The 56528-nt window shown below is 70.7% G+C and carries 52 protein-coding genes (2 of these 52 running past the window's edge); 22 read left to right on the forward strand and 30 right to left on the reverse strand.

The genetic code is table 11. The features are described 5' to 3' along the window. Together ACTJJP_RS04475 and ACTJJP_RS04480 are read left to right on the forward strand one after the other, a co-directional pair. Positions 1–199, forward strand: the end of a protein-coding gene (locus tag ACTJJP_RS04475; RefSeq protein ID WP_440773823.1) for an arginase family protein. It extends 614 nt beyond the left edge of the window; 199 of the gene's 813 nt are visible here — the last part of the coding sequence; the start codon falls outside the window, past its left edge; the stop codon is at positions 197–199. Then, positions 196–651 carry a Fe-S oxidoreductase gene (locus tag ACTJJP_RS04480; protein WP_440773824.1) on the forward strand — a complete coding sequence of 152 codons (456 nt, stop codon included), beginning with the start codon at positions 196–198 and terminating at the stop codon, positions 649–651. Before ACTJJP_RS04475 ends, ACTJJP_RS04480 begins: the two co-directional genes overlap by 4 nt. 118 nt (positions 652–769) lie before the next feature. Here ACTJJP_RS04480 and ACTJJP_RS04485 read toward each other — a convergent pair whose 3' ends face one another. The 3 genes from ACTJJP_RS04485 to ACTJJP_RS04495 all read right to left on the reverse strand — a co-directional run bounded on the left by ACTJJP_RS04485 (position 770) and on the right by ACTJJP_RS04495 (position 2609). Beyond that, positions 770–1234, reverse strand: coding sequence for an SIP domain-containing protein (locus tag ACTJJP_RS04485; RefSeq protein ID WP_440773825.1), 465 nt, complete (start codon positions 1232–1234; stop codon positions 770–772). 155 nt (positions 1235–1389) lie between these two features. Then, positions 1390–2103 (reverse strand): tyrosine-protein phosphatase, encoded by a 714-nt coding sequence (locus ACTJJP_RS04490; protein ID WP_440773826.1) that lies wholly within the window; start codon positions 2101–2103, stop codon positions 1390–1392. Next, complete coding sequence (locus ACTJJP_RS04495) at positions 2100–2609, reverse strand: carboxymuconolactone decarboxylase family protein (protein WP_440773827.1); 510 nt, start codon at positions 2607–2609, stop codon at positions 2100–2102. Before ACTJJP_RS04495 ends, ACTJJP_RS04490 begins: the two co-directional genes overlap by 4 nt. A gap of 158 nt (positions 2610–2767) precedes the next feature. Between ACTJJP_RS04495 and ACTJJP_RS04500 the strand changes: the two genes are divergently transcribed. The 8 genes from ACTJJP_RS04500 (at position 2768) to ACTJJP_RS04535 (ending at position 10431) form a co-directional block, all read left to right on the forward strand. Then, positions 2768–3727, forward strand: coding sequence for an alpha/beta fold hydrolase (locus tag ACTJJP_RS04500; RefSeq protein ID WP_440773828.1), 960 nt, complete (start codon positions 2768–2770; stop codon positions 3725–3727). Positions 3728–3875: 148 nt separating this feature from the next. Next, complete coding sequence (locus tag ACTJJP_RS04505; RefSeq protein WP_440773829.1) at positions 3876–5387, forward strand: ABC transporter substrate-binding protein; 1512 nt, start codon at positions 3876–3878, stop codon at positions 5385–5387. Next, on the forward strand, positions 5384–6334 hold the full coding sequence (locus ACTJJP_RS04510) for an ABC transporter permease (RefSeq protein ID WP_440773830.1): 951 nt from the start codon (positions 5384–5386) through the stop codon (positions 6332–6334). Before ACTJJP_RS04505 ends, ACTJJP_RS04510 begins: the two co-directional genes overlap by 4 nt. Further along, positions 6331–7200 carry an ABC transporter permease gene (locus ACTJJP_RS04515; protein WP_440773831.1) on the forward strand — a complete coding sequence of 290 codons (870 nt, stop codon included), beginning with the start codon at positions 6331–6333 and terminating at the stop codon, positions 7198–7200. The genes ACTJJP_RS04510 and ACTJJP_RS04515 overlap by 4 nt, the downstream gene beginning before the upstream one ends. Then, positions 7197–8141 (forward strand): ATP-binding cassette domain-containing protein, encoded by a 945-nt coding sequence (locus tag ACTJJP_RS04520; protein ID WP_440773832.1) that lies wholly within the window; start codon positions 7197–7199, stop codon positions 8139–8141. Before ACTJJP_RS04515 ends, ACTJJP_RS04520 begins: the two co-directional genes overlap by 4 nt. Beyond that, positions 8138–8929: an ABC transporter ATP-binding protein gene (locus ACTJJP_RS04525; protein WP_440773833.1), complete on the forward strand. Its 792-nt coding sequence runs from the start codon at positions 8138–8140 to the stop codon at positions 8927–8929. The genes ACTJJP_RS04520 and ACTJJP_RS04525 overlap by 4 nt, the downstream gene beginning before the upstream one ends. Positions 8930–9059: 130 nt before the next feature. Continuing rightward, positions 9060–10118 carry a M4 family metallopeptidase gene (locus ACTJJP_RS04530; RefSeq protein WP_440773834.1) on the forward strand — a complete coding sequence of 353 codons (1059 nt, stop codon included), beginning with the start codon at positions 9060–9062 and terminating at the stop codon, positions 10116–10118. After that, entirely contained in the window at positions 10105–10431 is a 327-nt protein-coding gene (locus ACTJJP_RS04535) for a protealysin inhibitor emfourin (RefSeq protein ID WP_440773835.1), read from the forward strand. Before ACTJJP_RS04530 ends, ACTJJP_RS04535 begins: the two co-directional genes overlap by 14 nt. Positions 10432–10651: 220 nt before the next feature. On the opposite strand, the gene ACTJJP_RS04540 is transcribed toward ACTJJP_RS04535, so the two are convergent. From ACTJJP_RS04540 to ACTJJP_RS04555, 4 genes are all read right to left on the reverse strand, one after another. Beyond that, positions 10652–11263, reverse strand: coding sequence for an N-acetyltransferase family protein (locus tag ACTJJP_RS04540; RefSeq protein ID WP_440773836.1), 612 nt, complete (start codon positions 11261–11263; stop codon positions 10652–10654). A gap of 73 nt (positions 11264–11336) precedes the next feature. Beyond that, the gene (locus ACTJJP_RS04545) at positions 11337–12023 is read right to left on the reverse strand and encodes a uracil-DNA glycosylase (RefSeq protein ID WP_440773837.1); all 687 of its coding nucleotides are present in this window, start codon (positions 12021–12023) and stop codon (positions 11337–11339) included. Next, positions 12020–12505 (reverse strand): phosphoribosyltransferase, encoded by a 486-nt coding sequence (locus ACTJJP_RS04550; RefSeq protein ID WP_440773838.1) that lies wholly within the window; start codon positions 12503–12505, stop codon positions 12020–12022. Before ACTJJP_RS04550 ends, ACTJJP_RS04545 begins: the two co-directional genes overlap by 4 nt. A gap of 29 nt (positions 12506–12534) precedes the next feature. Beyond that, on the reverse strand, positions 12535–13326 hold the full coding sequence (locus ACTJJP_RS04555; protein WP_440773839.1) for an SDR family oxidoreductase: 792 nt from the start codon (positions 13324–13326) through the stop codon (positions 12535–12537). Positions 13327–13607: 281 nt separating this feature from the next. Between ACTJJP_RS04555 and ACTJJP_RS04560 the strand changes: the two genes are divergently transcribed. Beyond that, positions 13608–14930, forward strand: a complete 1323-nt coding sequence (locus ACTJJP_RS04560) for a bifunctional o-acetylhomoserine/o-acetylserine sulfhydrylase (RefSeq protein WP_440773840.1) — start codon at positions 13608–13610, stop codon at positions 14928–14930. Positions 14931–15138: 208 nt separating this feature from the next. On the opposite strand, the gene ACTJJP_RS04565 is transcribed toward ACTJJP_RS04560, so the two are convergent. Together ACTJJP_RS04565 and ACTJJP_RS04570 are read right to left on the reverse strand one after the other, a co-directional pair. Next, positions 15139–15837 carry an SDR family NAD(P)-dependent oxidoreductase gene (locus tag ACTJJP_RS04565; RefSeq protein ID WP_440773841.1) on the reverse strand — a complete coding sequence of 233 codons (699 nt, stop codon included), beginning with the start codon at positions 15835–15837 and terminating at the stop codon, positions 15139–15141. Positions 15838–15888: 51 nt separating this feature from the next. After that, positions 15889–16287, reverse strand: coding sequence for a DUF4259 domain-containing protein (locus ACTJJP_RS04570; RefSeq protein ID WP_440773842.1), 399 nt, complete (start codon positions 16285–16287; stop codon positions 15889–15891). A gap of 79 nt (positions 16288–16366) precedes the next feature. Between ACTJJP_RS04570 and metX the strand changes: the two genes are divergently transcribed. Next, on the forward strand, positions 16367–17572 hold the full coding sequence (gene metX, locus ACTJJP_RS04575; RefSeq protein ID WP_440773843.1) for a homoserine O-acetyltransferase MetX: 1206 nt from the start codon (positions 16367–16369) through the stop codon (positions 17570–17572). A 54-nt stretch (positions 17573–17626) separates the two neighbouring features. On the opposite strand, the gene ACTJJP_RS04580 is transcribed toward metX, so the two are convergent. From ACTJJP_RS04580 to ACTJJP_RS04595, 4 genes are all read right to left on the reverse strand, one after another. After that, a complete protein-coding gene (locus ACTJJP_RS04580) occupies positions 17627–18874 on the reverse strand; it encodes an MFS transporter (protein WP_440774155.1) in 1248 nt (415 codons plus the stop codon). Between the two features lie 251 nt (positions 18875–19125). Further along, positions 19126–19452: a thiamine-binding protein gene (locus ACTJJP_RS04585; protein ID WP_440773844.1), complete on the reverse strand. Its 327-nt coding sequence runs from the start codon at positions 19450–19452 to the stop codon at positions 19126–19128. A gap of 74 nt (positions 19453–19526) precedes the next feature. Next, positions 19527–20834 carry a hypothetical protein gene (locus ACTJJP_RS04590; RefSeq protein WP_440773845.1) on the reverse strand — a complete coding sequence of 436 codons (1308 nt, stop codon included), beginning with the start codon at positions 20832–20834 and terminating at the stop codon, positions 19527–19529. Positions 20835–20919: 85 nt separating this feature from the next. Then, a complete protein-coding gene (locus tag ACTJJP_RS04595) occupies positions 20920–21777 on the reverse strand; it encodes an ADP-dependent NAD(P)H-hydrate dehydratase (RefSeq protein WP_440773846.1) in 858 nt (285 codons plus the stop codon). A 29-nt stretch (positions 21778–21806) separates the two neighbouring features. On the opposite strand from ACTJJP_RS04595, the gene ACTJJP_RS04600 reads away from it, so the two are divergent. Continuing rightward, complete coding sequence (locus ACTJJP_RS04600) at positions 21807–22865, forward strand: NADH:flavin oxidoreductase/NADH oxidase (RefSeq protein ID WP_440773847.1); 1059 nt, start codon at positions 21807–21809, stop codon at positions 22863–22865. Between the two features lie 109 nt (positions 22866–22974). Here ACTJJP_RS04600 and ACTJJP_RS04605 read toward each other — a convergent pair whose 3' ends face one another. Together ACTJJP_RS04605 and ACTJJP_RS04610 are read right to left on the reverse strand one after the other, a co-directional pair. Beyond that, a complete protein-coding gene (locus ACTJJP_RS04605; protein ID WP_440773848.1) occupies positions 22975–24030 on the reverse strand; it encodes a hemolysin family protein in 1056 nt (351 codons plus the stop codon). Further along, positions 24030–25370 (reverse strand): hemolysin family protein, encoded by a 1341-nt coding sequence (locus ACTJJP_RS04610; protein WP_440773849.1) that lies wholly within the window; start codon positions 25368–25370, stop codon positions 24030–24032. Before ACTJJP_RS04610 ends, ACTJJP_RS04605 begins: the two co-directional genes overlap by 1 nt. Before the next feature lie 156 nt (positions 25371–25526). On the opposite strand from ACTJJP_RS04610, the gene ACTJJP_RS04615 reads away from it, so the two are divergent. Then, positions 25527–26561, forward strand: coding sequence for a glycoside hydrolase family 76 protein (locus tag ACTJJP_RS04615; protein ID WP_440773850.1), 1035 nt, complete (start codon positions 25527–25529; stop codon positions 26559–26561). On the opposite strand, the gene ACTJJP_RS04620 is transcribed toward ACTJJP_RS04615, so the two are convergent. Next, the gene (locus ACTJJP_RS04620) at positions 26551–28011 is read right to left on the reverse strand and encodes a GuaB1 family IMP dehydrogenase-related protein (protein ID WP_440773851.1); all 1461 of its coding nucleotides are present in this window, start codon (positions 28009–28011) and stop codon (positions 26551–26553) included. The genes ACTJJP_RS04615 and ACTJJP_RS04620 overlap by 11 nt on opposite strands. A 170-nt stretch (positions 28012–28181) precedes the next feature. On the opposite strand from ACTJJP_RS04620, the gene ACTJJP_RS04625 reads away from it, so the two are divergent. Continuing rightward, complete coding sequence (locus ACTJJP_RS04625; RefSeq protein WP_440773852.1) at positions 28182–31874, forward strand: multifunctional oxoglutarate decarboxylase/oxoglutarate dehydrogenase thiamine pyrophosphate-binding subunit/dihydrolipoyllysine-residue succinyltransferase subunit; 3693 nt, start codon at positions 28182–28184, stop codon at positions 31872–31874. A gap of 114 nt (positions 31875–31988) precedes the next feature. On the opposite strand, the gene ACTJJP_RS04630 is transcribed toward ACTJJP_RS04625, so the two are convergent. The 5 genes from ACTJJP_RS04630 to ACTJJP_RS04650 are packed head-to-tail and all read right to left on the reverse strand — an operon-like array spanning position 31989 to position 38033. Continuing rightward, the gene (locus tag ACTJJP_RS04630) at positions 31989–33290 is read right to left on the reverse strand and encodes an alpha/beta hydrolase (protein WP_440773853.1); all 1302 of its coding nucleotides are present in this window, start codon (positions 33288–33290) and stop codon (positions 31989–31991) included. After that, the gene (locus tag ACTJJP_RS04635; RefSeq protein WP_440773854.1) at positions 33287–35800 is read right to left on the reverse strand and encodes a bifunctional lysylphosphatidylglycerol flippase/synthetase MprF; all 2514 of its coding nucleotides are present in this window, start codon (positions 35798–35800) and stop codon (positions 33287–33289) included. Before ACTJJP_RS04635 ends, ACTJJP_RS04630 begins: the two co-directional genes overlap by 4 nt. 36 nt (positions 35801–35836) lie before the next feature. Continuing rightward, complete coding sequence (locus ACTJJP_RS04640) at positions 35837–37141, reverse strand: GNAT family N-acetyltransferase (protein WP_440773855.1); 1305 nt, start codon at positions 37139–37141, stop codon at positions 35837–35839. A 50-nt stretch (positions 37142–37191) separates the two neighbouring features. After that, positions 37192–37434, reverse strand: a complete 243-nt coding sequence (locus tag ACTJJP_RS04645; protein WP_440773856.1) for a zf-HC2 domain-containing protein — start codon at positions 37432–37434, stop codon at positions 37192–37194. Beyond that, positions 37431–38033 carry a sigma-70 family RNA polymerase sigma factor gene (locus ACTJJP_RS04650; RefSeq protein WP_440774156.1) on the reverse strand — a complete coding sequence of 201 codons (603 nt, stop codon included), beginning with the start codon at positions 38031–38033 and terminating at the stop codon, positions 37431–37433. The genes ACTJJP_RS04645 and ACTJJP_RS04650 overlap by 4 nt, the downstream gene beginning before the upstream one ends. Positions 38034–38145: 112 nt before the next feature. Here ACTJJP_RS04650 and aroA point away from each other — a divergent pair, with 112 nt between their 5' ends. Genes aroA through bcp form a run of 3 tightly spaced genes read left to right on the forward strand, consistent with a single transcriptional unit; the run spans position 38146 to position 41037 of the window. Beyond that, positions 38146–39492, forward strand: a complete 1347-nt coding sequence (aroA, locus tag ACTJJP_RS04655) for a 3-phosphoshikimate 1-carboxyvinyltransferase (protein WP_440773857.1) — start codon at positions 38146–38148, stop codon at positions 39490–39492. A gap of 13 nt (positions 39493–39505) precedes the next feature. Next, positions 39506–40567 carry a ribosome small subunit-dependent GTPase A gene (gene rsgA / locus ACTJJP_RS04660; RefSeq protein ID WP_440773858.1) on the forward strand — a complete coding sequence of 354 codons (1062 nt, stop codon included), beginning with the start codon at positions 39506–39508 and terminating at the stop codon, positions 40565–40567. Beyond that, positions 40564–41037: a thioredoxin-dependent thiol peroxidase gene (gene bcp, locus ACTJJP_RS04665; protein ID WP_440773859.1), complete on the forward strand. Its 474-nt coding sequence runs from the start codon at positions 40564–40566 to the stop codon at positions 41035–41037. The genes rsgA and bcp overlap by 4 nt, the downstream gene beginning before the upstream one ends. 70 nt (positions 41038–41107) lie before the next feature. Here the strand turns inward: bcp and ACTJJP_RS04670 are convergent, their stop codons facing one another. After that, positions 41108–41488: a histidine kinase gene (locus tag ACTJJP_RS04670; protein WP_440773860.1), complete on the reverse strand. Its 381-nt coding sequence runs from the start codon at positions 41486–41488 to the stop codon at positions 41108–41110. A 210-nt stretch (positions 41489–41698) separates the two neighbouring features. On the opposite strand from ACTJJP_RS04670, the gene ACTJJP_RS04675 reads away from it, so the two are divergent. Continuing rightward, complete coding sequence (locus tag ACTJJP_RS04675) at positions 41699–41947, forward strand: WhiB family transcriptional regulator (RefSeq protein WP_013583608.1); 249 nt, start codon at positions 41699–41701, stop codon at positions 41945–41947. Between the two features lie 388 nt (positions 41948–42335). Here the strand turns inward: ACTJJP_RS04675 and ACTJJP_RS04680 are convergent, their stop codons facing one another. Continuing rightward, complete coding sequence (locus ACTJJP_RS04680; RefSeq protein WP_440773861.1) at positions 42336–43832, reverse strand: sensor histidine kinase; 1497 nt, start codon at positions 43830–43832, stop codon at positions 42336–42338. A 609-nt stretch (positions 43833–44441) separates the two neighbouring features. Between ACTJJP_RS04680 and ACTJJP_RS04685 the strand changes: the two genes are divergently transcribed. Beyond that, positions 44442–44888 carry an Rv3235 family protein gene (locus tag ACTJJP_RS04685; RefSeq protein ID WP_440773862.1) on the forward strand — a complete coding sequence of 149 codons (447 nt, stop codon included), beginning with the start codon at positions 44442–44444 and terminating at the stop codon, positions 44886–44888. 128 nt (positions 44889–45016) lie between these two features. Here ACTJJP_RS04685 and ACTJJP_RS04690 read toward each other — a convergent pair whose 3' ends face one another. Together ACTJJP_RS04690 and secA are read right to left on the reverse strand one after the other, a co-directional pair. Next, the gene (locus ACTJJP_RS04690) at positions 45017–46243 is read right to left on the reverse strand and encodes a pyridoxal phosphate-dependent aminotransferase (RefSeq protein ID WP_440773863.1); all 1227 of its coding nucleotides are present in this window, start codon (positions 46241–46243) and stop codon (positions 45017–45019) included. Positions 46244–46363: 120 nt separating this feature from the next. Beyond that, positions 46364–49162: a preprotein translocase subunit SecA gene (secA, locus tag ACTJJP_RS04695; RefSeq protein WP_440773864.1), complete on the reverse strand. Its 2799-nt coding sequence runs from the start codon at positions 49160–49162 to the stop codon at positions 46364–46366. Positions 49163–49345: 183 nt separating this feature from the next. Between secA and ACTJJP_RS04700 the strand changes: the two genes are divergently transcribed. Then, positions 49346–50659 carry a hypothetical protein gene (locus tag ACTJJP_RS04700; protein WP_440773865.1) on the forward strand — a complete coding sequence of 438 codons (1314 nt, stop codon included), beginning with the start codon at positions 49346–49348 and terminating at the stop codon, positions 50657–50659. 78 nt (positions 50660–50737) lie between these two features. Here the strand turns inward: ACTJJP_RS04700 and hpf are convergent, their stop codons facing one another. The 5 genes from hpf to mtrA all read right to left on the reverse strand — a co-directional run bounded on the left by hpf (position 50738) and on the right by mtrA (position 56271). Then, positions 50738–51403 carry a ribosome hibernation-promoting factor, HPF/YfiA family gene (gene hpf, locus ACTJJP_RS04705; protein WP_440773866.1) on the reverse strand — a complete coding sequence of 222 codons (666 nt, stop codon included), beginning with the start codon at positions 51401–51403 and terminating at the stop codon, positions 50738–50740. 93 nt (positions 51404–51496) lie between these two features. Beyond that, positions 51497–52165: a ComF family protein gene (locus ACTJJP_RS04710; RefSeq protein WP_440773867.1), complete on the reverse strand. Its 669-nt coding sequence runs from the start codon at positions 52163–52165 to the stop codon at positions 51497–51499. Between the two features lie 80 nt (positions 52166–52245). Then, on the reverse strand, positions 52246–53904 hold the full coding sequence (locus ACTJJP_RS04715; RefSeq protein ID WP_440773868.1) for an LpqB family beta-propeller domain-containing protein: 1659 nt from the start codon (positions 53902–53904) through the stop codon (positions 52246–52248). Next, positions 53901–55583: an MtrAB system histidine kinase MtrB gene (gene mtrB / locus ACTJJP_RS04720; protein ID WP_440773869.1), complete on the reverse strand. Its 1683-nt coding sequence runs from the start codon at positions 55581–55583 to the stop codon at positions 53901–53903. Before mtrB ends, ACTJJP_RS04715 begins: the two co-directional genes overlap by 4 nt. A gap of 7 nt (positions 55584–55590) precedes the next feature. Beyond that, complete coding sequence (gene mtrA, locus ACTJJP_RS04725) at positions 55591–56271, reverse strand: MtrAB system response regulator MtrA (RefSeq protein WP_055958363.1); 681 nt, start codon at positions 56269–56271, stop codon at positions 55591–55593. A 161-nt stretch (positions 56272–56432) separates the two neighbouring features. Between mtrA and ACTJJP_RS04730 the strand changes: the two genes are divergently transcribed. Then, positions 56433–56528, forward strand: the beginning of a protein-coding gene (locus tag ACTJJP_RS04730; protein ID WP_440773870.1) for a glycerophosphoryl diester phosphodiesterase membrane domain-containing protein. The gene runs 1389 nt beyond the window's last position; only the first 96 of its 1485 coding nucleotides appear in the window; it begins with the start codon at positions 56433–56435; the stop codon falls past the right edge of the window.

Raw genomic sequence — 56528 nt, forward strand, 5'->3', positions numbered from 1 at the left:
CGATCCCGCCGAGATGACGGGGGTCGCCCTGCCCGAGCCCTTCGGGGTCCGCACGGTCGACGTCGTGGCATCCATTCGACGGCTGCGGGAACGCCTCCCCCTCGCCGGTGCGACGCTGACGGAGTTCTCGCCGTCGTCGCCGGAGGCCGCCGTCGACGACCTCGGCACGATCCTGCGGCTCGTCGGGGCGCTCGCATGAGCCCGATCCCCCGGCCTCCGGCTGGGTGGCGCGAGCGCGCGGATCACGCGGTCGCCCGCGGGCGACGGTTCGACCGCTTCATCCCGGCCGTGCTGCTCGACTCGCCCCTCAGCCGAGTCGGCTACTGGTACGGCTGCGTCGTCGGGTGGACCTGGGGATCCGTCTGGAGCACCGGCCGTGTCGAGAAGCGTCAGGGCCTGTGGGTGTTCCGCGGGCTCCCGTCATGGGCGTTCCCCCGCGGCGGCGTATGCGTGGGCGGGTGCTTCCTCACCGGCGACGACCGCCCGACCGACGCCGTGCTCGGGCACGAGGCCGTGCACCGACGCCAGTGGCGCCGCTACGGCTTCCTCATGCCGCTGCTCTACGCGCTGGCGGGGCGCGATCCGCTCCGAAACCGCTTCGAGATCGAGGCGGGCCTGGTCGAGGGCAACTACGTACCGCGAGGCAGCTGAAGCGGTCGCCGACGCCGCTTGGGGCGCGCGCCGTCGCATCGCGGCGGCAGCGGCGACCGGAGCCGCCTTGGCGGCCGCGGGAGCGGGCGTCGCTCTGGGGGCAGCGGCAGCCCCGCGGTCAGCGGGCGGTCGCGAGACCGAAGCGTTCGGGAGTGTGGATGGCCTGGGCGTTGACGCCGTGGCGGCTGGTCAGGTCGTCGACGATCTCGGCCGTGCCGAGGTAACCGCCCAGCAGCACGACGCGGGTCGCGTCGTCGTCTGCGCAGAGCATCTCGCCTGCCCAGCCCGAGACGGCGCGCGCGAGCGCCTCCCCGGGAGCGCAGCCGCGACCGGTGCCGGGTGCGCCGGCGCGGCGGGAGCGGTCGAGCCAGGTCAACGTCATGCGCGCCGGGGCGGCGACGGGGCCCACCCACGACTCATCCGGGACCTCGATGAACACGCGTCCGGTCGAGCAGATCGGCAGCGTGGCCAGGAGCGTCTCGAGCTCGACGAGCGAGGTCTCGTCGGCCGTCACGAGATGCTGCACGCGCGTGTGCCGCGACGCCCGACAGGCGGCGGCGTTGTGCTCGGAGGACGTGGTCATGATGGCATCCACTATACCCCCGGCGAAGGGTTGCCTAACCTGAGTTGCCACCCTGTATCTCGATGTCGAGGCGGTCGTCGACGCGAGCCGGTGGCGGCCGGGGCCCCTACGGCAGAGGCTGGTCGGGCCCCCGCGGCCGCACCCGGTGAGACAGGTCAGACGACCAGCAGCTCCCGCAGCCGGCGCAGTTCGTGGTCGGTCGCACCGTGCGCCCGCAGGTACCCGGCCGGAGAGCCGTACTCGCGATCGAGGCGCTCGAGCAATGCGCGCATGACCGGCGCCGGAGACCGCGTCGCCAGCGCCTCCGCGTGCACGGAGCGGGGGTGCAGCTCGCGGATGGCCCGCAGCACGGCCGCGTTGCGCTCGGGCGGCAGCAACTCCTCGGTGCGGGCGTAGTCGGCGATCACGGCCTCGCGGTCGACCCCGGCAGCGTCGAGCGTGATCGCGACGGTGACGCCCGTGCGGTCCTTGCCGACGGTGCAGTGCACGAGCACGGGCTGGGAGCCCAGGATGCCGCGCACCACCGCGACGACGCGATCGGCGGAATCGTCGACGATGGCGGCGTATAGAGCGTCGAGGCTCAGGTCGTTCGCGAAGAACGATGCGACGGAGCCGAGGAACAGCGGTTCGTGCCGCACGTCGACGGCGAGGTCGTCCAACCGACTCGGGGCGTGGGCCACCTCCGCGTCGTCGCGCAGGTCGATGACGCGCCGGATGCCGAGCTGTCGGAGCGTGCGGACGCCGGCGTCGTCGACGGCCACGAGGTTGCCCGATCGGTACAGCACGCCCTCGCGCGTGCGGCCGTCGCCGGCGGGCAGACCACCGATGTCGCGGAAGTTCGCCGCACCCGAGACCAACGACACCGTCATGCGTCGTGCTCACCGTGGTCGTGGGGCGCCGTGGCCGGGGAGGCGTCCGTGCGCGGCGGTACCGGGTAGCGACCGGCGATGGCCACGCGGTTGAACGCGTTGATGGCCACGAGGACCCAGCTGAGGGCGACGTACTCCCGTTCGCTCAGGATGCCGCCGGCCTGATCGTAGACGTCGTCGGGGATGCCGTCCTCGTGGATGAAGGTGAAGGATTCGGTCAGCTCGAGCGCGGCACGCTCGCGGTCATCGAACACGCCCGACTCGCGCCAGGTCGCGATCTGCGCGATGACGTCGGCGTCGAGTCCGGCCTTCACAGCCGCATCGACGTGGACGCGCACGCAGAAGGCGCAGCCGTTCAGCTGCGACGCGTGGATCTGCACGATCTCGCGCAGGCGTGCGTCGAGCCCGGCGTCGGCAGCGAGACGACCGACGGTGGTGGAGAACGACCGCAGTGCCGCGTACGCCTCGGGAGCCTTCTTCGACAGGTGCACGCGTTCCTCGGCCATGGCCACAGCCTAGGGGCCGCAGTGCGCGCCCGGGCCGGGATTCCGAGCGTCCCCGCCGCGACGCCCGGCCGACGCTCCGGTCGCTCGATCGGCCCTGTCGTGACGCCCCATGGCACGTCGGTGGCGTCGTCGTCGGGCGCGGTGACAGGCTGGGGGCCATGCCCGAGCTCGACGAGTTCTCCTTCCTCCCCGCGCAGGCCGCCTCCCTGGGACGCGCCACTCCGACGGTGCACCGCATCGGCGTGACGCTCTCCGACGGTCGCTCCCTCAGCAGTCTGCGGTGGGGCGAGGAACCTCCGCGTGTGACGCTGCTGCACGGCGCCGGACTCAACGCCCACACCTGGGATACGACGTTGCTGCATCTCGGCGCCCCCGCCCTCGCGCTCGACCTGGCCGGCCACGGAGACTCGTCGTGGCGCGACGACGCCGCGTACGTCGCCCGCGTCCTCGCGCACGATGTCGTGGCGGCGATCGAGGCCTGGACCGACCGGCCGCAGACGCTGGTGGGCCACTCCCTCGGCGGGCTCACGGCCGCCGCGGTGGCGGCACCCCGACCCGACCTCGTGTCGCAGCTCGTGATCGTCGACATCACCCCCGGCGTCGACCCCAGCGCGGGACCCGCGCAGATCCGGGCCTTCTTCGCCGGCCCGACCGACTGGGCGTCCCGCGACGAGCTCGTCGACCGCGCTCTCTCCTTCGGTCTCGGCGGCACGCGCGAGGCGGCGACGCGCGGCGTCTTCCTGAATTCCCGCGTGCGACCGGACGGACGCGTGGAGTGGAAGCACCACTTCGCCCACCTGGCCGCCGCCGCAGCGAACGCGGGCACCGACGCGGCGACCCCCGACGCCGTCCGAGCGGTGCTGGCCGCCACGGGGTGGGAGGACATCGCCGATGTCACCCGTCCGATCACCCTCATCCGCGGCGAGCGCGGTTTCGTCACATCGGCGGACGCCGAGGATTTCGCGCGTCGCGTGCCCGGCGCCGCGGTGCGCACCCTCCCCACCGGCCACAACGCGCAGGAAGAGGATCCCGGCGCTCTGGCCGCCCTCCTCGCCGACGCCCTGTCGATGGACGCGGCGCCCGCGGCCGATGAGAAACGCGGCGGCCGGGGCCGATGAGAGGGGAGCCCCACCTCCCCCGTGTCACACGCCGTCGCGCACCGTCACACGCGGAAGGGAGGGAATACGGGTGAAAGTAGGCTGTTCCCACCCCTGCACGGCATCCACAGCACCCCGATGCCTTCGGCCTGCGAAAGGACACCCCGCAATGCTGCGCCGCACCACCCTCGCCACGAGTGCGCTTCTGATCGGAGCCCTGCTCCTCACCTCGTGCACCGGTTCGAACACCGCACAGAACGCCACGGGCGAGGCGAATCCGGATGCCACCCTCACCGTGCGCCTGTCGCTCGAGCCGTCCAACCTCGACATCCGCCGCACGGGTGGCGCCGCGCTCGAGCAGGCACTGGTCGACAACGTCTACCAGGGTCTCGTGAGCCGCAACGCCGATGACGGCAACGCGATCACCCCGGCGCTGGCCACGGAATGGAACGTGTCGGCCGACGGCCTCACCTACACCTTCACCCTGCGGCAGGGGGTGACCTTCCACGACGGCAGCGAGCTCGCCGCGGATGACGTCGTCTCCTCCCTGCAGACGGCGAAAGACGATGCGACCATCGCCGACAGCTCCGATCTCGCCGCGGTGACCTCGATCGCGTCCCCCGACGCGTCGACCGTCGTGCTGACGCTCGCGCAGCCCAACATCGACTTCCTGTTCACGCTCACCGGCCGGGCGGGCCTCGTCTTCAACAGCGGCGACACGACCAACCTGCAGACCACCGCGAACGGCACCGGACCGTTCACGGTCGCGAGCTGGAACACGGGGCAGAGTCTCACCCTTGCGCGGTACGACGGGTACTGGGGCGAGAAGGCCGGCGTCGCCCAGGTCGTGCTCGACTACATCCCCGACAACAGCGCCGCCATCAACGCCGCCGTCAACGGCGACCTCGACGTTGCTCTCGAGATCGACCCCGAGTTGCGCGGCCGGCTCGAAGACGGGGGGAATTTCACGATCGAGTCGGGCCTGACGACCGACAAGGGCACCCTGGCGTTCAACAACCAGCGCGCTCCCCTGAACGACCAGCGGGTGCGCGAGGCCCTGCGTCTGGCGATCGACCACGATGCGCTCGTCGAGACCCTCGGCTCCGGCGACACCCTCTACGGCCCCATCCCGCCGCTCGATCCCGGCTACGAAGACCTCTCCGGCTCCCTCGCGTTCGACCCCGACCGGGCCCGCGAGCTCCTCGCCCAGGCCGGCGCGCAGAACCTCACCCTGACGCTCACCATCCCCAACGTCTATCCCGGCACGATCGCCACCTTCCTGGTGTCGTCGTTCGCCGATGTGGGCGTCACGCTGCAGGTCGAGCAGGTCGACTTCAGCGCCTGGTTGCAGGACGTGTACACGAACAAGGACTACGACCTCAGCTTCGTCCGCCACGTCGAGGCCCGCGACTTCGGCAACTGGGCCAACCCGTCGTACTACTTCGGCTACGACAACGCCGAGGTGCAGAGCCTCTACGCCCAGGCGCTCGCCACGACCGACGAGCAGCAGTCCTCCGACTTCCTCGCCGAGGCCGCCCGGATCGTCAGCGACGAGGATGCCGCCGACTGGCTGTTCCTGTCGACCCCGCTGACCGCGGTGGGCACGAACGTCGCAGGCTTCCCGAAGAACTCCCTCAACGTGCGTCTGCCGCTGGCCGGTGTGACGGTCTCGTCGGAGTGACCCGCTACGCGCTGACACGGCTGGGCCTGCTCGTGCTGGGCCTGGCCGTGGCCAGCGTGCTGATCTTCCTCTCGCTGCGGGTCCTCCCGGGCGACGTCGCCCAGCTCATCGCCGGCGCCGAAGCGACGCCCGCGCAGATCGCCGCCGTGCGCGAGCGCCTCGGCCTGGACGTGCCGCTGTGGTCGCAGTACGGCGACTGGATCGGCGGGTTGCTCCGTGGCGATCTCGGCACCTCCCTCGTGACGGGAACCTCGGTCACCGCGGAGCTGGCTGACAAGGCGCGGGTCACCGTTCCGCTCGCGGCCATGTCGCTCACGGTCGCGCTGCTCGTCGGCATCCCGTTCGGTGTGCTGTCGGCTCTGGGACGGCGCCGCGCGAGCGGAACCGCGGTGAGTGTCGTGGCGCAGGCCCTGGCGGCCGTCCCGGTGGTCTGGGCGGGTCTCATGCTGGTCGTGGTGTTCTCGGTGTGGCTGGGATGGTTCCCGCCGCAGGGGTTCCCCCGGGTCGGGTGGGGCGACCCGGCGGCGGCCTTCCGCGCGCTCGTGCTGCCCGCCCTGACCATCGGCGTGGTCGAGGGGGCCATGTTCCTGCGCTTCGTGCGCAGCGCCACGCTCCAGGCGCTCGGCCAGGACTACGTGCGTACGGCCGCGGCGAAAGGCCTCACCCGCACGCGTGCCCTCCTCACCCACGGCCTGCCCAACGTCGGGCTCTCGGTCATCACCGTGCTGGGGCTGCAGATCGCCGGCGTCATCGTGGGAGCGGTGATCATCGAGCAACTGTTCACCCTGCCGGGGATCGGCCGCATGCTCGTCGGCGACGTGGCCTCTCGCGACCTGCCGAAGGTGCAGGGCGAGCTTCTGGCGCTGACCGGTTTCGTCCTCTTCGTGGGCTTCCTGGTCGATCTCGTCCACCGCCTCGTCGACCCCCGCCAGCGGGAGGCCGCATGAGGACCCTGCGACGTCTCTGGGGGCTCGGAACCGGTCGGTTCGGCATCCTCATCGTCTTCCTCGTGATCGTCACGGCGCTGGTGTCGCTCGTGTGGACGCCCTTCGATCCATCGGCCGTCGACGCGCGGGACCGCTGGAGCGATCCGTCGTGGCCGCACGTGCTCGGCACCGACAACAGCGGTCGCGACATCGCGAGCCTGCTGATGGCGGGCGCGCGCACGACGGTGATCGTCGCCGTCGGGGCGGGGGTGGTCGCCTCCGGGCTCGGTATCGCCCTCGCGGCCCTCGGCGCGCTCACCGCGCGGTGGGTTCGAGACAGCGTCGCGGTGCTCGTCGACATCTTGATCGCCTTCCCGGTCCTCATCATCGCGATGATGATCTCGGCGGTGTGGGGCGGATCCCTCGCCGTCGTCATCTGGGCGGTGGGCATCGGCTTCGGGGTGAACGTCGCCCGCGTGACCCGGCCGGAACTCCGACGCGTCCAGCAGAGCGACTACGTGCTCGCCGGACGAGCGAGCGGCCTGACGACGTGGCAGAACCTCACCCGGCACCTCCTGCCCAACGTGGCACCGGTGTTCATCGTGCAGCTGTCGTGGGGAATGGCGGTGGCGGTGCTCGCCGAGGCGGGGCTCTCGTACCTCGGCTTCGGCGCCCCGGTCACCGAGCCCTCATGGGGTGTGCTGCTGAGCGATCTGCAGGCGTACATCGCCGTGCACCCGCTGTCGGTGGTGTGGCCGGGCCTGGCGATCACCCTCACCGTGCTGGGGCTGAACCTGCTGGGCGACGCCCTGCGCGAGGCAGCCGATCCCACCCTCTCCGAGCGCGCGCCCTCTGTTCGTCTGCACGTGCCGGGGGTGGTCGCGTGAGCCTCGAGGTGACAGGCCTGCGCGTCGAGATCGGCGGACGCCCGGTCGTCGACGGGATCTCGTTCGCCGTGCCCGATGGCGCGCGAGTGGGCATCATCGGCGAGTCCGGATCGGGCAAGTCGCTCACCGCCCTGGCGATCCTCGGGCTCCTTCCCGACGGGGCGCGGGCGAGCGGCAGTGTCCGGTGGAACGGGCGCGAGATCCTGGGGCTCGCGGACCGGGAGCTCGCTCGTCTGCGCGGCGACGACATCGGCATGGTGTTCCAGGAGCCCCGCACCGCCCTGAACCCGATCCGCACGGTCGGCCGGCAGATCGGGGAGTCGGTGCGCATCCACGAGCGCGTCTCGCGCCGCGAGGCGCTGCGCCGGGCGGTCGTCGAGGCGGAGCGCGTCGCGCTGCCCGATCCGGAGCGCATCGTCTCGCGGTACCCGCACCAGTTGTCCGGGGGCCAGCGCCAGCGGGTCGCCATCGCCATGGCCCTGGCCTGCCGCCCGCGCCTGCTCATCGCCGACGAGCCGACCACCGCGCTCGACGTGACGATCCAGGCGGGTGTCCTCGCGCTGCTGCGCACCCTGGTCCAGGATGCCGGGATGTCGCTCGTCTTCATCACCCACGACCTCGCCGTGCTGGCGCAGGTCGTCACGCACGCGGTCGTCCTCGAGCAGGGCCGGGTGGTCGAGCAGGGCGCTGTCGGCGAGCTGCTCCGCGCGCCGTCGTCGCCGGTGACGCAGGCCCTGCTCCGCGATGCGACGGCGACGCTGTGGCATCCGGAGCGTTCGCATCCGTCGGTCTCGGATGCCGGGGCGGCGGCTGTCGACGGACGCGCCGTCACGACGGAGAGCGACCGGGCCCCTGACGGTTCCGCGGCGGAAGCGGATGACACCGCGCCACCGCCCGCGCCGGAGGGCCCCGTGGACTCGGAAACGGAGCGGACGTCGTGACCGAGACGATCATCCGGGCACGTGGACTCTCCCGCGAGTACCCGGCCCCCCGCACCCGCGGATTCGGACGTGCGGAGCGCACCCCGGGTCTCGTCGACGTCGACATCTCGGTGCTCGCGGGCTCTGCGGTGGGGATCATCGGTGAGTCGGGCTCGGGCAAATCCACGCTGGTGCGCCTGCTGCTCGGACTCGATGTCGCGACGGCGGGGGCGATCGAGGTCGACGGACACGCAGTAGACGCGCGGGGGTCGGCGCGTTCGCTGCACTGGCTCCGTCGCACGACGGGGGTCGTCTTCCAGGATCCGTACGCCTCCCTCGATCCGCGCATGAGCGTCGGGCGCATCGTGGGAGAGCCCCTGTGGGCGCTGGGCATCGAGGGCGATCGCCGCGCCCGCGTGCGGGAGGTCCTGGAGCAGGTGGGGCTCGAGGCCGACATGGCCGCCCGCTTCCCCCACGAGTTCTCCGGCGGACAGCGACAGCGCATCGCGCTGGCCCGGGCGATCGTGCACCGTCCGCGCATCCTCATCGGCGACGAACCGCTGTCGGCGCTCGACGTGACGGTGCGGGCGCAGATCCTGCGTCTGCTGGCGCGGCTGCGCGTCGAGGAGCAGCTGACCCTCGTGCTGGTGTCGCACGACATCGGCGTCGTCCAGAGCGTCTGCGATCAGGTCGTCGTGATGAAGGACGGTCGCATCGTCGAGCAGGGGCCGACCGAGAAGGTCCTGTTGCAGCCGCAGGCCGCGTACACCCGCCAGCTGCTGGCATCCGTCCCGACCCTGCCTCGCTGACGCGGCGATCGTTCGCACGGGCTCCGCGCGTACCGTCACGCTCCTCCCCACGGCGGGGTGAGGGGAATACGCCCCCAGGTCGAGAGCAAGGGATGCCGCGATGTCGGAGGTGCGCGCTAGCCTCGGGCGCATGATCGCCGGCATCGTTCCCCCCTTCCTGCTCGACCGTCTCGCCCGGACCGACGACCCGCGTCTCGCACGGGCCGCCGCGGCCGCCCGCAAGACACTGGCCGTCGCGCGTCCTCCGCGGCCCACACGCACGCGACTGCGCCTGTCGATCGACGGCGATGCACTCGTGGCCGAGACCGCGCCCGCCCCCGATCGCATCATCTCCGACGCCGGCAACACCGAGAACCTCCCGGGGCGCCGAGTGCGCAGCGAAGACGACGCCGCCAGCGGCGATGCCGCCGTCGACGAGGCCTACGACGGCCTGGGAGCGACCTACGACTTCTTCTGGGACGCCTTCGCGCGCGACGGGATCGACGCCGCCGGTGGCTCGCTCCTGGCCACGGTGCACTTCGGCGACGACTACGACAACGCGTTCTGGAACGGCGAGCGCATGGTCTTCGGCGACGGCGACGGCGAGGTGTTCATCGGGTTCACGCGCTCTCTCAGCGTCATCGCCCACGAGCTCGGCCACGGGGTGACCGAGGCCGCCGGCGGCCTGGAATACCAGGGGCAGTCCGGCGCTCTGAACGAGTCTCTATCCGACGTCTTCGGAGCCCTCGCCGAGCAGCATCACCTCGGCCAGCGGGCCGACGAGGCGAGCTGGCTCATCGGGGCGGGTATCTTCGCACCCGACGTCCAGGGCGAAGCCCTGCGATCGATGAAGGCACCCGGCACGGCGTACGACGACGACGTGCTCGGCAAAGACCCGCAGCCCGGTCACATGCGCGACTACGTCGAGACCGACGACGACAACGGCGGCGTGCACATCAATTCGGGCATTCCGAACCGGGCGTTCTACCTCGCCGCCACCGCACTGGGCGGAAACGCCTGGGAGCGGGCCGGACTCATCTGGTACCGCACACTGACCGCGGGCACCCTCTCCCCCACCGCCGACTTCACCGCCTTCGCCGCAGCCACCCTCGCGGCGGCCGTTGCGGAGTACGGTGAGGAGTCGGAGGAGGTCGCCGCCGTCCGCGCCGCGTGGGCCGGGGTCGGCGTCGTGGAGGATGCCGCAGCCTGACACCGACAGCGACGAGCGTCTCGCGATCGTCGTCGTGCGCTCGGGCGGTATCGCCGGGCTCTCGAAGCAGTGGCGGGCCGAGCCGGATGCCGACCATGCGGCGCGCTGGAGAGAGCTCGTCGAGAGTTGTCCCTGGGACGCCCCGCCGCCGCCCACCTCCGGGGCGGACCGCTATCAGTGGCGCATCGAGGTGCATCACGGCGGCGCACCCGTGCACCAAGCACGATTGGGCGACGGACAGGTCGAGGGTGTGTGGCGCACGCTCGTCGACGAAGTGCGTGAGGCGGCACAGCCGCGGCCGCGCGGTCGCTGAACAACTGCCGCTTTCAGCACCACGGCGCCCGGCGGCCGCCGGCCGGCCCCCGGCGTCCGACGTGCGCCTGCCCGACGTCGTCGGGGTCACCCGCGCTCCGTCTCGAAGAAGCTGAGCTGTGGAGCGGGTGTCGCCGTCCGCAACAGGGGTCGCCCGCGTGCGGAGGGGGCGTGGCCGGTCCGGACGGACCGCGCCGCCCACCCTCCACGACGCCCGACCTTCAGCCGAAGAGCTTCCGCCGCTTCTTCTTCGACGGGATGCTCTTCTGCAGGTAGACCACGCCGAGCCACCGGCCGAATTTGAAGCCGACGCGGCCCATCCGGCCGACCTCTGTGAAGCCGAGCTTCTCGTGGAGCGCGATCGAGGCGTCGGCGCCCTTGTCGCTGATCGCGGCGACCATCTCGCGGATTCCGAGATCCTGGCAGGCGGCGATGAGCGCCTCGAGCAGAGCACGCCCGAGACCCTTGCCCGCCGCGGCCTGCCCCAGATAGATCGAGTTCTCGACCGTGTACCTGTATGCGGACTTCGACTGCCACGGTTGCACGAGCGCGTAACCGAGGATCTGCCCGCTGGGCGACTCGGCCACGAGGAAGGGCAGCTTCAGCTTCTGCAGCGTCGCGAACTTGTCGCGCCATTTGACGATCGTCCACGCCTTTTCGTCGAAGGTCACGACCGAGTTGCGCACGTAGTAGTTGTAGATCTCCCGGATGTCGGGAATGTCGGCCTCGGTCGCCGGGCGGATCTCGAACGAGAACGGGCGCTCCGGCTCGGGGGCACGTCGCAGATGGGCGGGTGGTCGCCGACGGCTCTTCTCGTACTCCTCTTCCAGCACGTCGCAACTCTACGGGCGGCAGCGTTTCCCCCGTGTGTCGTCGCGCCGCGACGTCGAATCGGATGCGAGACCGTCAGGCCGGGAGGCGCCAGTCCACGGCGTCCGCTCCCTGCTCCGCCAGCAGAGCGTTCACGCGCGAGAACGGCTTCGATCCGAAGAAACCCCGGCTGGCCGACAGCGGGGAGGGGTGCGGCGACGAGACGACGGCGGTGTCCCCCAGAAGGGGAGCCAGGTTGATGGCGTCCCGTCCCCAGAGCACCGCGACCAGCGGCGCATCCCGCTCGACGAGGCACCGGATGGCATGCTCGGTGACGCGTTCCCATCCCCATCCGCGATGGGATGCCGGAGACCCCGGCGCCACCGTCAGGACCCTGTTCAGCAGCATGACGCCCTGCGCCGCCCACGCCGAGAGATCTCCGTGCGCAGCGGGCGCGATGCCGAGATCGTCGGAGAGCTCGCGATAGATGTTCGCGAGGCTCCGCGGCAGGGGCCGCACGTGCGGATCGACCGCGAACGACAACCCGATCGGGTGACCCGGCGTCGGGTAGGGGTCTTGACCCACGATGAGCACTCGGACGGCGTCCAGCGGCGTGCGGAACGCGCGGAGCACGAGCTCACCGGCCGGCAGATAGGGCTTGCCCTCCTGCCGCAGACGCTCACCGAGTGCGGCGATGTCGTCGGCGACCGGTGCGAGGGGCTCCACCCAGGTGGAGTCGATCAGGCCGGCGTCGGCGAGTTCGGCGAGCGACTTCGCCGTCACGCCGCGTCTTCCTCGTGCACCGACCCGAGGTGCGACCAGGGGAACTCGATCCAGAGGGTCGTGTCCTTCCAGGAGTAGTCGGGCGTCACGACCGTCGTCGGCTTGGTGTAGATCACGGCGGACCGCGCTTCGGCGCCGTGCCGGTCGAGCAGTTTGACGGCGAGGTCGAGCGTGCGCCCACTGTCGGCGACGTCGTCGACGAGCAGCACGCGGCGTCCCTCGAGGTATGACAGGTCCAGAGCCGGGGGCAGCACCTCGGGCGCATCGAGCACGGTGCCCACACCCGTGTAGAACTCGACGTTCAGCGCGCCGCAGTTCTTCACGCCGAGGCCGTAGGCGATCGCCCCACCCGGCAGCAGCCCGCCCCGCGCGATGGCGACGACCACCTCGGGATGGAACCCGTCAGCGACGATCGCGCGCGAGATGTCGCGCGTCGCGGTCCCGAAATCGTCCCAGCTCAACCGTTCGCGCTCGTCCGTCACACCGGATCCTCTCGTCGACTGCTCTCACCCTAGGGCGTGGGCGGGACGACACCGCGCGTGGTCAGCGGCCCGCGCGCCAGCAGGTGTTGCGCCGACTGCGCCACGGGTCGCATCGTCACGAGGTCGAGGTTGACGTGCCCGGGGGCGTCGAGGGCGTAGGCGATGACATCGGCGACGTCGGCGGCCACGAGGGGCGCCTCGACACCCTCGTAGAGCTTGTCGGCCGCGTCGTGGTCACCACCGAGGCGGTTGAGGGTGAACTCCTCTGTGCGCACCATTCCGGGAGCGATCTCGATCACGCGCAACGGCTCGCCGTTCAGCTCCTGCCGAAGAGCATGCACCAGCATCGCCTCTCCGGCCTTCGCCGCGTTGTACCCGCCGCCGCCCGGGTAGGCCGTCTGCGCGGCGGTCGAGGTGACGAAGAGCAGGTCGGCATGCCCCGAGGCGTCGGCGGCGCGCCGGATCGCCGGAAGAAGGGATGCCACCAGGCGCTGTGCCGAGAGCACATTGGCCTCGAACATCCAGCGCCAGTCCTCCGGATCACCGGCCTCGATGCGATCGCTGCCGCGGGCACCCCCGGCCACGTGCACGAGCGCGTCGACTCCGCCGGTCTCGTCGAGCCACGCGGCCAACGCGGCGACGGCATCGCCGTCGGTCAGGTCGGCGGCATGGGCCACCACGCCCGTCTCGGCCTCGAGTGCGGCGAGCCGGTCGGCCCGGCGCGCGACGCCCACGACGTCCCATCCGCGGGCGCGCAACGCCCGCGCGGCCGCCTCTCCGATACCCGAACTGGCCCCGGTCACCACTGCGCGTCTCGTCATGGCATCCACGCTACTGCGCCCCTCCGACACCGGATGCCGCCCTCCGCGGGCCGGTCCGGGCGCCCGCAGCGGACCGCGGTGCGAAAGCGTGCGAGGGCCTGGCCCGCGGGACAGCGCTCGGCCACCAGGGCGGATCACCCGCCGCGACACGGGAGTCTCCTTCCCGCCCGGACAACGGTGTTACGGCCCGTGTCCGGGGTGCTTGTCGGTGTGGGAGGGGGTGTCTACGCTCGCAGCAGGCCACGGCGTCCGCCTCGGCCCACCCGACCGGAGGAGCAGCCATGTCGGCACCCGAGAACTGGCGTTTCGAGACCAAGCAGATCCACACGGGCGCACAGCCCGACCCGGTGACCAAGGCTCGTGCCACCCCGATCTACCAGACCACCTCGTACGTGTTCGACAACGCCGATCACGCGGCGAACCTCTTCGCGCTGGCGGAGTTCGGCAACATCTACACGCGCATCCAGAACCCCACGCAAGACGTCGTCGAGCAGCGCGTCGCGGGCCTCGAGGGCGGCACGGGCGCCCTCCTCGTCGCCAGCGGACAGGCGGCCGAGACCTTCGCCGTGCTCAACATCGCCCAGGCCGGCGACCACATCGTGTCGTCGAGCTCGATCTACGGCGGCACGTACAACCTCTTCAAGTACACCCTCGCCAAACTGGGCATCGAGACGACTTTCGTCGAGAACCAGGACGACCCGGCCGAGTGGCGCGCCGCGGTGCGCCCGAACACGAAGCTTTTCTTCGCCGAGACCATCGGAAATCCCAAGATCAACGTCCTCGACATCCGCTCCGTCGCCGACGTCGCGCACGAGGCGGGCGTGCCGCTGATCGTCGACAACACGATCGCGACGCCGTACCTGATCCGCCCGTTCGAGCACGGCGCCGACATCATCGTGCACTCGGCGACCAAGTTCCTCGGCGGTCACGGCACCACGATCGGCGGCGTCATCGTCGACGGCGGCACCTTCGCGTGGTCCGAGCACTCCGACCGCTTCCCGGGCCTCACCACCCCCGACCCCTCCTACCACGGGGCGGTGTACACCCAGGCTGTCGGCGACGGCCTCGCCTACATCATCAAGGCCCGCGTGCAGCTCTTGCGCGACCTCGGCGCCTCGATCGCCCCGCAGAGCGCGTGGCAGCTCATCCAGGGCATCGAGACCCTGTCGCTGCGAATCGAGAGGCACGTGCAGAACGCGCAGGAGATCGCGGAGTGGCTCGAGTCGCACCCCGATGTCGCAACCGTGAACTACTCGGGCCTTCCCACGTCGCCCTGGTACGCCGCCGCCAACAATTACGCCCCCAAGGGCGTCGGCGCGGTGCTGTCGTTCGAGCTCAAGGGCGGGGTCCAGGCGGGCCGCGAGTTCGTCAACTCGCTCAGCCTGTTCAGCCACCTCGCCAACATCGGCGACGTCCGCTCGCTCGTCATCCACCCGGCGTCCACGACCCACTCCCAGCTCACGCCCGAGCAGCAGCTCACCGCCGGCGTGACCCCGGGTCTGGTGCGCTTGTCGGTGGGCCTCGAGAACATCGACGACCTCAAGGCCGACCTCGATCAGGCCCTCGCCGCGGCGCGTCGCCTGTCCGAGGCGTCCCGCGTCTGACTGTCGCGTCACCGAACGCCCCGATCCGGCCACCCGGTTCGGGGCGTTCGTCGTCGCTGCGGGTGGGAGCGCGGGCCCGCGACAGCGCCGCGCCGCCGCGCCCCGCGCGCCGCAACGGGATGACATCCCGCGACGGGAGGACCCGCCGCGCGAGAAAGACCCTCCGCGCGCCGCATCCCCTCCGCCGCGCCGAACGCGGCGCCCCGCGTCAGATCTTCTGCCGCGGCCGCACGCTTCCCAGACCCCCGTCGACGCCGATGATCTGGCCGGTCATCCACGCGTTCTCCGGCGACAGCAGGAACTCCACGGCCCGCGCGACGTCGTCGGGTTCGCCGAGCCTGCCGAGCGGATGCATCGCCTCCGAGACCTTCCGCGACATGTCGGTCGAGGTGAGCTTCTGCGTCAGACGCGTCTGCACCAGGCCCGGGGCCACCGCATTCACCCGGAGCCCGTGGGCGGCATAGCTCGCGGCCGCGGACAGCGTCAGGCCGATCACCCCGGCCTTGGCCGCGGCGATGCCGTCGTGGTTGGGCAGGCCCGCCAGGGCCGCGGCCGACGAGACCAGCACCACGGATCCGCCGTCGCGCATGTGCGCCCCCGCCGCGCGCACGGCGGCGAACGAGGTCGTCAACGACGCGGCGATCAAGCCGTCGTACTGCTCGCGCGACGTGAGGTGGGCGGGTTTGAGCAGCATCGAGCCCGCGAACACCGCGATGCCATCGAGATCACCCGCCTCACCGACAACCCGATCGACGGCGTCGAAGTCGGTGGCATCCAGGGTGTAGTCCGGCTCGATGACCGATGAGTCTCGAGCGGTCGTGAGGACGCGGTGGCCCGCGTCGCGCAGTCGTGTCGCCGTCGCCCCGCCGATGTCGCTCGAGGCCGCGATGAGAAGGAAGTTCGCCATGCCGCGAGTCTGGCCACACCCGATGACCGCGATCGGGGGCTGGACAAGCGCTCACCCTATGGTCAGCGCGGCGCGGAGGCGTTCGTTCTCGCTCCGCCAGTCGACGTCTTCTTCCCACAGTTCGGCCAGCTCTCCGGCATCCGATGCCGCGATCGCCAGCGCTTCGCGCGCAAGGGCGACGACCTCTGCCGTCGGCGCGGGCACCCGGGCGACGTAGGCCTCGACGTGCTCCGAGAACGCCGGGGTGTCGATGCGCCCGAGCCCGCGAGCCACCACTTCCGCGGCGGCGACGGCCACGGTGGCGTCGTCGGCGTCGAGACTCGCCGGCTCCGAATCGGCGGCGACGCGCAGCGCCGCGCTGACGACGCTCCAATCGACGTGGTCCTCGAGCTCGTACGCCCAGTCTGCGGCGGTGTCGTTCCCGAACGGTTCTGCACTCCATGCACCCATGCGCGAAATGGTACGGCGGGCCTCCGACATCGCCGTAACAGAACGAACCTCCCCGCCCCGCCCGGAGAGAATGGATGCCATGGACTGGCAGATCTCCGAAGACACGGTGCCCTCGGCCCCGGTGACGGAGGCCGACGCCCGTTCACTGCTCGGCCGTCCCCCGGCCACCGGCGCGTGGCGCGACGGCGACCCCGCGGGTGACCGTCGCTTCGCGTCGTTCGGTTCGTTCCGCACGGAGAACGGCGAGTCCCTGCCGCACGTGCGCCTCGCCTACGAGACCTGGGGAGAGCTCTCCCCCGCACGCGATAACGCGGTGCTCATCCTCCACGCCCTGACCGGTGACAGCCACGTGCGCGGCGCCGCCGGCCCCGGGCATCCCACCGCCGGGTGGTGGAGCGACCTCGTCGGCCCCGGCGCCGCGATCGACACCGATCGTTTCTTCGTCGTCGCCCCCAACATGCTGGGCGGATGCCAGGGGTCGACGGGCCCGGCCAGCATCGCGCCCGACGGATACGAGTGGGCGTCGCGATTCCCCTACCTGACCATCCGCGACCAGGTGAGCGCGCAGGCGTCGCTCGCCGACGAGCTCGGCGTCGAGCGGTGGTTCGCGGTCGTCGGCGGGTCGATGGGCGGGATGCACGCGCTCGAATGGGCGGTCGGTCACCCCGACCGGGTCGCGCGCGCGGCCATCCTGTCGGCCCCGCCGGTCACCACGGCCGACCAGATCGCCCTCAACTCGGTGCAACTCGACACCATCCGGGTGGACCCGCGCTTCGCGGGCGGCGAGTACTACGACGCCGGCGACGGCGACGGACCGCACCGCGGGTTGGCTCTCGCCCGCCGCATGGCGCTGCTGAACTACCGCAGCCCGACCGAACTGAACCAGCGTTTCCAGCGCTCGTGGCAGTCGGGGGTGAGCCCCTTGGGCCGAGGCGGACGCTTCGCCGTGGAATCGTACCTCGACTTCCACGGCAACAAGTTCACCCGTCGCTTCGACGCCAACAGCTACCTCACCCTGGTCGAGGCCATGAATTCGCACGACGTCGGGCGCGACCGCGAGGGCGTCGAAGACGCGCTGGCGCGCGTCACCGCCACGACCCTCGTGCTCGGGATCGACAGCGACCGTCTCTTCCCCATCGACGGCCAGCATCGGATCGCGCGCGGCATCCCGCGAACCCTCGACGGGAACGACGCCGTCGTGCTCTCCAGCGATTTCGGACACGACGGCTTCCTCATCGAGACCGCGGCCGTCGCCACGCACCTGCGTCGCCTCCTCGCCACCTGACGATCCCGGACGCCGGGCCTCGGCATCCAGAGCCCGCGGGATGCGGCGCGCCGCTCAGCGCTGCGTCGGAATCGAACCGGTGATCGCCGTCTGCGCCGCCTCGACGGCCGGCATCCGGTGTTCGGGGTGACGGCCGCTGCGGTCCTCGATGCGATACGACACGACGGCGACGACGAGCCCGCCCAGGGCGAGCACGGCGCCCACCCAGGCGGGGGCGACGAGACCGAGTCCCGCGGCGATCGCGAGGCCGCCCAGGAACGCCCCGAGACTGTTGCCGATGTTCAGCGCCGAGTGATTCAGGGCGGCGGCGATGGACTGGTTGTCTTCGGCGACGTCCATCAGGCGGGTCTGGATCGCCGGGCTCAACGCCGCGCCGCAGAACGCGACGAGGAACGCGAACAGGACGAGGCTGACGATCCACCCGGCGGTCAGGGCGAGGCCGACGGATGCCGCGGCCAGGGCGACGAGCCCGACCCGGAGCCAGAAGCGCAGGTCCTTGTCGGCCAACGTGCCCCCCACGACGTTGCCGATGGTCATGCCGATCCCCACCAGCACGAGGACGAGGGAGACACTCCACTCCGGCTGCCCGGCGACGTCGGTGATCATGGGCGCGATGTAGCTGTACATCGCGAAGAACCCGCCGAAACCCACCGCGCCGATCCCCAACGCGAACCACACCTGCCCGATGCGGAACACCCTCAGCTCATCGCGCAGGCGACGACCCGGCGAGCCGGGGTGCGTCGGCACGAACAGAGCGATGCAGACGGTCGCCAGCAGGAAGATAGCGGTGACGACCGCGAACGCCGCGCGCCAGCCGACCTGCTGGCCGAGCAGGGTGCCCAGCGGCACGCCGACGACGTTGGCGATCGTGAGACCGGTGAGCACGAAGGCGACGCCCTTGGCGCGGTTTCCGGGACCGAGGGCGTCCGCGGCCACGAGGGCGCCGATGCCGAAATAGGCGCCGTGCGGGAGTCCGGCGAGGAAGCGGGATGCCGCGACGAGCTCGAACGTGGGGGCGATGACCGTCAGCAGGGTGAAGAAGGCCAGCGCGGCGGCCAGCACGATCATCACGCGGTGTCGCGGGAAGCGCGCGACGGATCCGGCGATCGTGGGGGCGCCGACGACGACGCCGAGGGCATAGAGCGAGATCAGCCAGCCCGCCTGGGCGATGGCGTCGTCGGGCGAGGCCGCCCACGTGCCGGGGACGAGTTCGCGAGCGATGTTGGGCAGCAGGCCCATCACCACGAACTCGGTCATGCCGATGCCGAAACTGCCGATGGCGAGAGAAAGGAGCGCCCGCATCGCCGCACCTCTCGAGGTCGTCGAAGAGGTCACCCGTCGAGTGTAGGGGGCGCGCGGCGGTCTGGTCGAATCGTTTCGAGAGTGTTCTTCGCGTACTGCGGCATCGCCGGCCCCTCCCGCATAGGACGCCCGAAGGGCGGGCTCTCCCCCACCGCGCGGACACGCCGGATCTCACCTCGCCGAGCGATCGCCGACGCACGACATCCCGCCGGACGACGCCGTCCAGCGCTCGGCCGATGCAGGAGAAAGCCTCAGTCGGCCCGGCGCTCCAACGCCTCCTCGAGGCGCTCGACCTTGCCGTCGATCTCGCCCGTACGACCCGGTCGGATATCGGCCTTCAGCACCAGCGACACGCGCGATCCGTAGGGCAGCACGGCATCCGTCGCGGCTTTCACGACGGCGAACACCTCGTCCCACTCCCCCTCGATCTCGGTGAACATCGAGCTGGTGCGGTGCGGCAGACCCGACGCGCGCACGACCGCGACCGCCGCGGCGACGGCGTCGTGCACCGACCCATCGGGGTTCTCCGCCGAGGCGGAACCGTTGCCGGAGGGAGCGACCGAGAAAGCGATGAGCATGCCCCCAGGCTACGGTGCCCGCGGGAGCCCAGCGAGACCGAGGCCGGGCGGAGAACACCGACCGACCGCGGCGGTCACCGTCCCGCGGGCACCCGCGGCGGCACGGGCTTGCGACCGGTGACGATCTCCCGCAGGCCCGCGGGCGGGCGCACGCGTCCGACGGGCGCCTTCACGACACGCACCACGGCCCATACCAGCAGCACCAGCGCGAGGAGGTTGCGCACCTCGAGCACGACCACCGGGAACGGGTTGGGGTGCGTCGCCATCAGGCCGTCGTACAGCAGCGGGTACATCCACTGCGTCAGACCGGCGATCACCAGCGTCATCCCGGCGAAGGCGTACCACCGGCGTCGGTCGAGCATCAGACCGAGCGCGACGGGCGCGAACAGCCACACGTAGTACTGGGGGGATCCCACCTTGTTCAGGGCGATGAAGGCGGTGACCAGCGCGAGCGACAGGGGTGGGAAGAGACTCAGGAAGGTCGCGCCGTGGCGCAGTTTCCACACCCCGACCGCCGCTACGCCCGCCATCACGAGCAGCATGATGGGCGTCATCGCCGCGATGAGGGGCTCGGCGCCCGGACCGGTCACCTGGAAGGTGAGCACGTCGCCGTCGTAGTACACCTCGCTGCCGGGAACGTAGAAGGCGGCGAGGAACATGTAGAGGCCGCCCACAGGCGCCTCCATCTGAATGCCGCGCGAGGTCTGATCGCCCACGAATCCGAAGACGAAGGGGGCACCGCCCAGGGCCACGACGGGGATGATCGTCGCGAGCGACACGGCCACCGCCCCCCAGACGAGTGCGAGGCGGCGACGGATGGCGACGAGACCCGCCGCGAGGATCGCCGCCGGCCACACCTTCATCCACACGGCGATCGACAGCAGCACGGATGCCAGGAACGGTCGACGCAGCATCCAGATACCGCCGAGGAGGGCCAGGGGCACGGTGATGCCGTCGATGCGGTAGAGGCCGACCGGCCCGATCAGCAGGATCGCCGCGAGCCAGAACCACGCCGCGATCACGCGTCCGCGCGAACGCGCGTCGCCCAGGAGCACCAGGAAGGCGACGAGGTTGAACAACGACACCGTCAGCGCCCACGCCGGGGTGTAGCTGATCGCCCACGCGAACACCCACGCGAACGTCATCGGCAGGAAGGCGAGCTGCGGGTAGATCCACTTCTCGGTGATTCCGGGCCACTGCCAGGTGTCGCTGCGCGTGCAGGACGCCACGTCGACCCCACCGAAAAGGGCGCACCGCGACCACGGCTCGTACACCAGGTACACGTCGCCCATGGGCTCGTTGGGCTGTTGATAGCCCAGCACCGCCACCACGACGTGCACGGCGACGAACGCGATCAACAGGGGAACGACACGCCTCAGCACCGGGTAATCCTAAACGGGGCCGTCTGAGTGCCCCCGCCGACGGCCGGGCGTTCGCGCGTCACGACGGGCGAGGAGCGCGCGAACGTTATGCGATCGAGTCCCCGAGCAGGGCGGCGACGACGCCGGGCAGCGCATCGGCGACGTCGAGTGCGGCGATCGGACCGCCCCCGTCCCCGTGGGCCAGGGACGCCACCATACCGGCGCGACCGTGCAGCCACGCCGCCGTCGCCGCGCACGCCGCGAGCTGCTCCACGTCGGTGCGTCCGTCGGCGACGGACCCGGCCGTGACCGCCCCGAGGACTCCGCCCAGCACGTCGCCGGTGCCCGCGGTGGCGAGCCACGGCGTCCCCGTCGACACCCGACGACTCCATCCCCCCGCCGCAGCCACGATGGTCGCCGCCCCTTTCAGGAGCACGACACCGCCGAACGCGTCCGCTGTCTCAAGCGCCGCCCGCTCGCGTGCGTCGTCGTCCGTCGTCGAAAGGTCGCTCAAACCGAGAGCGCGCCGCAGGCGCGTCAGTTCACGCGCGTGCGGAGTGACGATGACCGACGCCGTGGCCCCCGGCACGAGGTCCAGCGCCCCGGCGTCGACGACGACCGGCACGTCGCCACCCAGGATGCCGCGAAGCGCCGCCGTCTCGGTGGCAGCGCGCTCGGTGGCATCCGTTCCCGATCCGATCACCCACGCCTGCACACGACCGTCGGCGGTGACCGTCTCGGGGCGACGCTGCAGCACGAGGTCCTGCGCGCGCGCAGGACCGAGGTAGCGGACCATCCCCGTGCCGGTCCGCCACGCCGCTTCGACACCGAGCACCGCGGCGCCCGGATACCGGGTGGACCCCGTTCGCATCCCCACGACGCCGCGGGAATACTTGTCGTCGTCCGCGGTTGGCCTCCGCAGTGCGCGGGCGGCATCCGGCCCGCTCCATTCCTTCGCCGTCATGGCGTCACCCTAGAACGCGAAAGGCCCCCGTGAGCGCCCTCTTCACACCCCTGTCCATCCGCGGTATCGAGTTGCGCAATCGACTGTGGGTGTCGCCGATGTGTCAGTACAGCGCGGTCGACGGCGTCCCGAACGACTGGCATCACGTGCACCTCGCGCAGTTCGCCGCGGGCGGCGCCGGACTGGTGATCGCCGAGGCGAGCGCGATCTCACCCGAAGGGCGCATCTCGCCCGACGACGCGGGCATGTGGAACGACGCCCAAGCCGAGGCGTGGGCGCCGATCGTGGCGGCGGTGCGCTCCCGCGGCGCCGTCGCGGGCGTGCAGCTGAGTCATGCCGGCCGGAAGGCCTCGACGACCTCGCCGCTCTCCGGGGAGCGCGGATCCGTCGCCCGGGGCGCGGGCGGATGGACCACCGTCGGCCCGTCCGCGATCGCCTACGGCTCGTACGCCGAGCCGGTGGCCCTGGACGAGGCCGCGATCGACGACGTGGTGGACGACTTCGCGCATGCCGCGCGCCGCGCCGTCCGCGCCGGGTTCGAGGTGGTCGAGGTGCACGCCGCCCACGGCTACCTGCTGCACCAGTTCCTCTCTCCGCTGACGAACCACCGCACCGACGCGTACGGGGGATCGTTCGAGAACCGGGTCCGTCTGCTCGTGCGGGTGACCGAGGCCGTTCGCTCAGCCGCTCCCGACGCCGCCCTGTTCGTACGCTTCTCCGCGACCGACGCCGCGGAGGGCGGATGGGACGTCGCCGACACCGTCGCCGCGGCCCGGCTCGTGGCCGCCGCGGGCGCCGACCTCATCGATGTCTCCAGCGGCGGGCTCGTGCCCCATCAGAAGATCGTCCCGGGGCCCGGCTACCAGGTCGACTACGCCGAGACGGTCCGCCGCGAGACCGGACTGCTCGTGAGCGCCGTGGGCATGATCGACGACCCGACGTTCGGAGAGCAGATCGTCGCCGACGGCCGCGCCGACGCCGTCATGTCGGCGCGCGAATGGCTGCGCGACCCTCACTACGCCCTCCGCGCGGCGGCCGTCCTGGGTGCGGACTCGCCCGCCCCGGCGCAGTACCTGCGGGCGTACTGAGGTCTCCTCCCGCCGCGCGGGCGGCGCGGTTGAGGTTCCTCCGGCACCCCGAGACGCAGGACACCGGATGCCACGAGGCCGGGACCGCGTGGCATCCGGTTCGTGCGTGTCACACGAAACGGCGACGCTCGGTGGCGTCCTGCACTTCGCCGACGAGTTCTTCGATGACGTCCTCGAGGAACAGCACCGCCTTGACGTCTCCGCGCTCGTCGCGCACCTGCGCGAGGTGGCGGCCGGAACGGCGCATGAGGGCGAGCGCGTCTTCGAGATCCGTGGTCTCCAGCACCGACACCATGTGGTGGATGCGCTTTCCCGGAATGGGGCGGAGCATGTCGGCATCCGACCCCTCCGCCGCACGCAACACGTCTTTCAGGTGCACGTAGCCCGTCGGGTTGCCCGTCTCATCGACGATGACATAGCGCGAATACCCGTGCTGCGCGACGGCGCGCTCGATCTCGGCCGGCGTCGTCGTCTCGGGCAGCGTGACCAGCGCGCCCATCGGCACCGCGATGTCGGCGGCCTTCTTCTCGGTGAACTCGACCACCGCGCGGACCGTGCCGGCGGAATCGTCGAGCACGCCCTCGCGACGCGACTGCGTCACGATCGTGGCGACCTCGTCGAGCGTGTAGGTCGAGGCGGCCTCGTCTTTCGGCTCGACCCGGAACAGGCGCAGCACATGGTTCGCCGTCCAGTTCAGAGCGACGATGATCGGGTAGAACGCCTTCGACACCGCCACCAGGGGCGGGGCCAGCATGAGCACCGCACGGTCGGGCAGCGAGAACGCGAGGTTCTTGGGCACCATCTCGCCGAACACGACGTGCAGGTACGACACGATCAGCAGCGCGACGATGAAGGATGCGATGTCGACCGCCGCCTCGGGGAGCCCGGTGAGCCCGAGGGGACCGGCCAGCAGGTGGTGGATCGCCGGCTCCGACACGTTCAGGATCAGCAACGAGCAGATCGTGATGCCGAGCTGACACGTCGCCAGCATGAGCGTGGCGTGTTCCATGGCGTACAGCGCGGTCTTGGCCGCGCGCGACCCGCGGTCGGCGTGCGGCTCGATCTGCGAGCGGCGCGCCGAGATGACGGCGAACTCCGCTCCGACGAAGAAGGCGTTGGCGATGAGGAGCACCACCAGCCAGGCGATTCCGGCCCAGTCGCTCATCACTGATCACCGCCCTTCGCCGCGCGGACGAGGTCGTCGACGTTCTGCTCCTGCGGGGTGGGGGTGTACTGCACCCGATCGACCCGGCGGCCGTCCATGCGCTGGACGGCGAGGATGCCGTCGTCGAGCTCGACGGTGTCGCCGACGACGGGGATGCGCTCGAGTGCGGCCATGATGAATCCGCCGACGGTGTCATAGACCTCGCCCTCGGGCACCCGGACTCCGGCGCGGTCGAGCACCTCGTCGGGTCGCAGGTCGCCGGGGAAGGTGAGGGATGCCGCCGAGCGCACCACGCCGGCGCGCGAGCGGTCGTGTTCGTCGAGCACCTCGCCGACGATCTCCTCGACGAGGTCTTCGAGGGTGACGACACCGGCGGTACCGCCGTATTCGTCGACGACGATCGCCATCTGGTAGCCCCGCGAGCGCAGTTCCGAGACGAGGGTGTCGAGGTGGACGGTTTCGGGCACGCGCAGGGGCTCGGTCGACAGCGCCGCCACCGGCACCTCACCGCGCTTCTCGCGGGGTACGCCGATGGCCGCCTTGAGGTGGACCACGCCGACGATGTCGTCCATCGACTCGTCGTAGACGGGGAAGCGGCTGTGGCCGGTGCGTCGCGCGAGCTGCACGACATCGTCGGCGGGATCGCCCGCGGCGAGCGCGTGCACGCTCGGGCGGGGGGTCATGACGTCGGCCGCGCTGAGGCGCGAGAAGGTCAGGCTGCGATCCAGGAGCGACGCGGTGTCCTTCTCGAGCATCCCGGCGTTCGCGGAGCGACGGACGAGGCTCGACAGCTCCTCGGCCGATCGTGCACCCGACAGCTCTTCCTTGGGTTCGACGCCCATGGCGCGCAGCACACCGTTCGCGCTGCCGTTGAGCACGACGATCGCGGGCTTGAACACCGCGGTGAAGGCCACCTGGAACGGGATGACGAGCTTCGCGGTCTGCCGCGGGATGGCGAGCGCGAAATTCTTCGGGACCAGCTCGCCCAGGATCATCGAGAGCACCGTGGCGACGGCGACGCCGATGACCGCGGCGAGCGAGACGATCAGCGCCTCGGGCAGTCCCCACGCCTGGAAGACGGGACGCAGCAGGCTCGAGATCGCCGGTTCCATGGTGTACCCGGTCAGGAGCGTGGTCAGCGTGATGCCCAGCTGTGCGCTCGACAAGTGGGTCGAAGTGATGCGCAACGCGTCGATGGTGAGGGAGAGCCGCGACTCGCCCGCGTCGCGGCGCGCCTCGAGGTCGGCACGGTCGAGGTTGACGAGGGCGAACTCGCTCGCGACGAAGAGTCCGGTGCCCACCGTGAGCAGAAGCCCCACGCCCAGCATGACGAATTCCATCAGTCGTCACCTCCGCTCGATCGCTCGGCGGAAGCAGGGTCTCGGGGCTCGGGTCTACAACTGGGAGGGTCGTCCATCGTGCCGATGATTCTATGGCAGGCAGGAGGGAGCGGCACCCGTATCCCCGGCGCGGGACGACCTGTGGAGGATGGGGGGATGGATGCGATATCTGCGGCGCAGGCGCGGGCCATGGCGGCCGAATCGACCGTGGTCCGTCGCTTCGTCCACCGCTACGGGCCGGTCGCGTGGGCGCACGCCGCGACGTCGGAGGTCGCGGGCTCGCGCACATGGCACTACTGGTGGCACGCGCACCTGCTCCACGTTCTGCGCGACGCGGACGAGCACCGGCCCGATCCCCGCCGCAGGCGGCTCCTGCGCGCTCTCCATCGCGGCATCGCTCTGCGCACGCTCGGCCGCTGGACCACCCCGTTCTACGACGACGTCGCCTGGATGACCCTCGCGTTGCAGAGGTACGACCTCCACGACCGACGCATCGACCGTCTCGTCCGGCGGCTCGACGAGGCCGTCGACCCCGTGGTCGGGGCGCTGCCCTGGGCGGTCGGCAGTGCGCTCTACAACGCCCCCGCCAATGGGCCCGCGGCGATCGCGCTGGCGTGGTCCGCGCGCCGGGGATCAGCGGTCGACCTCGACGCGTGGGTCGCAGCCACCCTCGACGACCCGACCACGGGGTTGGTGCGCGACGGCGTCGAGCGGGGCGCGGTGCGCCCCGAACTGTGGACCTACAACCAGGGTGTGGCGATCGGTTCCGCTCTCGCGCTGGCCGAGGGCGCCCCCGATGCCGACGCCCGGGAGGCGCACGAGGCGCGAGCGGCATCGCTGGTCCACGCCGTCGCGCGCTGGTGCGCGGCCGATGGAGGACTCTTCCCGTCGGCGGGCGGCGGTGACGGGGGGCTGTTCGCCGGCATTCTGGCGCGCTATCTCGCGGAGGCCGCGGTGTGGTTCGCCGACGACGGGGCCGACGACGAGCACCGCGCCGTGTCCCGCACCGCGCGCGATCTCGTGCACCGCAACGCCGAAGCCCTGTGGGACGGACGACGTGCGGGACTGTTCCCCGCGGACCCCCGACGCGCAGCTCGCGCGGCAGGGGAAGACCTCGACCTCTCGGTGCAACTGGGCGCGTGTATCACCCTCGAGGCCGACGTCGCCACGGCGGGACTGGTCACCAGCTGACGGGGAGCGCCTTCCCCTCTTCGTACCCGGCCGCGGACTGCAGTCCCACCCGGGCGCGCTCGTGGAACTGGGCGACGGTGGACGCTCCCGCGTAGGTGAACGAGGAGCGAACCCCCGAGGTGATCATGTCGAGGAGGTCTTCGAGGCCCGGTCGCTGCGGGTCGAGGTAGATGCGCGACGAGGAGATCCCCTCGGCGAACAGTTCCTTGCGCGCGCGCTCGAACGGATCGAGGCGCCCGAATCGGCCCTGCACCGCCTTGGTGGATGCCATGCCCCACGACTCCTTGTAGAGCAGGCCCGCGTCGTCGGTCCGGAGCCGGCCGGGAGACTCGATCGTGCCGGCGAACCACGACCCGATCATGACGGATGCGGCACCCGCGGCCAGCGCCAGAGCGACGTCCCGGGGGTAGCGCACGCCGCCGTCGGCCCACACGTGCGCGCCCGCCCTGCGCGCAGCCTCCGCCGTCTCCAGCACCGCGGAGAACTGCGGGCGCCCCACCGCGGTCATCATGCGCGTCGTGCACATGGCGCCCGGTCCCACCCCGACCTTGAGGATGGTCGCGCCCGCGTCGGTCAGATCCCGCACCCCTTCGGCGGTCACCACGTTGCCGGCGGCGATCGGGATGCCGAGGTCGAGAGCCGCCACCTCGCCGAGCGCACTCAGCATCTGCGCCTGGTGCCCGTGGGCGGTGTCGACGACGAGGACGTCGACGCCGGCATCCGCGAGCGCTCGCGCCTTGCCGGCGACGTCGCCGTTGATGCCGACGGCCGCGGCGACGATGAGCCGTCCGTCCGCGTCGACTCCCGGGCGGTAGACCGAGTCGCGCAAGGCAGTGCGCTGCGAGATGGTCCCCACCACCCGATCCCCGTCGACGACCGCGACGACGTCGGTGCCGGACTGCTCGATGAGCGCGAACACCGTCCGCGGGTCGCCCACGCGGTGCGCCTCGATCACCGGCGTCTCGCCGCGCGTGATATCGCCGAGAGTGGCATCCAGAAGCGCCGTCGCCAGGCGAGGGGCGGGCACGATGCCGCGGAAGTCCGCGAGGTCGACGACGCCGTCCTCACGGGTCTCGGCGACGACGATGCCGTGACCGGCCACCGGCGGCAAGAGCAGGCGCGCCTCGGCCACCGTCGCACCGGGAGGCAGCACGAGGGGCGCGTCCCAGGCGACCGGCCGCGACTTGACCCACTCGACCGCGTCGAGCAGGTCGGGCAGGGCGAGATCCTGCGGGAGGACGCCGAGCCCGCCCCGACGGGCGAGGGCCGCGGCGAGCCGCGTCCCGGTCACCGAGTTCATGTTGGACGAGACCAGCGGCAGGGTCGCCCCGCTCCCGTCGGCGGGGGCGAGATCCACATCGAGGCGGCTGCGCACCTCGGAATGACGGGGGACGAGGAACACGTCCGAATACGTCAGGTCGACATCGGGCTGGGCGCCGGAGAACTCCATGACATCCACCTCACCACACCATCCGGACGAACGACCGTGAGGGATGTGAAAGTAAAGGCCCCGTAAAGGCCCGGGCTGCCCACGGCAACCTCGGCTAGGCTGGCTCGAGCGCAGACGGCGACGTCTATGCATCCACAGGAATCTTCATCGAGGAAAGCAGGCGATCGACTGTGTCGAGCCAGGTGACGGGCGTCGGTACTTCGAGCGAGGGCGAGTTCGGCGCGAACGAGTGGCTCGTAGACGAACTCTACGAACAGTTCAAAGTCGACAAGCACTCCGTAGACAAGGCCTGGTGGCCGATCCTGGAGGCGTACCACCCGGTCGTCGACGGGTCGTCCGCCGCCGCTCCCCCGCCCTCGGCGCCCCCGGCGCCGTCGGCATCCGAGCCGAAGCCCGTGACAGCCCCGATCCCGATCGTCGGCCAGGCGCCGGTGGCTCGCACCACCGCGAAGCCGGCGAAGCCGCAGCCGATCCCGGCACAGGCGCCGAACGCCGTGCCCTCGGCGAGCTCCGAGAGCACCGAAGAAGATCGCGTGACGGTCCTGAAGGGCATGCCGAAGGCGCTGGCGTCCAACATGGACGACTCCCTGACGGTGCCCACCGCCACGAGCGTGCGCACCATCCCCGCGAAGCTGATGATCGACAACCGCATCGTCATCAACAACCACATGTCCCGCACGCGCGGCGGCAAGGTCAGCTTCACGCACCTCATCGGCTGGGCGTTGATCCAGGCGCTCAAGGAGTTCCCGAGCCAGAACGTGTACTACGCCGAGATCGACGGCAAGCCGTCGGTGGTGGCGCCCGCGCACGTCAACCTCGGCATCGCGATCGACATGCCCAAGCCCGACGGCTCGCGTGCGCTGCTGGTGCCGAGCATCAAGCGCGCCGACACGCTCACGTTCGGCGAGTTCCTCGCGTCCTATGAAGACCTCGTGCGGCGGGCCCGCGGCAACAAGCTCACCCCCGGCGACTTCCAGGGCACGACGGTCTCGCTGACCAACCCCGGCGGCATCGGAACGGTCCACTCCGTCCCGCGCCTCATGCGCGGTCAGGGCGCGATCATCGGCGCCGGTGCGCTCGACTACCCGGCCGAGTTCCAGGGCGCGAGCGAGAAGACCCTCAACGAACTGGCGATCGGCAAGACGATCACCCTGACCAGCACCTACGACCACCGCGTCATCCAGGGTGCGGGCTCGGGCGAGTTCCTCAAGAAGGTGCATGAGCTGCTCATCGGGCAGCGCGGCTTCTACGACGACATCTTCTCGGCCCTGCGCATCCCGTACGCCCCGATCCACTGGGCGGCCGACATCAGCGTCGACATCTCCGAGCGCATCGACAAGAGCGCCCGCGTGCAGGAGCTCATCAACTCCTTCCGCGTGCGCGGCCACCTCATGGCAGACATCGACCCGCTCGAGTACGTCCAGCGCACGCACCCCGACCTCGAGATCGAGCAGCACGGCCTGACGTTCTGGGACCTCGACCGCGAATTCGTCACCGGCGGTCTCGGCGGCAAGCGCGTCGCCAAGCTCCGCGACATCCTCGGCGTGCTGCGCGACTCGTACTGCCGCACCCTGGGGCTGGAGTACATGCACATCCAGGACCCGCTGCAGCGCCAGTGGTTCCAGCGCAACGTCGAGGTCAAGTACACCAAGCCCGGCCACGATGAGCAGCTGCGCATCCTGTCGAAGCTCAACCAGGCCGAGGCGTTCGAGACGTTCCTCCAGACGAAGTACGTCGGTCAGAAGCGCTTCAGCCTCGAAGGCGGCGAGTCGCTGATCCCGCTGCTCGACCAGATCCTGCAGGGCGCGGCCACGGCCGGCCTCGACGGGGCCGCGATCGGCATGGCCCACCGCGGTCGCCTGAACGTGCTCACGAACATCGCGGGCAAGACCTACGGCCACGTCTTCCGGGAGTTCGAGGGCGCGGTCGCCATCGGCAGCAAGCGCGGCTCGGGCGACGTGAAGTACCACCTCGGCACCGAGGGCACCTTCGTCGGCGACGCCGGCGATGAGCTGCCCGTGTACCTCGCGGCCAACCCCTCGCACCTCGAGACCGTCGACGGCGTGCTCGAGGGCATCGTCCGCGCCAAGCAGGATCGCAAGCCCATCGGCACCTTCTCTTGGCTGCCCATCCTCGTGCACGGCGACGCCGCGTTCGCGGGCCAGGGCGTCGTCGTCGAGACGCTGCAGATGTCGCAGCTGCGCGGCTACCGCACCGGGGGCACGATCCACGTCGTGGTCAACAACCAGGTCGGCTTCACCACCACGCCCAACGACGCGCGCACCTCGGTGTACGCCACGGATGTTGCCAAGACGATCCAGGCGCCGATCCTGCACGTGAACGGAGACGACCCCGAGGCCGTCGTCCGCGCGGCCGAGCTCGCCTTCCAGTACCGCGAAGAGTTCCACCGCGACATCGTCATCGACCTCGTCTGCTACCGCCGCCGCGGCCACAACGAGGGCGACGACCCGTCGATGACGCAGCCGCTGATGACGAACCTCATCGAGGCGAAGCGCTCCGTCCGCCGTTTGTACACCGAGTCGCTCGTCGGCCGCGGTGACATCACCGAAGACGAGTACGAACAGGCGAAGCAGGACTTCCAGAACCGCCTCGAGGTGGCGTTCGCCGACACGCACGAGGCCGAGACGGGTACGAACCCGGTCGTGACCGTCGACGCGAGCGACGAGCCGGCCGTGGGCGCGCCCGAGACGACCGGAGTGTCGCGTGAGGTCGTGCAGCACATCGGCGATGCCTTCGTGAACAAGCCCGACGGCTTCACGGTGCACACCAAGCTGCAGCAGCTGCTGGACAAGCGTCTCGACATGAGCCGCAACGGCAACATCGACTGGGCGTTCGGCGAACTGCTCGCCTTCGGCTCCGTGCTGATGGAGGGCACCCCGGTGCGTCTCGCCGGGCAGGACTCGCGGCGTGGCACCTTCGTGCAGCGTCACTCGGTGCTGCACGACCGCAGCAACGGTCAGGAGTGGCTGCCGCTGGCGAACCTGAGCGAGAACCAGGGACGCTTCTGGGTCTACGACTCGCTGCTCAGCGAGTACGCGGCCATGGCGTTCGAGTACGGCTACTCGGTGGAGCGCCCCGACGCGCTCGTGCTGTGGGAGGCCCAGTTCGGCGACTTCGCGAACGGCGCCCAGTCGGTCATCGATGAGTTCATCTCGTCGGCCGACCAGAAGTGGGCGCAGCAGTCGAGCGTCGTCCTGCTGCTCCCCCACGGCTACGAGGGCCAGGGGCCCGACCACTCGTCGGCACGCATCGAGCGTTATCTGCAGATGTGCGCGCAAGACAACATGATCGTCGCGCGCCCGTCGACCCCCGCGTCGTACTTCCACCTCCTGCGCCGTCAGGCCTATCAGCGCCCGCGCCGCCCGCTGATCGTGTTCACGCCCAAGGCCATGCTGCGTCTGCGCGGCGCGACGAGCCCGGTCGAGGACTTCCTCGAGGGCCGATTCGAGCCCGTGCTCGACGACGACCGCGGCATCGACCGCAGTGCCGTGAAGCGCGTGCTCCTGCACGCCGGCAAGATCCACTGGGACCTGCGCGCCGAGCTCGACAAGAACCCCAACCCCGAGATCGCCCTCGTGCGGGTCGAGCAGTACTACCCCGCCCCGATCGACGAGCTCAAGAAGGTTCTCGCGCAGTATCCGGACGCCGAACTGGTCTGGGTGCAGGACGAGCCCGAGAACCAGGGCGCGTGGCCGTTCATCGCCCTCGAGGTCGCCGACCAGCTGGGTGGTCGCCCGGTCCGCCGCATCTCGCGCGCGGCCGCCGCATCCACGGCGACCGGTTCGCCGAAGGTCCACGCCAACGAGCACGCCGCGATCATGAAGGAAGCGCTCGGGAGCTGATTCCCTCGCCACGAGAGGCCCGGTCGACATATCGACCGGGCCTCTCGTCACTTCGACGTCGCGTCTCGGCCCTGCACCGCCACGGGTGATGACGGCTCCGGGCACCTCCGTCGGTCAGGAGGGCGGCGCGGCCAGCCCGAGCGCGGGCGCGAGAGCCGGGATCGCCCAGGCCAGGCTCGCGTCGAGCGTCTCGCCCGTGTGCCCGCCCCCCTCCACGACGTACGTCAGGGTCGTGAAGCCCGCCGCATCGGCTGCCTGGGAGTTGGACAGCTGCCCGGGGCCGTAAATGGTGTCGGCGCTGCCCCAGGTGAAGATCGCCGTGTGCCCCGTATAGGTTCCGGCGGGCGCGGCGCCCATGATCACGGACGGCTTGTCGGCCTGGAAGGCGGCCGCATCGCCGTTGTACACGTCGGCGACGGTCTGAGCCACATGCTCCGAGCCCGGGAACTCGTTGCCCATCACGTCGAGCATCTGTCCCCAGGTGTCGGGGTACCGCGCGCCGTACATCGCCGCGCACGACCCTCCGTTCGAGAAGCCGCCGATCGTCCAATACCGGTGGTCCGTGACGATGTTGAGGTTCTTCTCGGCCCACTGCGGCACGAGCTGGTTGATGTACGTCGCCACTGCTCCGTACTTCGCGGAATCGACGCACGTGGGGTCGAGGTCGGGCGCGCTGAGCTGGTCGACCACGATGGCGATCGGGGCGAGGCCCTTGTTCGCGGCGGCGAACGCGTCGAGAGCCTTCGCCAAGGGGGTGGGGTCGGGCGACCCCGGCTGACCCATCATGAACACCAGCAGGGGCAGGGCCGGCGGATTCGCGACCTGGGCCGCGGGGGGAAGGTACAGCGACGCGTCACGCGCCGCGAACTGCCCCGTGGGGATCTTGGTGCTGCCGGTCAGCGCACTCACCGATCCCGTCGCGGGCATGTCGGCCGGCGGCTGCCACGTCTGGTACAGCGTCGAGGGATCACCGGCGGCCGCGCCCTGCTGCGGCAACGAGGCCGGGTCCAGTGCCTGCACGCCGAGGATCGCGGCGAGGTTGTGCGTCACGCCGTAGGCGGTGTTGACACCGAGGATGCCCGCGAGAAGCGCCGAAAGGACCGTGACGACGCCCGCGACCCGGCGCGCCCCGGGGCTGCGGAAGATGCCGACGACACCGACGGCGAGGGCGGCGATCGCCCCGGACGCCCACCAGATCGCCGTGCCCGGCAGCGGGCCCTGGAACGTGTCCATCGCTTCGAGGATCTTCGCGACCACGAACATCACGACCCCCGCCGCGGCTCCGATCGACAGCGTGAGCACGACTCGGCGGTGCGGCCACGCGATCACGGCGATCAGTCCGAGGAGGGCGACACCCGCGCTGATGAGCAGCAGCGGAGAGTCGATCAGCTCGAACGACAGGATGAACTTGTTCACCGCCGCCCCTCCCACGCTGTCCGCGCCAGCGCGACCATCTCGCGACGCGAGGCGTCGGGCAGGTAGGCGCGTCCGACGGCCGCCCCGATGCCCGGCAACTGCAGCGGGTCGCGGTACGCCAGGGCCAGCGAACGGTACCGCGGGCGGAACTTGCCCTTGAAACGGAACAACGACGCGAAGCCGTACGCCGGCTCCAGCACCTCGGCGAGCCAGCGCAGCAGGGCCCGCAACGGTGCGGGGTCGCCCTCCACCGCCTCGTCGGGGTCGTCGGCGAGCGGGGCACCCGACAGGCTCAGCACCGTGGCTCCCTCCTCCTGCAGCTGCAGGGCGGCCTTGGCGATGAGGAACTCCATCATCCCGTTGGGGCCGTCGGTGCGGCGTCGCATGAAGTCGAGGGTCCACCCCGTGATCTCGCCGTCGGTCCAGCTCGGCATCCAGCTCGTGACCGCCTCGATGCGCTCGTCGGGACCCACCGCCAGCAGGAGCCGTACGTCACGGTCGCGCAGCTCGTCGAGGGACCCGAGCGTGAAGCCCATCTCGGGGAGGGCCCGGTCGGCGACCCACTCCTCGTCGATGGCGACGACCTGCGACGCCTGCGACACGGTGAGCTCGTGCCAGCGCGACCAGACGGCCGTGTAGCCCTCTCGCTCGGCGCGGGTGAGCGGCTGGCGTACCTTCTGCCAGGTCTTGCCGGCGAAGGTGAGCCCCGGCAGATCCATCACGGTCTCGACGCCGACCGGCACATGCCTCCACCCGAGTTCGACGAGGTCGCGCAGCGTATCGGCGTGCACGCTGTAGAACGCGGGGATCCACCCGTGCTCGACGCAGAAGTCGGTGAAGCCCCTCAGCGCCTCGAGGCGGCGCCCCGCTGGTGCGAGGGGGTCGGCGACCGCGAGCGCGACGTCGCCGGAGAGCCGGTAGGCGACCGCGCACTCTCCGTCTTCCGAGTACCAGTGGCGGTTGCCGGCCCAGGTGCCCAGGAACCCGAGGGTGTCGCTGCCGCGACGCAGCAGTTCGCGGTAGCGGCCCTCGTCCGTCGCGTCGGGGCGCTGCACGCGGCGGAACAGCCACAGGATCGATGCCACCACGATGATCCAGAACAGCACGCCGATCCACTGATACGCGAACAGGGCCGGGCCGCTGTGGGGGAACGCGGTCGAACCTCCCGGGTGGGTGAAGGCGGGCGGCAGGAAGCGTCGCAATGTCACCGACAGAAGCTCGAGGAAGGAGACGTCGCGGTCGAACGCGCGTTTTCCGATGGCCTCGACGACGAAGAGCGTCGTCGCGCAGACGAGGAACGCCAGGGCGATCGCGACCGCCACGGTCTTCGCGGCCTTCGGCGTCGCGCGCACCGAGAACCGCGCACGGGCGACGACCAGCGCCGCGGCGAGTACGAGCGGGATGACGACGCTCGCGATCGCCCACAGGACGTACTCCGCACCGCTGCCGTCGACCCAGGGGTCGATGCGCAGTCGACCGTCGGCGAGCGAGACGAGAGGAAGTACCCCGGATGCCACGAGCACGAACACCGCGACGACCCAGGCCGCGCGCCGCCCCTGTCGCAGCCCCCACGCCGCGACCAGCAGCAGGACGAGCGGCGTGATGGCCAGCAATGCCGGTCCCGCGCCGCGCGTCATGAGGAGGGCGACCTGCTCGTCGCACACCGACGCCGCCACCGTTCCGCACTGCGCGAGCACCTCGTCGTCGTACTGCGTGTAGGCGTCGACGACGAGGGAGAGCGGGCCACGTCCGCCGCCGCTGACCAGAGCGACGATCGGCCCGCTGCCGACCACCGCCACCAGCAGCGCGAGCAGCGTGCGACTCTCCCTCGTGGAGCTGCGGTGCCACGACCGCCGCTCGCGCCCCCGCGCGAGGACGGCGCCGAGGCCGAGGCCGATCGCCGCGGCCGTGAGGCGGTACCAGGAGTCGGCGTCGCCGGCGTAGAGGGCGAAAAGGGCGAGCAGGGCGAAGCCCACCAGGCGCAGTCGCCGCCGCCACAGGGTGGTCGCGAACGCCGAGGCCGCCATGACCGCGCCAGCGATGGGCGTCGTCGGGTCGAGGACGGGCACCTCGGCCGCCACGACGGGTCGGAGGTCCGTCACCGTCCAGGCCGCGGCGTGCAGGCCGATGCCCACGAGCAGCCCCGCGAGTCCCGTCGCCGCCAACAGCAGGGCTGTGCGGCGAGACCCCAGCAGACGCTCTCCGTAGGCGAGCACGGTGAGGGCGAGCAGCGCGGATGCGACCGCGTCCACCGCCGAATCCGGCACGACGAGTGCGGTGAACAGCGTCCACCAGCGACCGCTCGCGAACGTGGCGAGGGGACCTGCGCCCCAGGAAAGGGCTCCCGCTTCGTTCCAGAGCGATCCGGTCGCCGCTGCCGCGGCGAGCACGACGACGGCGACGACCACGGCGACCGGATTGCGGGCGAGGTATCCGCGGAGGTAGGGACCCACCGCCCGCAGGCGCGAGGGCGTCTGCGCGCCGGGCTCGGCTGGTGCTGTTTCGGACATCGGCGAAAGCCTATGAGCAAAGCAGGGCGGTGGGCATCAGTACCAGATGTCGAGAAGCGGAGTCATAGATGACGCAAAGGAACGGTCGATCGCCGCGAGGTCACCGGGGTGCCCCGAGGCGATCCCCGCCGCGGCCAGGTCGGTGGCGCGCGCGCCTCCGAGCAGGAGGGAACCGAGCGCGTTGACGGTCATCTCGACGTCGACCGAGTCGTCGTCGGCGATGGTCTCGACCACGGCCTCGCCCTCGTCGCCGATGGTCACGCGCCACGCGCCGTCGGCGAACCCGAGCGGGTCGGTGACGCGCATCGCGACCCGCAGGGGTGCGGAGTAGGCCCGCGAGGCGAGGGCACGCGGCACGTCGAGGATCCGCAGCCACTGATGATCGGTCAGTGTCGCCGTGACCGCGCGGCGGTCGGCGACCATCCACTGGACGGGCGGGACGGGTGCCTGGAGCGAGGCCTTCACCGTGCCGACCAGGTCGTGCTCGATCACGAATCTCCACAGGGCGGCGTAAGCGTCGGGCGACTCCGCGAACAGCGCTCGAACGTCGAGGTCGTGCGCGGCGAAATCGTCACGATCGGCGATCGTGTACGCGACGACGCCGCGCTCGACGCCCTCGGTGTCGCGGTACACCACGGCACGCACCTTCTCGCCCTGCTTGTCTCCGGGCGCCACGCCGGCGACCCCTCGCCAGCGTCCGTCCCACCCGGGCACCGATCCGGGGCGCTGCCGACGCACGCGCTCGTGGACCGCCCCGATCCTGTCGGCGAGGCCCTCGCGCGGCACGAAGTCGAGGCGTCCGTCGGGGGTCGGACCCGTCCACCGGGCGCGGGTGGTGTCGATCTCGACGTCGGACGCCCACGTGGCCGGCGAGAAGCCCCAGCGGCCGTAGATGGTCGCCTCGGTCACCGTCAGACCCGCGAGGGCGAAGCCGGCGGCCGCCGCCGTGCGCAGCTCGCCACCCAGCATCGCCCGGGCGATCCCGCGACGACGGTGCGTCGGCGACACGGTCACGGCACTGATGGCCCAGAGGTCGGTCTGTCGCCCCGGCGAGGTGGTGAGCTCGGTCGCCCACGAGTCGACCGTGCCCACGGGAACTCCCGGCTCCGCTCCGTGCCGGTCGTAGACCGCGGTGAGCCGGCGGGTGCGCAACGTCATGCGTGCGTTCTCGGCTTCGTCGTCCGTCGGCTCCCCGCCGAGGAATCCTCGCGCCACGGCCCGCTGGAACGGACGATACGCGTCGCCGTCGGCATCCACCCGCGCATAGTCCAACCCGGAGGCCGAGAGCTCATCGGCGGAAAAACGGTCGAGGGGCAGCGTCATGTGGTCGATGGATGCCATGACCACAGCCTACGGAGCCCCTCCGACACCCACCGGCGTCGCCGAGCGGGTCAGTGCGTGGCTTGGATCGCCCGCAGGCGCGCGAGCACCTGGTCGCGCAGTTCGTCGGGGGCGGTCTCTTTGCACGCTCGCGCCACGACGTCGGTCAGGGTGCGCGCCACCAGCGCCTCATCCTGGCATCCGGGGCAGTTCTCGAGGTGTTGACGGATGTCACGCGCCTCGGTCTTGCAGACCTCGTTGCGGAGGTACTCCTCCAGGTCGCGCCGTGCCTTGTCGCAGCCGCAGTCGCTCATTTCTTCTCTCCCGTCGCGGCCGTGATGCCGCGCTCCTTGGCGTAGTCCGACAGCAGGTCGCGCAGCAGCCGCCGGCCGCGGTGCAGACGGCTCATGACCGTGCCGATCGGAGTCTTCATGATGTCGGCGATCTCCTGGTACGCGAAGCCCTCGACGTCGGCGAGGTACACCGCCATCCGGAAATCCTCGGGGATCGACTGCAGGGCGTCCTTGACGACGGATGCCGGCATGTGGTCGATCGCTTCGGCCTCGGCCGAACGGGCGCTGCTCGCGGTGGTCGACTCGGCTCCGCCGAGCTGCCAGTCCTCGAGGTCGTCGATGGCGCTCTGGTACGGCTCGCGCTGCTTCTTGCGATACGTGTTGATGTACGTGTTCGTCAGGATGCGGTAGAGCCAGGCTTTGAGGTTCGTCCCCTGCGTGAACGACGCCCACGAACCGAAGGCCTTCACGAAGGTCTCCTGCACGAGATCTGCCGCATCGGCGGGATTGCGCGTCATGCGCATCGCCGCGGCATAGAGCTGGTCCATGAAGGGCAGAGCCTGCTCTTCGAACTGTGCGCGAGGCTCGACCTGCGAGCCCGCTTCTGCGGTGTCGTCCATCGCGCGCCAGTCTACGTCGGGCATGTCGAAGGCCGCCGAGATGCGCGCGGGCGAGCTGTCGCGCTCGAGAAGTGCGGTCACGTGTCGTCCCCTTTCAGTAGGCTAGGAACCGATGAATCCGCTCGGGTATTCCCCTTCCGCCGCCACGCCTCGCGGCGCCTGGGGCGCGCCTGTCGCCGCCGGTCCCGTGGATGCCACGGTCACCGTGCCGGGTTCGAAGTCGCTGACCAATCGCGAACTCGTGCTCGCCGCGATCGCCGACGGCCCGGGCACGCTGCACGCCCCCCTGCACTCCGACGATTCGGCCCGCATGATCGACGCCCTGCGGGCGCTGGGTGTGGGCATCGACGAGATCGACACCGACTCCCCCTTCGGGCCCGACCTGCTGGTCACTCCCCCGGCGTCGCTCCTCGGCGGAACGACCGTCGACTGCGGTCAAGCGGGCACCGTGATGCGCTTCGTCACCCCGCTGGCGGGCTTCGCGCGAGGCGACGTCCACGTCACGGCGCACGAAAGCGCCCTGCACCGCCCGATGGGCGCGATGATCCGGGCCCTGCGCGATGTGGGTGTCGACATCGACGACGGCGGCCACTGGGCCCTTCCCTTCTCGGTCCGCGGTCACGGTCACGTGCGCGGCGGCGAGGTCGAGATCGATGCGAGCCAGTCGAGTCAGTTCGTCTCGGGGCTGCTCCTGGCCGCTCCCCGCTTCGATGTGGGCCTGCGGCTGCGCCACGTCGGCTCGCGGCTCCCGAGCGTCCCGCACATCGACATGACCGTCGAGGCGCTCGCCCACCGCGCCGTCCACGTGGAGCGACCGGCTCCGGGCGAGTGGATCGTCCCCGCGGGGCCGGTCCGGGCCAAGGACATCGCGATCGAGCCCGACCTCTCCAATGCCTCGCCGTTCCTGGCCGCGGCCATGGTCGCGGGCGGCTCGGTCACGGTCACGGGCTGGCCTCTGCACAGCACGCAGCCCGGCGCGCTCCTGGTCGACATCCTCGCCGAGATGGGTGCGCGCGTCAGCCGTCGCGGCGGCGCCCTCACCGTCGCTGCCGGAGACGACGGCATCCTGGGGGTCGAACTCGACCTCTCCGCCGCGGGGGAACTCGCTCCCACGCTCTTCGGTCTGGCGGCTTTCGCCGACGGGCCCACGACCTTGCACGGCATCGGGCACATCCGCGGGCACGAGACCGACCGCATCGCCGCCCTGGTGGGCAACTTCCGCTCCCTCGGCGGCGAAGCCCACGAACTCGACGACGGCATCCGCATCGTCCCCCGTCCCCTGCACAGCGGCGTGTGGCAGGCCCATCACGACCACCGCATGGCGACCACCGGCGCCCTCATCGGACTCCGCGTCCCGGGCGTGCAGGTCGACGACATCGGGACGACGGCCAAGACCCTCCCGCAGTTCGCCGCACTCTGGCACGCCATGCTCGGCACCGACGCCTCGGTGAACGCGTGAGCGGGACACACCCGTGAGCTGGCTCGCCGACGATGACGACGACGACGATCTCGCCTACGACGAGTCGTCGATCCGGTCGCGGCCGAACCCCAAGGCGAATCGGCCCCGCACCAAGCGTCGACCGGCCCACGCCGACGCGCGGATCGCCCGCGTCCTGGGAGTCGACCGCGGGCGCTACACCGTGCTCGTCGACGAGGACGGACCCGATGAGCACCGCATGCTCGCGACCCGCGCGCGCGAGCTCCGCAAGCAGCCGATCGTCAACGGCGACCGCGCACGGGTCGTCGGCGACCTGACCGGCGGCGAGGGCACGCTCGGTCGCATCGTCGGCATCGAGGAGCGCACGTCCCTTCTGCGCCGCAGTGCCGACGACACCGACCAGGTCGAGCGGGTCATCGTCGCCAACGCCGACCAGATGCTGATCGTGGTCGCCGCAGCCGACCCCGAACCCCGAGAGCGGCTCGTCGACCGCTACCTCGTCGCCGCCCTCGACGCCGGCATCCGTCCGCTGCTCGTGGTGACGAAGACCGACCTGGCCGATCCGGCCGAGTTCCTCTCGCACTTCGCCGGCATCGACCTGCGCGTCTTCACCAGCGCACAGGGGGCCATGCCGTTGGACGAGATCGGCGAAGCCATCGCCGGGCACTCCACCGTCTTCGTCGGACACTCCGGCGTGGGGAAGTCCACGCTCGTCAACGCGCTGACCGGCTCGGAGCGCGCGATCGGGCACGTCAACGTGGTGACCGGCCGGGGGCGGCACACGTCGTCGTCGGCCGTCTCCCTGCGCTATCGGGGACCCGCCGGATCGGGCTGGGTCATCGACACCCCGGGCGTACGCTCGTTCGGCCTCGGCCACGTCGACCCGGCTCACGTCCTCGGAGCCTTCACCGACCTCGCCGAGGCGGCCGAAGACTGCCCGCGCGGCTGCACCCACTTGCCCGATGCGCCGGACTGCGCGATCGCCGAGGCCGTGGCATCCGGTCGCCTGGGTCCCGGAGCCGAGGCGCGCCTCGACTCGCTGCACCGGCTGTTGACGACGTTCCAGGCGATCGAGCGTTCTAGGCTGGAGGGGTGACGAACCTCGACAAGGGCGACACCGCCCCCGAATTCACTCTGCTCGACCAAGACGAGCACCCCGTCTCGCTGAGCGACTTCCGCGGCCGCCGCGTGATCCTGTACTTCTATCCGGCCGCCCAGACGCCCGGCTGCACGACGCAGGCGTGCGACTTCCGCGACAGCCTGGCCTCGCTGCAGGGAGCCGGATACACCGTCCTCGGTCTCTCTCGCGACACCCCCGAGAAGCTGAGGGCGTTCCGCGACAGCGACGGCCTCACCTTCCCCCTGCTGAGCGACCCCGAGCACACCGTGCACGAGGCGTACGGCGCCTGGGGTGAGAAGCAGAACTACGGCAAGACCGTCACCGGTGTGCTGCGCTCGACCTTCGTCGTCGACGAAGACGGCAAGATCGTCGAGGCGCTCTACAACGTCAAGGCCACCGGTCACGTCGCGCGTCTGCGCAAGACCCTCGGCCTCGCGGCCGTCTGACTCCACGGTGCCGACCCCGCCCGCCGCATCCGCGGTCGGCGGGGTCGTCGCGTGAAGGCCGCGGGGGGGGTCAGTCGTGATCGCGACGCCGCGGCGCGGCGCGCCGCACGGCCAGCACGAGCAGGACCAGTCCGACCACAGCCGGGAGGGCGATGAGCAGGGCGACCGTAGGGGCCGCCCATTCCCCCGTGACGGCGCCGATGGCGACCGACAGGATCAGCAGCTGCGTCACGATGCCGCCTGAACGCGCGGCGGAGGCGTCGCGCGCCGTTCCGACGCCGAACGCGCCGACGATCGCCGCGCCGATGACCGTCAGGACGATCAGCGCGATCGAGCTCGCCACCGAGTCGGTGTCGCCGCCGATCAGCGCGACGACCTGCCAGCCGGCGAGGGCCAGGATGCCGAAAGCCTCGAGCCCGAGCAGCGCGGCGGCCGCGAGTCGAATCGGCATCCGAAACCCTCCGAAGGGCGCCGCTGGCCCGTTACGATCCGGAAACCTGCCGGTTACCTCTTGATCAGGCGGAATCGCTATGGGAGCATGGAACAAGCCGTGTGCTCCCACAGCGAAGTGGGGCGAGCAATCGCTCGCGTTCCCACCAGGGTACCGGACCCGATAGCCGGTGCCGAATCGACCGAAATTTCTGTTACAAGGAGCACCCCTATGGATTGGCGCGACAAAGCAGCCTGCCTGACAGTCGACCCCGAGCTGTTCTTCCCCGTCGGTAACACCGGCCCCGCGGTCGACCAGATCGAGAAGGCCAAGTCGGTCTGCGCACGCTGCACCGTCACCGAGGTCTGCCTGCAGTACGCCCTCGAATCCGGCCAGGACTCGGGCGTGTGGGGCGGCCTGAGCGAAGACGAGCGCCGTGCCCTCAAGCGCCGCGCCGCTCGCGCTCGCCGCGCCTCCTGACACCACGGCATCCGTCGTCCGAAGAAGCCCACCCCCGCGGGGGTGGGCTTCTTCGTGTTCCGCGACCGCCGGAGCGCCGACCGTGCGGACCCGAAGAGCTTCGTGCGCCGCGATCAAGCGCGATCCACGGAGGCGCACGGCGAGGAAGCGATCCGCGGGGTCGCGCCGCCCGGAACCGCGAGCTGCCCGGTCATACGAGGAGAAAGGCGACCCTCGGGGTCGTGCCGCGCGGAACGCAATCCGCGCNCGGCGGGGTCGCGCGCGCGGCCCGCGACGTGCCCGGCCATGCAACGAGAAACGCGATCGGCGGGCGGAAACGCCGCGATGTCGCGTTTTCACCTGCGGATGCCGTTTCTCGCGCCTACTCGCCGGTTCGAAGAGCCCCGGCTCAGGCCGAGGCGCCGCCGATGTAGCGCAGCGGGATCTCGATGGTGACCTCGGTCCCGCTGCCCATAAGAGTGTGCCAGTCGATCGTTCCGCCGAGCTCGCCCTGGATCAGCGTGCGCACGATCTGCGTGCCGAGTCCCCGCCCGACCTGACCCTCGGGCAGGCCCACACCGGTGTCTCGGACGCTGACCTCGAGCATCTCCCCCGTGCGCTCCGCCGCGATCTCCACGTCTCCCTCTTGGCCGGCCAGTCCGTGCTCGACGGCATTGGTGACGAGCTCGGTGAGGGCGAGGGCGAGCGGGGTCGCGAACTGGCTCGGAAGGGTGCCGAACTGGCCCGTCGAGCGCGTGCGCGCGCGGGTGTTCGGGGCCGCCGCCACCTCGGCGACGAGCTTCAGGACGCGGGCGAAGACGTCGTCGAAATCGACGTTCTGGGCGAGACCCTCCGAAAGGGTGTCGTGGACGACCGCGATGGCCGACACTCGGCGCATGGCCTGGGTGAGGGCGTCCCTCGCCTCGTCGGAGTGCGTGCGGCGCGCCTGGATGCGCAGCAGCGAGGCGACCGTCTGCAGGTTGTTCTTGACGCGGTGATGGATCTCGCGGATCGTCGCGTCCTTGGTGATGAGCTCCTGCTCCTGGTGGCGGATCTCGGTGACGTCGCGGCTGAGCACGATCGCGCCGATGCGGTTCCCACGATCGCGGAGGGGGATCGTGCGCAGCGACACCTGCACACCCCGCGCCTCCATGTCGGCACGCCATGGTGCGCGGCCGCTGACGACGACGGGGAGCGACTCGTCGACGTCCTGACGCTTGGCGGGGAGGATACGAGCCGTCACCTCGGCCAGCGACTCGCCCTCGAGCTCGTCGTCGAAACCCATGCGGTTGAATGCCGAGAGCGCGTTGGGGCTCGCGAAGGTCGTGATGCCGTCGACATCGAGGCGGATGAGCCCGTCCGAGGCGCGAGGGGCGCCACGGCGTGGAGCCGTCGGAGCCGCGAGATCGGGGAACTCGGCCGACGAGATCATGCGGAAGACATCGTCGGCGCAGTCGTTGAACGTGATCTGCTGACGCGACGGCGTGCGCGTCTCGCCCAGATTGGTGTGGCGGGTCAGCACGCCGACGGTGGTGACCGCCGCACCCTCCCGCGAGAGCTCGCGCACGATCGGCACCGCGCGCACGCGTGTGGGCGTCTCCTCGAACCAGTCCGGGGATGCCGAGTCGACGATGCGTCCACTCTGAAAGGCGTCCCGCACCTGCGTGCGCCACTGCGGTCGCACCCGGTCGCCGACGATGTCGCGGTAGAACAGGGTGGCCGCTCCCCCGGGCCGCGTGTGCGCGACGGCGACGAAGGAGTCGTCGGGGGTGGGAACCCAGATCACGATGTCGGCGAAGGCGAGATCGGCGAGCAGTTGTCCGTCTCCGGCCAGGCGGTGCAGCCACTCGACGTCCGCCTCGCTGGAGCGGCCCTGGGCGTAGACGAGTTCACTGAGTGTCGACACCCTCCCAGCCTAGGGGAGAGGGTCGGCACAGCCCCCTCCCGGAGCCACCGAGGGAGAGCCGCTGAGCCGTCGGGGGTGAAGTGCCCGGCGGGGCGGAATCGGGGTGGGGCGAACCGGGAGACGGTCGCGCGGCCGGCATCCCGGAGCCGATCGTCCGCTCTTTCCGGGAGCGGGTGAGCGCGATGCCTCCCCCGAACGGTGGACATCGTGAGAGCGGGGCCTTCTCCTGTTGATTTCTGGTCCCGTCCACGACCTCCCGTCCTGTCTGTGAGCCTCCATCCCGGTCGGCCTCGAATCGCTCGGCAAGGCGGCACCTCGACCCCGGATCCGCTCCCGCCGCTCGGTCGCGATGCGCCCGGTCCGCGACGGCGCGATCGCCCGCGACGCCCGTCATGGCGCGGATCCTCCTCGATCGCGGCCGACCCGTCGGCGCGGAGGGGCCGCCAGTCGGCGTCGGCCTCTCGTCGGCACGGCGACAGCTTCTCACCACCTCGAACCGACCCGGCATCCTCCACAGGCGCCCCGATCGCTCGGGCTCGCCGACTCACCGCTGCCCTACTCTCGACGTCACCCCCCGCTCGCTTCACGCACCATTCCTCGGAGGGAACCATGTCACAGCCGCACGTCCACACCGTCTCGAGCCCGACGCGACGCTCGCTCGCGGCCGCCTCCCGGTCGGAGGAGTTCTTCGGCCGGCAGAAGACCTCGGCCACCGAGCTGCCGTCCGCGGAGACCTTCACGCTCAACATCGTCCGCGGTGTTCTCGAGGTGCTCGCGGGAGTGCGGGAGGTCGACCAGCTCGCCCGGTGGTTGTCGGAAGACGTCTATCGCACGGTCGTCGTCCGAGCCGGCCTCGCCGCCCGCGCGCGCAGCGCCCGCGGAATGCCCGCACCCCGGGCGACGCACATCATCCAGAGCGTGCACCTCTCGTCCCCCGCCGATCACGTCGTCGAAGCCACCGTGACCGCGTCGACGCGACTGCGCACCCGCGCCGTCGCCCTGCGCCTCGAGGGGCTCGACGGCCGGTGGCGGGTCACGTCGCTGGGCCTGCTGTGAAGATGAGGCTCGTCGCGTCGACCGGCACCCTCATGCGACGTCGAAGACGGCGAAACGGAGACGGGTGCGGACTCGCCCTCGGGTTCGCGCGTGAAGCGTCGGGGTCAGGAGCTGAGCGGCCTCGCAGTTCAGGGCTTCCAAGACGACAGGAAGTTCCCCAGCCGCTCGATGGCGTCCGAGATCACGCGCGCCTCCGGCAGCGTCACGATGCGCACGTGGTCGGTCGCCGGCCAGTTGAAACCCGAACCCTGCACGAGCAGCACGTGTTCCGCCAGCAGGAAGTCGCGGACGAACTGACCGTCGTCGGGGATCTCGTACACCTCGGGATCGAAGCGCGGGAAGGCGTAGAGGGCACCGCGGGGCATCACGCACGAGACGCCCGGAATCGCTTCGAGGCCCTGCCACGCGGCATCCCTCTGCTCGTGGAGACGGCCGGAGGGGGCGATGAGCGCATCGATGGACTGTACGCCCGACAGCGCCGCCTGCACCGCGAACTGCGCCGGAACGTTGGGGCACAGCCGAGTGGATGCCAGCAGGTTGATGCCGTGGAGGAACCCCTGCGCGTGGTCCTTCGGACCGGTGATGGCCAGCCATCCCGATCGGTAGCCCGCGACCCGATACGTCTTGGAGAGGCCGTTGTAGGTCAGGCACAGCAGGTCGGGCGCGATCGTGGCCATCGGGATGTGCACCGCGTCGTCGAAGAGGATGCGATCGTAGATCTCGTCGGCCAGGATCAGGAGCGAGTTCTCCCGGGCGATCGCCGCGATCCCCTCGAGCACCTCGCGCGAGTAGACCGCGCCGGTGGGGTTGTTGGGGTTGATCACCACGATCGCCTTCGTGCGGGGCGTGACCTTCGACCGGATGTCGTCCAGGTCGGGCTGCCACTCTCGCGATTCGTCGCAGAGGTAGTGCACCGGGGTGCCCCCGCCGAGGCTCGTCATGGCCGTCCACAGCGGGTAGTCGGGTGCGGGGATGAGCACCTCGTCGCCCTCGTCGAGGAGCGCCTGCATCGTCATCGTGATGAGTTCGGACACCCCGTTGCCGAGGAACACGTGATCGGGGTCGAGGTGCGGGAAGCCGGGCTCCTGCTCGTACCGCGAGACGACGGCCCGACGAGCGGACAGGATGCCGCGGCTGTCGCTGTAGCCGTGCGCGTTCGGCACCGAGGCGATCATGTCGCGCACGATCTGGTGCGGTGCCTCGAATCCGAAGACCGCCGGGTTGCCGGTGTTGAGCTTGAGGATCGAGTGCCCCTCGGCCTCGAGTCGGTCGGCCTCGACGAGGGCCTCCCCCCGGATCTCGTAGAGGACGTCTTTCAGCTTCGACGACTGATCGAGGGGGCGTAGCGGGCTCATCGGTTCAGGATATCCCCGGCCTCAGCGGGCCAATCGACACCGAGTGGACCACGCGTCGCTCATCGCGAACGACGGATGCCGTGCCCCGGTGATCGAGGCACGGCATCCGGTGTTCGTTCGTTACTTCTTCTTCGCGGCGCGACGGTCGGCGCGGTTCGACGCGGCGGACTCGTCCACGGCGTCGGTGCGCTGCCCGAACGCCCCGCGCGCACCGGTGGGCACGGGCTCTGCGGCGGGGGCTGCGGGCTGTGCCGCCTCACGTAGGCGGTTGGTCGCGGCCTGCTGCACCTGACCGCGGTCGTTACGCACCTCGACCTCGCCCGCGTCGTTCGCGGCAGAGTACTCCAGACGCTGCGTCTCGACGGGGGTCGGGGTGAGGCCCTTCGCCTCGACCTGCGCTTCGTCGCCGTCGACCTTTCGAACCTCGACCTCGAGGTTGTAGAGGAAGCCGACCGACTCCTCCTTGATCTGCCCCATCATCGACTGGAACATCTGGTAGCCCTCGCGCTGGTACTCGATCAGAGGGTCGCGCTGGGCCATGGCACGCAGGCCGATGCCGTCCTTGAGGTAGTCCATCTCGTAGAGGTGCTCGCGCCACCGGCGGTCGAGCACCTGCAGCACGACACGTCGCTCCAGTTCGCGCAACGCCTGCTCGCCGAGCTGCTGCTCGCGATTCTCGTACGCGATCCGGGCGTCGGAGATGATCTCGCGCTTGAGGCCCTCCGGGGTGATGCGGCCCTTGCTGCCTCCGGCCTCGGCCACGACCTCGTCGATCGTGACGCTCACCGGGTACATCGTCTTCAGTTCGGTCCAGAGCGCGTCGAAGTCCCACGACTCGGTGTGGCCCGAGCCGGTGTGATCGTCGATCACCGCGGTGATGGCGTCTTCGATGAAGTGCTGCACGCGGTCGGCGATGTCGTCGCCCTGCAGCATGTGACGACGGTCGGCGTAGATCGCCTCGCGCTGACGGTTCAGCACGTCGTCGTACTTGAGGACGTTCTTGCGCATCTCGGCGTTGCGCGCCTCGACCTGCGACTGCGCGCTCTTGATCGCGCGGGACACGAGGCCCGACTCGATCGCGACGTCGTCGGGGAAGTTGGTGCGCGCGAGGATCGCCTCGGCGGCCCCGGACTGGAACAGGCGCATGAGGTCGTCGGTGAGCGAGAGGTAGAACCGGCTCTCACCGGGGTCGCCCTGACGGCCCGAACGACCGCGCAGCTGATTGTCGATGCGACGCGACTCGTGACGCTCGGTGCCGAGCACGTAGAGGCCACCCGCCTCGGTGACCTTGGCGGCCTCTTCGGCGACGGTGTCGCGCATGGACTGGTAGACCGTGTCCCACTCGGACTCGTAGGCCTCGGGCGTTTCGACCGGGTCGAGGTTCTTCGCCTTCATCTCCTGCACGGCGAGGAACTCGGCGTTGCCGCCGAGCATGATGTCGGTTCCACGACCGGCCATGTTGGTGGCGACCGTCACGGCGCCGAGGCGCCCGGCACGGGCGACGATCTCGGCCTCCCGGGCGTGGTTCTTGGCGTTGAGCACCTCGTGGCGCACGCCCTTCTTCGCGAGCAGACGCGAGAGGTACTCGCTCTTCTCGACACTCGTCGTGCCGACCAAGACGGGCTGGCCCTTCGCGTGGCGCTCGACGATGTCTTCGACGACCTGGGCGAACTTGGCCGTCTCGTTCTTGTAGACGAGGTCGGACTGGTCCTTGCGGATCATCGGCTTGTTGGTGGGGATGGGCACCACGCCGAGCTTGTAGGTCGACATGAACTCGGCCGCCTCGGTCTCGGCGGTACCGGTCATGCCCGAGAGCTTGTCGTACAGGCGGAAGTAGTTCTGCAGGGTGACGGTGGCGAGGGTCTGATTCTCGGCCTTGACCGGCACGCCCTCCTTCGCCTCGATGGCCTGGTGGATTCCCTCGTTGTAGCGGCGCCCGACCAGGATGCGACCGGTGTGCTCGTCGACGATCATGACCTCGTCGTTCATGACGACGTAGTCGGTGTCGCGCTTGAACAGCGCGATCGACTTGATCGAGTTGTTGAGGAACGAGATGAGCGGCGTGTTGGCCGACTCGTAGAGGTTGTCGATGCCGAGGTAGTCTTCGACCTTTTCGATACCGGGCTCCAGGACACCGATGGTGCGCTTCTTCTCGTCGACCTCGTAGTCGACGCCGGCCTCGAGGGTGCGGGCGAGCTTGGCGAACTCTGCGAACCAGCGGTTGGCCTCACCGGATGCCGGTCCCGAGATGATGAGCGGGGTGCGTGCCTCGTCGATGAGGATCGAGTCGACCTCGTCGACGATGGCGTAGAAGTGGCCGCGCTGCACGAGGTCTTCCTTGCGCCACGCCATGTTGTCTCGCAGGTAGTCGAAGCCGAACTCGTTGTTCGTGCCGTAACTGATGTCGGCCTCGTACTGCTCACGGCGCACCTCGGGCGTCTGGCCCGAGACGACGGTGCCCGTCGTCATTCCGAGCGCACGGTAGACGCGGCCCATGAGCTCCGACTGGTAGCTGGCGAGGAAGTCGTTCACGGTGATGACGTGCACGCCCTTGCCGGCGATGGCGTTGAGGTAAGCAGGGAGAGCCGCGGTCAGCGTCTTTCCCTCACCGGTCTTCATCTCGGCGATGTTGCCGAGGTGCAGAGCGGCGCCGCCCATGATCTGGACGTCGTAGGGGCGCTGGCCAAGGGTGCGCTTGGCCGCCTCGCGGACGGCGGCGAACGCCTCGGGCATGAGCTGGTCGAGCGTCTCGCCGGCCTCGAAACGGGCACGGAGCTCGACGGTCTCGTTGCGCAGCTCGTCGTCGGTGAGCTGCTCGTAGTCCTCTTCGAGCGCTCCGGTCGCCTTGACGACGCCCTGTAGGCGACGCAGGACGCGGCCTTCACCGGCGCGCAGCAGTCTCTCGAGCGGATTTGCCACGAAGAATCTCCATCTGTCGGGTGCGACGCCCGCATGGGCGCCGGCCTGCGAACAGGCATACGTGGCCATGGTATCCGTGTTACCGGTTCGTGACCTGCGAAGCAGCCGCAATCCCTCGGCCGGGTTGCGCGCCCGCAGCGAACACACGGCGACGGGCACGAACCCGCCGCTTAGGATCGAGCCATGGCGGGTTTCTGGGGTAAGAGGAAGCGCGAAGAGCAAGACGCGGCCGACGCGGATCTGGCTCGACGGGCCGAGCTGGCGATCGTCGCCGCAGACGAGCGGGTGCGTCTCACCTCGGACGAGCTCGATTTCGCGCGGGCAGAGCTGGGCGACAAGGCCACCGAAGACCTCGCCGCCGCCCTCGACTCCGTGCGCACCCACCTCGCCGAGGCCTTCCAGTTGCATCAGCTCAACCACGACGAGATTCCGGATACCAAGGAGGAGTTGCGAACGCGCAACGCGCGCATCGTGCAGCTCTCCCAGTGGGCCGAGGACCTCCTCGAGGAGCGCACGCAGGTTCTGCAGCCCAAGATCGACGCCGTGCGCCGCGCCCCCGAGACGCTCGCCCGCGTGCGCGCCGACCGCGAACGTCTGCAGGAGCGCATCCCGAACGCCCGCGACGTCGTCGAGCGCCTCTCGCGTCGATACAGCGACTCGGCGCTCGCGCAGATCGGCGGCAACCCCGAAGAGATCGAGCAGCTCCTCGACTTCGCCGTGCACACCGCATCCGTCTCCGAGCGTCGCCGCGAGGCCGGCCAGCGCGAGCAGGCCTCGGTCGCACTCGAGGCGGCCACCGAGGCGGTCCGCCGCGCCGAGTCCCTTCTGGATGCCGTGGACACCTTCGAGATCGAGGCACTGCGCGCCGAGTCGACTCTCGCCGCCGTCGTGGACGACTCCCGCAACGATCTCGTCGAAGCGCGCCGCGAGGCGCAGACCCCCGCGGTGATCGCCGCCATGTCGACCCTGCAGGCAGCGCTCACCGCGCTGCCGGCATCCGGTACCCGCAGCGACCCCTTCGCGGCCCTGTCGTCGCTGCGCCAAGCGAACGCCGACCTCGATCTCGCGCGAGAGCGCGCCGCCCGCCCGGTGCCCTCGCAGGAGCAGGTCGAGCACGCGATCGACGACGCCGATCGTCAGCTCGCGGTCGCCCGCGGCCTGATCACCGGCCATCGCGGGTGGATCGGCGCCGATGCGCGCACGCGCTTCGTCGAGGCCGAGCGCCTGCGCGCCGGTCTTCCCCTCGGCCCGGTGAGCGAGGACCAGCGCGAGACGGTACTCGCCACCGCGCGGCGCGCGGGCGCTCTAGCCTCCGAGTCGCTCCAGATCGCCCAGCGCGACATCGAGCAGTCGCGGCCCGACGAATGGGGCGGCAACGGCTACGGTCGCGGCGGGATGGGCGGCCGCGGCGGGGGTATGGGCGGCGGCAACATGGTCGGCGGCATGCTCGGCGGCCTCGTCATCGGCTCGCTGCTCGGCGACATCTTCGACGGCTGAGCGCGGGCGCGCGCACACCGCCCCTGCAGACACGACGCCCCCGTCCTTCCGGACGGGGGCGTCGTGTTCGTGCGGGTGTCAGGATGCCGCCGGGACCGCCGGCGCAGCCTGCGTGGCGAGGGCGATCACGCCGTAGTCCCATCCCTTGCGGCGGTAGACGACGCTCGGGTGATCGGTGCGTGCGTCGATGAAGAGGAAGAAGTCGTGGCCGACGAGTTCCATGCGGTCGACAGCGTCTTCGACCGTCATCCACTCGGCGGCGAACTCCTTCTGGCGGATGACGACGGGCGAGTAGTCCTCCTCGTCCGCTGCGCCTTCAGCCTGAACCGGGATGGATCCGGTGGCGACGGCACGCAGCACGTCGACGGAGGCCGGCTCGACGTCGATGCCCGAGAGCTCGCCGGTGCCCTTCTCGAACTTGGCCCCACGAGGGTGGTTGCGCGCGTCGATGCGCTTGTCTTTGGCTCGGCGCACCTGCTCCGAGATCTTGTCGACGGCGAGGTCGAGGGCTGCGAACTTATCGACGTCCGTCGCCTCCGCGCGAACGATCGGGCCCTTGCCGTCGAGGGTGAGTTCGACCGTGTCGTCTTCCATGCGGCCATTGCGATAGGCCCGATGCGTCACCTTGACCTCGAGCGCTCCGGCGCGGGGCGCCAGGTGCTCGATTCGACTGACCTTCTCTTCAACCACGGTGCGGAATCGATCGGTGATACCGACTCCCACGCCGACGATGTTGGTGTCCATCAGTGACCTCCTTGTTCCGGGTTCCGCCCGGTCTAAGGGCGGAACGTCCGTCGCCTTCAGTCATCCTTACGCTAGTGGGCGGCCACCGCCCTGTCACGTGCGAATCACCTCCGGTTCACCTGCGGATCGCCCGCGACGCGGAGTGTGCGCCAGGGCAACGACCCGCACATCGGTGGCGCCCGCCGCGCGCAGGGCACGAACCGCTTCGGCCAACGTCGCACCCGTCGTGACCACATCGTCGACCACCACGACCGGCCCGCTCACCAGGCCACGGACCGCGAACACGTCGCGGACGTTCTCGCGACGCGCCCGACCATCGAGTCCACGCTGATCAGCGGGTGCTCGACGCAGTCGCAGCAGACGCTCGGGGCGCCGACCCGTCCGCCGCACCAGCACCTCGACCGGGCGATAGCCACGTCGGCGGAACGCCGCACGCGACGAGGGCACCGTCGTGACCGTCGCCCCCGAGGGACCGGATGCCGCCAGCGCCGCGGCCAACGCGGGGGCGAGGTCGCGCGCCAACGCCGTACGCCCCTCCTCCTTGAACGCCCGGATGACCCGGGCGGGGACGCCCTCGAAGGGCAGTGCGCTCACGACGGTCAGATCGGGCTCGCGCGAGCTCCGCGACGGCCGCGGAGCCAGGTGGCCACGGCATCCGTCGCACAACGACACGTCGGGATCGTCGCACCCCGCGCACGCGAGCGGCAGCCAGAACGTGAGGGCGTCGCGCAGAGCGGACGCGATCGGGACGAGGAGGGCCATACGGCGAGCCTTCCGCGCCCGGCCCCGGCTCGGTGGGCCGGACGCGGGGTCGGTGGACGCCCGACCCCTGGGGAGGAGCGTCAGGAAGTGGTGCCCTGCTGCGCCGCGAGAACACGGATGCCGGAGGCCACGAGCGTCCAGGAGCTTCCGCGGCGGCTGAACAGGCGTCCCTGGTCGTCGAGCACGCGGACGCTCGTACTGCCCGCAGCCAACGTGCGGGTGCCCTCCGGCGCGACCGAGTCGGTACCGCGCCCGCCCACGCCGAGCTCGTGCAGGGTGCTGACGCCGTCGACGCTGGAGAGCACGCCGATGGTGGTGTCGTCGAGCCACGCGAGGTCGAACGCCCCCGGCTGCGAGAACGACAGCACGTGAGGCGGGCCCAGGTCGATGTCGCCGTTGGTGCGCTGGATGCCGGCGACCCACACCTCGCGCACGCCCGAGACGGTCACGACGGCGGCGATGCGCGTGCCGTCGCGTGAGATCTGCATGGCGGTGATCTCCGCAGCATCCGGCCAGGCGTTGCCGACGTCGCGCGGAACACCCTCGGCCGTGATGGCCCGCATCTGCGTGGGCGCCGCCGCGGGAACGCTCCAGATGGCCCCCTCCGCGTCGATCGAGGGGGCGATGAGGCCAGGACGATCATCGAGGAGGAACGTGCGCCCATCGGCGAGCGCACTCGCGACCGACCCCTGCTGCGTCCGGATCGCGGCGAGGCTGCGATCGGCCTCGAGCTCGATCGAGGAGGGCGCCAGCGACTCGACGGCGTCGGAGAGGCCGTCGATGGGCTCGACCGTGTCACCCGTGAGCGAGCCGAACAGGCCGATCGAGGTCAGCACCGCCGGCGAGGGATCGACGCGTGTGACGCGCACCGGCACCTCGGTGGCCGTGATGGGAGTGCCCTCGACGGTCATCTGCACGTCGCTGATCCCCGCCGTGGCGAGACTGCGTGCGAGCTGGGTCTGCATGCGGTCGAGCCGCGTGCGGTCGAGGCTCAGCGCCGCCCGCGGCAACTGCACCTGCGCCACGCCGTTCTGCGACAGGGTGACCGAGCGCCCCACGAGCGACAGTTCGTCAGGGAACGCGGACGCCACCGCACCCGCGAGCCATGTGCTGGGCTGCCCGTCGACGAGCGCGGTGGCCACCCGGCTGGCGACCAGGGCGCGGGGGAACCAGCGGACGTCCGGCACGATGAAGCTGTACGTGGGGTCGAAGTAGGCGATGGATGCCGGCTGATAGACGGTCGGGAACACCTCTTCGTACAGCACGACCCCGTCGGGGGCGGCGGTGATGCGCCACTGGTCGTCGATCCGCGCGAGGGTGAACGAAAGGGTCTCGGCCGTGCCCGACGCGGCGGGGGCGTAGGCGCCGTCGGCGTCCACTCCGGCGGTCGCCATCACGGACACCGCAACCGAGGTGCCGTCGGCGGCGGCCGTCGCACGGCGGTCGGCCAGGCGGTCGATCGTCACACGGGCCCGCGGGTCCCACTGCGTACCCGCGGCGAGGAAGAGCTTCGCGGTCGCCCAGTCGTCGGCGGGACCGGAACCGGCTCGCAGGAACCCCTCCACGATCTCGGTGGGCGTGGCATCGTCCTGCGGGCCGTCGGGGACGAACGCGAAAGCCTGGGTGTCGTCGGACTGCGGCCCGCGGCCCGGATTGACGTAACCGGTGGTGGGCAGGCCCGTGCACGCGGCGAGGGCGAGCACGAGGGCGAGGCTGACGAGAGCGAGGGCGCGCCTCATGACGTCCTCCTGACTCCGGGACGGGTCGAGATGGGCTGCGTGAGGCCGAGCGCCTCGAGCGCGCCCCCTTGCTCGTCGTCGGGTTCGAGGGGAAGGGGCGAGCCGGTCACCGGCCTGCCGGTGCGCGGCAGGGTCAGCACGAAATTCGACCCGCGACCGAGTTCTGACCACACCGCGAGGGTGCCGCCGTGCAGGCGCGCGTCGCCCAGCGCGATCGAGAGCCCCAGGCCCGTGCCGCCGATGGTGCGTACCCGCGACGGGTCCGCGCGCCAGAATCGGTCGAACACGCGCTCGACGTCGTCACCGCGCATGCCCAGGCCGAAGTCGCGCACGCCGAGGGCGATGGCATCCCGATCACTGTCGACCGAGACGACGATCGGACGCCCCTCGCCGTGCTCGATGGCGTTGCCGAGGAGGTTGCGCACGATGCGGCGCACGCGACGGGCGTCCATGTCGACCGGGGTGTAGCCGCCGGGGGCGACGAGCCGCACATCGGAACCGTGCCCCTCGGCCAACTGCTCCATCGAGAGGATGACGTCCTCGGCGAGGTGAGCGAGACTGGTCGGCTCGAGCTCGAGCTGCACCGACCCCGCGTCGTACCGGCTGATCTCGAGCAGGTCGGTCAGCAGCACCTCGAAGCGCTGTACCTGCGCGTGCAGCAGCTCCGCAGCGCGACCCGTCACCGGGTCGAACTCCTCGCGCTGGTCGTTGATCATGTCGGCGGCGAGCTTGATCGTGGTCAGGGGCGTGCGCAGTTCGTGCGAGACGTCGGAGACGAAACGCTGCTGCACGAGCGAGAGATCGGCGAGTTCCTTGATCTGCGATTCGATGCTGTCAGCCATCGCGTTGAAGGAGCGGTTCAGCGTGGCCAGCTCGTCTTCGCCGCGCACCGGCAACCGCACACCCAGGTCGCCCGCCGCGAGCTTCGCGCTGGTCTCTGCGGCATCCGCGATCGGGGTGGTCACCGAGCGGAGGACGAACCAGGCGATCGCGCCGATCAGCACGACCAGGACGAGTCCCACCACCCACAGCAGCACTTGAACGAAGGAGAGCGTCTGCGAGGCGCTGACGAGGTCGTACCCCATGTACAGCTCGTACGAATCGACGCCGTCGGAGGCGGGGAAACGGAGTTGGTGTCCGACCAGGATGCCGGGGACCTCGCGGCCTCCGTCGGAGGGCAGCGCGACCGACTGCCACCACTGCAGGTCGGGGCTCGACTGCACCTGCGTGCGCAGCGCCTCGGTGACCAGATTCGACTCGAACGCGGGTGAGATGAACGGCTGCGGAGCCAAGGGGGACGGCGGGCCGATGCGGTAGAGCGCGATGAGGTCGCTGGAGGACTGCTGCGACAGGCGGGTCGCGATGCCGTTCATCAGGGTCTGGGCGGCGGCCGGGTCGGTCGAGTCCACCGCGGCGTCGAGGGTCGCCTGCGCCGCAGCCGTGGCGCGCTGCGCCTCGAGGAGCACCTGGTCCTTCCGCGCGGTGAAGAGCTCGTTCTGGATGACGAGCGCCATCGCCAGACACGTCGCGAGGATCGTCACCGCCGTCAGCGTGACGGTGATGAGGATCGTGCGGAAGCGCAGGGATCGGCGCCAGAGCGTGCGCAGGCGGTCACGGGCGAGACGCCAGTCGCGGATGCTGCGCGGCTGAGGCGGGAGGGTGCGGACCGCCCCCGTCATGAGGTGCTCAGGCCACCGCGCCGGCGCGGTATCCCACGCCGCGCACGGTGGTCACGATCCGCGGATTGTCGGGGTCGGCCTCGATCTTGGCGCGCAGGCGCTGCACGTGCACGTTCACCAGACGCGTATCGGCCTTGTAGTGGTAGCCCCACACCTGCTCGAGCAGCATCTCGCGGGAGAAGACCTGTTGCGGCTTCTCGGCGAGCGCGACGAGGAGTTCGAACTCCAGCGGGGTCAGCGCGATCGGCGCGTCGCCTCGGCGCACCTCGTGTGCGGCGACGTCGACGGTCAGGTCCCCGATCCGCAGGGTCTCGTCGGCCGCCGCCTGGACCGGCCGCAGGCGCGTGCGGATGCGGGCGACGAGCTCCTTCGGGTTGAAGGGTTTCATGATGTAGTCGTCGGCGCCCGACTCGAGCCCCTTCACCACGTCGGCGGTGTCGGTGCGCGCCGTCAGCATGATGATCGGAACGCCGGACTCAGCGCGCACCCGCGTGCAGATCTCGATGCCGTCGACCCCGGGCAGCATGAGGTCGAGGAGGATGAGGTCGGGGCGCTCGGTGCGCCAGGCGTCCACGGCCTGCGCACCGTCGGCGCAGAAGACGGTGTCGAATCCCTCGGTACGCAGCACGATGCCGATCATCTCGGCCAGCGCGGTGTCGTCGTCGACAACGAGGATCCGTGAAGTCATTCGGGTGTACGTCTTCCAGCTCGGACCCGCTCGGAAACGGGCAGGACGCCCCGGTGGGGGCATGTCCCATCGAGAGTAGTCGACCTGCCTGCACGAGAGGCGAGCGTGTCGGGGGTGTGTGACACGATGAACAGACCGCCATGTGACGAGGAGGCGCCACCGTGACCGCGTACCCCGCCTGGACTCCGGCATCCCGCCCCGGCATCGTGCCCCTGCACCCCTACGGCTTCGGCACGATCCTCGGCCGCTCCTTCGTC

It is taken from the genome of Microbacterium sp. 22296 (assembly GCF_052045385.1).
In the GTDB taxonomy this organism is placed as follows: domain Bacteria; phylum Actinomycetota; class Actinomycetes; order Actinomycetales; family Microbacteriaceae; genus Microbacterium.

What these genes read in the sequence shown, in the direction of transcription:
- ACTJJP_RS04480 (WP_440773824.1), top strand. Translation starts at nt 196, where the DNA reads ATGAGCCCGATCCCCCGGCCTCCGGCTGGGTGGCGCGAGCGCGCGGAT.
- ACTJJP_RS04485 (WP_440773825.1), bottom strand. Translation starts at nt 1,234, where the DNA reads ATGACCACGTCCTCCGAGCACAACGCCGCCGCCTGTCGGGCGTCGCGG.
- ACTJJP_RS04490 (WP_440773826.1), bottom strand. Translation starts at nt 2,103, where the DNA reads ATGACGGTGTCGTTGGTCTCGGGTGCGGCGAACTTCCGCGACATCGGT.
- ACTJJP_RS04495 (WP_440773827.1), bottom strand. Translation starts at nt 2,609, where the DNA reads ATGGCCGAGGAACGCGTGCACCTGTCGAAGAAGGCTCCCGAGGCGTAC.
- ACTJJP_RS04500 (WP_440773828.1), top strand. Translation starts at nt 2,768, where the DNA reads ATGCCCGAGCTCGACGAGTTCTCCTTCCTCCCCGCGCAGGCCGCCTCC.
- ACTJJP_RS04505 (WP_440773829.1), top strand. Translation starts at nt 3,876, where the DNA reads ATGCTGCGCCGCACCACCCTCGCCACGAGTGCGCTTCTGATCGGAGCC.
- ACTJJP_RS04515 (WP_440773831.1), top strand. Translation starts at nt 6,331, where the DNA reads ATGAGGACCCTGCGACGTCTCTGGGGGCTCGGAACCGGTCGGTTCGGC.
- ACTJJP_RS04530 (WP_440773834.1), top strand. Translation starts at nt 9,060, where the DNA reads ATGATCGCCGGCATCGTTCCCCCCTTCCTGCTCGACCGTCTCGCCCGG.
- ACTJJP_RS04535 (WP_440773835.1), top strand. Translation starts at nt 10,105, where the DNA reads ATGCCGCAGCCTGACACCGACAGCGACGAGCGTCTCGCGATCGTCGTC.
- ACTJJP_RS04555 (WP_440773839.1), bottom strand. Translation starts at nt 13,326, where the DNA reads ATGACGAGACGCGCAGTGGTGACCGGGGCCAGTTCGGGTATCGGAGAG.
- ACTJJP_RS04560 (WP_440773840.1), top strand. Translation starts at nt 13,608, where the DNA reads ATGTCGGCACCCGAGAACTGGCGTTTCGAGACCAAGCAGATCCACACG.
- ACTJJP_RS04565 (WP_440773841.1), bottom strand. Translation starts at nt 15,837, where the DNA reads ATGGCGAACTTCCTTCTCATCGCGGCCTCGAGCGACATCGGCGGGGCG.
- ACTJJP_RS04570 (WP_440773842.1), bottom strand. Translation starts at nt 16,287, where the DNA reads ATGGGTGCATGGAGTGCAGAACCGTTCGGGAACGACACCGCCGCAGAC.
- metX (WP_440773843.1), top strand. Translation starts at nt 16,367, where the DNA reads ATGGACTGGCAGATCTCCGAAGACACGGTGCCCTCGGCCCCGGTGACG.
- ACTJJP_RS04580 (WP_440774155.1), bottom strand. Translation starts at nt 18,874, where the DNA reads ATGCGGGCGCTCCTTTCTCTCGCCATCGGCAGTTTCGGCATCGGCATG.
- ACTJJP_RS04585 (WP_440773844.1), bottom strand. Translation starts at nt 19,452, where the DNA reads ATGCTCATCGCTTTCTCGGTCGCTCCCTCCGGCAACGGTTCCGCCTCG.
- ACTJJP_RS04595 (WP_440773846.1), bottom strand. Translation starts at nt 21,777, where the DNA reads ATGACGGCGAAGGAATGGAGCGGGCCGGATGCCGCCCGCGCACTGCGG.
- ACTJJP_RS04605 (WP_440773848.1), bottom strand. Translation starts at nt 24,030, where the DNA reads ATGAGCGACTGGGCCGGAATCGCCTGGCTGGTGGTGCTCCTCATCGCC.
- ACTJJP_RS04610 (WP_440773849.1), bottom strand. Translation starts at nt 25,370, where the DNA reads ATGGAATTCGTCATGCTGGGCGTGGGGCTTCTGCTCACGGTGGGCACC.
- ACTJJP_RS04615 (WP_440773850.1), top strand. Translation starts at nt 25,527, where the DNA reads ATGGATGCGATATCTGCGGCGCAGGCGCGGGCCATGGCGGCCGAATCG.
- ACTJJP_RS04620 (WP_440773851.1), bottom strand. Translation starts at nt 28,011, where the DNA reads ATGGAGTTCTCCGGCGCCCAGCCCGATGTCGACCTGACGTATTCGGAC.
- ACTJJP_RS04635 (WP_440773854.1), bottom strand. Translation starts at nt 35,800, where the DNA reads ATGTCCGAAACAGCACCAGCCGAGCCCGGCGCGCAGACGCCCTCGCGC.
- ACTJJP_RS04640 (WP_440773855.1), bottom strand. Translation starts at nt 37,141, where the DNA reads ATGGCATCCATCGACCACATGACGCTGCCCCTCGACCGTTTTTCCGCC.
- ACTJJP_RS04645 (WP_440773856.1), bottom strand. Translation starts at nt 37,434, where the DNA reads ATGAGCGACTGCGGCTGCGACAAGGCACGGCGCGACCTGGAGGAGTAC.
- ACTJJP_RS04650 (WP_440774156.1), bottom strand. Translation starts at nt 38,033, where the DNA reads ATGGACGACACCGCAGAAGCGGGCTCGCAGGTCGAGCCTCGCGCACAG.
- aroA (WP_440773857.1), top strand. Translation starts at nt 38,146, where the DNA reads ATGAATCCGCTCGGGTATTCCCCTTCCGCCGCCACGCCTCGCGGCGCC.
- ACTJJP_RS04670 (WP_440773860.1), bottom strand. Translation starts at nt 41,488, where the DNA reads ATGCCGATTCGACTCGCGGCCGCCGCGCTGCTCGGGCTCGAGGCTTTC.
- ACTJJP_RS04675 (WP_013583608.1), top strand. Translation starts at nt 41,699, where the DNA reads ATGGATTGGCGCGACAAAGCAGCCTGCCTGACAGTCGACCCCGAGCTG.
- ACTJJP_RS04685 (WP_440773862.1), top strand. Translation starts at nt 44,442, where the DNA reads ATGTCACAGCCGCACGTCCACACCGTCTCGAGCCCGACGCGACGCTCG.
- ACTJJP_RS04690 (WP_440773863.1), bottom strand. Translation starts at nt 46,243, where the DNA reads ATGAGCCCGCTACGCCCCCTCGATCAGTCGTCGAAGCTGAAAGACGTC.
- ACTJJP_RS04700 (WP_440773865.1), top strand. Translation starts at nt 49,346, where the DNA reads ATGGCGGGTTTCTGGGGTAAGAGGAAGCGCGAAGAGCAAGACGCGGCC.
- hpf (WP_440773866.1), bottom strand. Translation starts at nt 51,403, where the DNA reads ATGGACACCAACATCGTCGGCGTGGGAGTCGGTATCACCGATCGATTC.
- ACTJJP_RS04710 (WP_440773867.1), bottom strand. Translation starts at nt 52,165, where the DNA reads ATGGCCCTCCTCGTCCCGATCGCGTCCGCTCTGCGCGACGCCCTCACG.
- ACTJJP_RS04715 (WP_440773868.1), bottom strand. Translation starts at nt 53,904, where the DNA reads ATGAGGCGCGCCCTCGCTCTCGTCAGCCTCGCCCTCGTGCTCGCCCTC.
- mtrB (WP_440773869.1), bottom strand. Translation starts at nt 55,583, where the DNA reads ATGACGGGGGCGGTCCGCACCCTCCCGCCTCAGCCGCGCAGCATCCGC.
- mtrA (WP_055958363.1), bottom strand. Translation starts at nt 56,271, where the DNA reads ATGACTTCACGGATCCTCGTTGTCGACGACGACACCGCGCTGGCCGAG.